This window comes from Prevotella sp. AGR2160 (assembly GCF_000424185.1).
Classification (GTDB): Bacteria; Bacteroidota; Bacteroidia; order Bacteroidales; family Bacteroidaceae; genus Prevotella.
Genome location: NZ_AUJK01000011.1, coordinates 1 through 57,671, shown reverse-complemented (window position 1 = coordinate 57,671; position 57,671 = coordinate 1). Strand labels below are relative to the sequence as shown.

At 50.5% G+C, this 57,671-nt stretch carries 52 protein-coding genes, 1 tRNA gene and 2 rRNA genes (1 of these 55 running past the window's edge); 28 read left to right on the top strand and 27 right to left on the bottom strand.

Going from position 1 to position 57,671, the window contains the following annotated elements; genetic code table 11:
- The 7 genes from G604_RS0108665 to G604_RS0108635 form a co-directional block, all read left to right on the top strand.
- Positions 1-884, top strand: the 3' portion of a protein-coding gene (locus G604_RS0108665) for an NADH:ubiquinone reductase (Na(+)-transporting) subunit B (RefSeq protein WP_028910219.1). 289 nt of this gene lie to the left of the window's left edge; 884 of the gene's 1,173 nt are visible here — the last part of the coding sequence; its start codon lies beyond the left edge, outside the window; it ends in the stop codon at positions 882-884.
- 17 nt (positions 885-901) lie between these two features.
- Positions 902-1,552, top strand: coding sequence for an FMN-binding protein (locus G604_RS0108660; protein ID WP_028910218.1), 651 nt, complete (start codon positions 902-904; stop codon positions 1,550-1,552).
- 2 nt (positions 1,553-1,554) lie between these two features.
- The gene (locus G604_RS0108655; protein ID WP_028910217.1) at positions 1,555-2,184 is read left to right on the top strand and encodes an NADH:ubiquinone reductase (Na(+)-transporting) subunit D; all 630 of its coding nucleotides are present in this window, start codon (positions 1,555-1,557) and stop codon (positions 2,182-2,184) included.
- Positions 2,185-2,200: 16 nt separating this feature from the next.
- Positions 2,201-2,809 carry an NADH:ubiquinone reductase (Na(+)-transporting) subunit E gene (nqrE, locus tag G604_RS0108650; protein ID WP_028910216.1) on the top strand — a complete coding sequence of 203 codons (609 nt, stop codon included), beginning with the start codon at positions 2,201-2,203 and terminating at the stop codon, positions 2,807-2,809.
- A gap of 6 nt (positions 2,810-2,815) precedes the next feature.
- Entirely contained in the window at positions 2,816-4,087 is a 1,272-nt protein-coding gene (gene nqrF / locus G604_RS0108645) for an NADH:ubiquinone reductase (Na(+)-transporting) subunit F (RefSeq protein WP_028910215.1), read from the top strand.
- Between the two features lie 193 nt (positions 4,088-4,280).
- The gene (locus G604_RS0108640; protein WP_028910214.1) at positions 4,281-6,875 is read left to right on the top strand and encodes a transglycosylase domain-containing protein; all 2,595 of its coding nucleotides are present in this window, start codon (positions 4,281-4,283) and stop codon (positions 6,873-6,875) included.
- Positions 6,876-6,966: 91 nt separating this feature from the next.
- Complete coding sequence (locus G604_RS0108635) at positions 6,967-7,968, top strand: iron ABC transporter permease (protein ID WP_028910213.1); 1,002 nt, start codon at positions 6,967-6,969, stop codon at positions 7,966-7,968.
- 349 nt (positions 7,969-8,317) lie between these two features.
- On the opposite strand, the gene G604_RS0108630 is transcribed toward G604_RS0108635, so the two are convergent.
- The 4 genes from G604_RS0108630 to G604_RS0108615 form a co-directional block, all read right to left on the bottom strand.
- Positions 8,318-9,730 carry a Na+/H+ antiporter NhaC family protein gene (locus G604_RS0108630; RefSeq protein ID WP_028910212.1) on the bottom strand — a complete coding sequence of 471 codons (1,413 nt, stop codon included), beginning with the start codon at positions 9,728-9,730 and terminating at the stop codon, positions 8,318-8,320.
- 116 nt (positions 9,731-9,846) lie between these two features.
- Positions 9,847-10,299, bottom strand: a complete 453-nt coding sequence (locus tag G604_RS0108625; RefSeq protein WP_028910211.1) for a DUF4293 domain-containing protein — start codon at positions 10,297-10,299, stop codon at positions 9,847-9,849.
- 3 nt (positions 10,300-10,302) lie between these two features.
- Entirely contained in the window at positions 10,303-10,671 is a 369-nt protein-coding gene (locus G604_RS0108620) for a DNA-directed RNA polymerase subunit omega (protein ID WP_028910210.1), read from the bottom strand.
- A 66-nt stretch (positions 10,672-10,737) separates the two neighbouring features.
- Positions 10,738-11,604, bottom strand: a complete 867-nt coding sequence (locus G604_RS0108615; protein WP_028910209.1) for an outer membrane protein assembly factor BamD — start codon at positions 11,602-11,604, stop codon at positions 10,738-10,740.
- Positions 11,605-11,777: 173 nt separating this feature from the next.
- On the opposite strand from G604_RS0108615, the gene G604_RS0108610 reads away from it, so the two are divergent.
- Genes G604_RS0108610 through hisB form a run of 3 tightly spaced genes read left to right on the top strand, consistent with a single transcriptional unit; the run spans position 11,778 to position 14,592 of the window.
- Positions 11,778-12,539 (top strand): RNA methyltransferase, encoded by a 762-nt coding sequence (locus G604_RS0108610; protein ID WP_028910208.1) that lies wholly within the window; start codon positions 11,778-11,780, stop codon positions 12,537-12,539.
- A gap of 33 nt (positions 12,540-12,572) precedes the next feature.
- The gene (locus G604_RS0108605; RefSeq protein ID WP_028910207.1) at positions 12,573-13,502 is read left to right on the top strand and encodes a hypothetical protein; all 930 of its coding nucleotides are present in this window, start codon (positions 12,573-12,575) and stop codon (positions 13,500-13,502) included.
- 13 nt (positions 13,503-13,515) lie between these two features.
- Positions 13,516-14,592: a bifunctional histidinol-phosphatase/imidazoleglycerol-phosphate dehydratase HisB gene (gene hisB, locus G604_RS0108600; RefSeq protein WP_028910206.1), complete on the top strand. Its 1,077-nt coding sequence runs from the start codon at positions 13,516-13,518 to the stop codon at positions 14,590-14,592.
- A gap of 82 nt (positions 14,593-14,674) precedes the next feature.
- Here the strand turns inward: hisB and spt are convergent, their stop codons facing one another.
- The gene (gene spt / locus G604_RS0108595) at positions 14,675-15,862 is read right to left on the bottom strand and encodes a serine palmitoyltransferase (RefSeq protein WP_028910205.1); all 1,188 of its coding nucleotides are present in this window, start codon (positions 15,860-15,862) and stop codon (positions 14,675-14,677) included.
- A gap of 180 nt (positions 15,863-16,042) precedes the next feature.
- Here spt and G604_RS0108590 point away from each other — a divergent pair, with 180 nt between their 5' ends.
- A complete protein-coding gene (locus G604_RS0108590) occupies positions 16,043-17,071 on the top strand; it encodes a diacylglycerol/lipid kinase family protein (RefSeq protein WP_051220321.1) in 1,029 nt (342 codons plus the stop codon).
- Between the two features lie 85 nt (positions 17,072-17,156).
- Here G604_RS0108590 and G604_RS0108585 read toward each other — a convergent pair whose 3' ends face one another.
- The 3 genes from G604_RS0108585 to G604_RS0108575 are packed head-to-tail and all read right to left on the bottom strand — an operon-like array spanning position 17,157 to position 20,295.
- Positions 17,157-18,101 carry a DMT family transporter gene (locus G604_RS0108585; RefSeq protein WP_028910203.1) on the bottom strand — a complete coding sequence of 315 codons (945 nt, stop codon included), beginning with the start codon at positions 18,099-18,101 and terminating at the stop codon, positions 17,157-17,159.
- Positions 18,102-18,127: 26 nt separating this feature from the next.
- On the bottom strand, positions 18,128-18,898 hold the full coding sequence (gene truA, locus G604_RS0108580) for a tRNA pseudouridine(38-40) synthase TruA (protein ID WP_028910202.1): 771 nt from the start codon (positions 18,896-18,898) through the stop codon (positions 18,128-18,130).
- Positions 18,880-20,295, bottom strand: a complete 1,416-nt coding sequence (locus G604_RS0108575) for a ComEC/Rec2 family competence protein (RefSeq protein ID WP_196801110.1) — start codon at positions 20,293-20,295, stop codon at positions 18,880-18,882. Before G604_RS0108575 ends, truA begins: the two co-directional genes overlap by 19 nt.
- Before the next feature lie 21 nt (positions 20,296-20,316).
- On the opposite strand from G604_RS0108575, the gene G604_RS15405 reads away from it, so the two are divergent.
- Positions 20,317-20,496 (top strand): hypothetical protein, encoded by a 180-nt coding sequence (locus G604_RS15405; RefSeq protein ID WP_196801109.1) that lies wholly within the window; start codon positions 20,317-20,319, stop codon positions 20,494-20,496.
- A gap of 95 nt (positions 20,497-20,591) precedes the next feature.
- Here the strand turns inward: G604_RS15405 and abc-f are convergent, their stop codons facing one another.
- On the bottom strand, positions 20,592-22,382 hold the full coding sequence (gene abc-f / locus G604_RS0108570) for a ribosomal protection-like ABC-F family protein (protein WP_028910200.1): 1,791 nt from the start codon (positions 22,380-22,382) through the stop codon (positions 20,592-20,594).
- Positions 22,383-22,528: 146 nt separating this feature from the next.
- On the opposite strand from abc-f, the gene rho reads away from it, so the two are divergent.
- Positions 22,529-24,442 carry a transcription termination factor Rho gene (gene rho, locus G604_RS0108565; RefSeq protein ID WP_028910199.1) on the top strand — a complete coding sequence of 638 codons (1,914 nt, stop codon included), beginning with the start codon at positions 22,529-22,531 and terminating at the stop codon, positions 24,440-24,442.
- A 116-nt stretch (positions 24,443-24,558) separates the two neighbouring features.
- On the opposite strand, the gene G604_RS0108560 is transcribed toward rho, so the two are convergent.
- Both G604_RS0108560 and G604_RS0108555 read right to left on the bottom strand, forming a co-directional pair.
- Positions 24,559-24,631: transfer RNA gene (locus G604_RS0108560), tRNA-Pro, on the bottom strand.
- 86 nt (positions 24,632-24,717) lie between these two features.
- Complete coding sequence (locus G604_RS0108555; protein ID WP_155941900.1) at positions 24,718-25,245, bottom strand: cob(I)yrinic acid a,c-diamide adenosyltransferase; 528 nt, start codon at positions 25,243-25,245, stop codon at positions 24,718-24,720.
- Positions 25,246-25,329: 84 nt separating this feature from the next.
- Between G604_RS0108555 and G604_RS0108550 the strand changes: the two genes are divergently transcribed.
- From G604_RS0108550 to G604_RS15255, 3 genes are read left to right on the top strand one after another with little or no spacing between them, the layout of a single operon-like run.
- The gene (locus tag G604_RS0108550; RefSeq protein ID WP_036905096.1) at positions 25,330-26,574 is read left to right on the top strand and encodes a DUF5103 domain-containing protein; all 1,245 of its coding nucleotides are present in this window, start codon (positions 25,330-25,332) and stop codon (positions 26,572-26,574) included.
- Positions 26,571-30,857, top strand: a complete 4,287-nt coding sequence (locus G604_RS0108545; RefSeq protein WP_081657721.1) for a translocation/assembly module TamB domain-containing protein — start codon at positions 26,571-26,573, stop codon at positions 30,855-30,857. Before G604_RS0108550 ends, G604_RS0108545 begins: the two co-directional genes overlap by 4 nt.
- Before the next feature lie 6 nt (positions 30,858-30,863).
- Entirely contained in the window at positions 30,864-31,025 is a 162-nt protein-coding gene (locus tag G604_RS15255; RefSeq protein ID WP_155941899.1) for a FeoB-associated Cys-rich membrane protein, read from the top strand.
- Positions 31,026-31,202: 177 nt separating this feature from the next.
- Here the strand turns inward: G604_RS15255 and G604_RS0108535 are convergent, their stop codons facing one another.
- The 4 genes from G604_RS0108535 to G604_RS0108520 form a co-directional block, all read right to left on the bottom strand.
- The gene (locus G604_RS0108535) at positions 31,203-31,760 is read right to left on the bottom strand and encodes an NADH peroxidase (RefSeq protein WP_028910195.1); all 558 of its coding nucleotides are present in this window, start codon (positions 31,758-31,760) and stop codon (positions 31,203-31,205) included.
- Between the two features lie 36 nt (positions 31,761-31,796).
- On the bottom strand, positions 31,797-32,225 hold the full coding sequence (locus G604_RS0108530) for a Fur family transcriptional regulator (RefSeq protein WP_028910194.1): 429 nt from the start codon (positions 32,223-32,225) through the stop codon (positions 31,797-31,799).
- 206 nt (positions 32,226-32,431) lie between these two features.
- A complete protein-coding gene (locus G604_RS0108525; RefSeq protein ID WP_028910193.1) occupies positions 32,432-34,000 on the bottom strand; it encodes an OmpP1/FadL family transporter in 1,569 nt (522 codons plus the stop codon).
- Between the two features lie 36 nt (positions 34,001-34,036).
- Positions 34,037-34,978, bottom strand: a complete 942-nt coding sequence (locus G604_RS0108520) for a hypothetical protein (protein WP_028910192.1) — start codon at positions 34,976-34,978, stop codon at positions 34,037-34,039.
- Positions 34,979-35,108: 130 nt separating this feature from the next.
- Here G604_RS0108520 and prmA point away from each other — a divergent pair, with 130 nt between their 5' ends.
- Positions 35,109-35,972 carry a 50S ribosomal protein L11 methyltransferase gene (gene prmA / locus G604_RS0108515; protein WP_028910191.1) on the top strand — a complete coding sequence of 288 codons (864 nt, stop codon included), beginning with the start codon at positions 35,109-35,111 and terminating at the stop codon, positions 35,970-35,972.
- A gap of 3 nt (positions 35,973-35,975) precedes the next feature.
- The gene (gene mutY / locus G604_RS0108510; RefSeq protein WP_028910190.1) at positions 35,976-36,977 is read left to right on the top strand and encodes an A/G-specific adenine glycosylase; all 1,002 of its coding nucleotides are present in this window, start codon (positions 35,976-35,978) and stop codon (positions 36,975-36,977) included.
- Positions 36,978-37,033: 56 nt separating this feature from the next.
- Here the strand turns inward: mutY and G604_RS0108505 are convergent, their stop codons facing one another.
- The gene (locus tag G604_RS0108505) at positions 37,034-37,225 is read right to left on the bottom strand and encodes a hypothetical protein (RefSeq protein WP_028910189.1); all 192 of its coding nucleotides are present in this window, start codon (positions 37,223-37,225) and stop codon (positions 37,034-37,036) included.
- A 349-nt stretch (positions 37,226-37,574) separates the two neighbouring features.
- Complete coding sequence (locus G604_RS0108495; protein WP_028910188.1) at positions 37,575-37,907, bottom strand: DUF488 domain-containing protein; 333 nt, start codon at positions 37,905-37,907, stop codon at positions 37,575-37,577.
- Positions 37,908-38,090: 183 nt separating this feature from the next.
- Here G604_RS0108495 and G604_RS0108490 point away from each other — a divergent pair, with 183 nt between their 5' ends.
- The 4 genes from G604_RS0108490 (at position 38,091) to G604_RS0108475 (ending at position 43,428) form a co-directional block, all read left to right on the top strand.
- A complete protein-coding gene (locus tag G604_RS0108490) occupies positions 38,091-38,759 on the top strand; it encodes a Crp/Fnr family transcriptional regulator (protein WP_028910187.1) in 669 nt (222 codons plus the stop codon).
- A 30-nt stretch (positions 38,760-38,789) separates the two neighbouring features.
- The gene (locus tag G604_RS0108485) at positions 38,790-40,244 is read left to right on the top strand and encodes an SLC13 family permease (protein ID WP_028910186.1); all 1,455 of its coding nucleotides are present in this window, start codon (positions 38,790-38,792) and stop codon (positions 40,242-40,244) included.
- A gap of 135 nt (positions 40,245-40,379) precedes the next feature.
- A complete protein-coding gene (locus G604_RS0108480) occupies positions 40,380-41,627 on the top strand; it encodes a phosphoglycerate kinase (RefSeq protein ID WP_028910185.1) in 1,248 nt (415 codons plus the stop codon).
- Between the two features lie 106 nt (positions 41,628-41,733).
- A complete protein-coding gene (locus G604_RS0108475; protein WP_028910184.1) occupies positions 41,734-43,428 on the top strand; it encodes a putative transporter in 1,695 nt (564 codons plus the stop codon).
- A gap of 414 nt (positions 43,429-43,842) precedes the next feature.
- Here G604_RS0108475 and G604_RS0108465 read toward each other — a convergent pair whose 3' ends face one another.
- The 7 genes from G604_RS0108465 to dnaB all read right to left on the bottom strand — a co-directional run bounded on the left by G604_RS0108465 (position 43,843) and on the right by dnaB (position 52,519).
- The gene (locus tag G604_RS0108465; RefSeq protein ID WP_410524369.1) at positions 43,843-44,493 is read right to left on the bottom strand and encodes a hypothetical protein; all 651 of its coding nucleotides are present in this window, start codon (positions 44,491-44,493) and stop codon (positions 43,843-43,845) included.
- Between the two features lie 57 nt (positions 44,494-44,550).
- Positions 44,551-45,612 (bottom strand): 3-isopropylmalate dehydrogenase, encoded by a 1,062-nt coding sequence (gene leuB / locus G604_RS0108460; protein ID WP_028910182.1) that lies wholly within the window; start codon positions 45,610-45,612, stop codon positions 44,551-44,553.
- Positions 45,613-45,674: 62 nt separating this feature from the next.
- A complete protein-coding gene (locus G604_RS0108455; protein WP_028910181.1) occupies positions 45,675-47,255 on the bottom strand; it encodes an alpha-isopropylmalate synthase regulatory domain-containing protein in 1,581 nt (526 codons plus the stop codon).
- A gap of 5 nt (positions 47,256-47,260) precedes the next feature.
- Positions 47,261-47,851, bottom strand: coding sequence for a 3-isopropylmalate dehydratase small subunit (leuD, locus tag G604_RS0108450; protein ID WP_028910180.1), 591 nt, complete (start codon positions 47,849-47,851; stop codon positions 47,261-47,263).
- 11 nt (positions 47,852-47,862) lie between these two features.
- Positions 47,863-49,254, bottom strand: coding sequence for a 3-isopropylmalate dehydratase large subunit (gene leuC, locus G604_RS0108445; protein ID WP_028910179.1), 1,392 nt, complete (start codon positions 49,252-49,254; stop codon positions 47,863-47,865).
- Positions 49,255-49,271: 17 nt separating this feature from the next.
- Positions 49,272-50,774 (bottom strand): 2-isopropylmalate synthase, encoded by a 1,503-nt coding sequence (locus G604_RS0108440; RefSeq protein ID WP_028910178.1) that lies wholly within the window; start codon positions 50,772-50,774, stop codon positions 49,272-49,274.
- A gap of 227 nt (positions 50,775-51,001) precedes the next feature.
- A complete protein-coding gene (dnaB, locus tag G604_RS0108430; protein WP_028910177.1) occupies positions 51,002-52,519 on the bottom strand; it encodes a replicative DNA helicase in 1,518 nt (505 codons plus the stop codon).
- 106 nt (positions 52,520-52,625) lie between these two features.
- On the opposite strand from dnaB, the gene ispE reads away from it, so the two are divergent.
- From ispE to G604_RS0108395, 6 genes are all read left to right on the top strand, one after another.
- Positions 52,626-53,471, top strand: a complete 846-nt coding sequence (gene ispE / locus G604_RS0108425; RefSeq protein ID WP_028910176.1) for a 4-(cytidine 5'-diphospho)-2-C-methyl-D-erythritol kinase — start codon at positions 52,626-52,628, stop codon at positions 53,469-53,471.
- 1 nt (position 53,472) lies between these two features.
- Complete coding sequence (locus G604_RS0108420) at positions 53,473-53,982, top strand: NUDIX hydrolase (RefSeq protein WP_155941898.1); 510 nt, start codon at positions 53,473-53,475, stop codon at positions 53,980-53,982.
- Positions 53,983-54,240: 258 nt separating this feature from the next.
- Positions 54,241-54,801: a porin family protein gene (locus G604_RS14800; RefSeq protein WP_081657719.1), complete on the top strand. Its 561-nt coding sequence runs from the start codon at positions 54,241-54,243 to the stop codon at positions 54,799-54,801.
- Between the two features lie 218 nt (positions 54,802-55,019).
- Positions 55,020-55,163, top strand: coding sequence for a hypothetical protein (locus G604_RS15250; RefSeq protein WP_155941897.1), 144 nt, complete (start codon positions 55,020-55,022; stop codon positions 55,161-55,163).
- Entirely contained in the window at positions 55,160-55,669 is a 510-nt protein-coding gene (locus G604_RS0108400; RefSeq protein ID WP_028910174.1) for a DUF6169 family protein, read from the top strand. Before G604_RS15250 ends, G604_RS0108400 begins: the two co-directional genes overlap by 4 nt.
- Positions 55,670-55,732: 63 nt before the next feature.
- Complete coding sequence (locus G604_RS0108395) at positions 55,733-56,581, top strand: patatin family protein (protein WP_028910173.1); 849 nt, start codon at positions 55,733-55,735, stop codon at positions 56,579-56,581.
- 143 nt (positions 56,582-56,724) lie between these two features.
- Here G604_RS0108395 and G604_RS0108390 read toward each other — a convergent pair whose 3' ends face one another.
- From G604_RS0108390 to G604_RS0108380, 3 genes are all read right to left on the bottom strand, one after another.
- Positions 56,725-57,312, bottom strand: coding sequence for a DUF3256 family protein (locus tag G604_RS0108390; RefSeq protein WP_028910172.1), 588 nt, complete (start codon positions 57,310-57,312; stop codon positions 56,725-56,727).
- Positions 57,313-57,416: 104 nt separating this feature from the next.
- A 5S ribosomal RNA gene (rrf, locus tag G604_RS0108385) occupies positions 57,417-57,529 on the bottom strand.
- A 54-nt stretch (positions 57,530-57,583) separates the two neighbouring features.
- Positions 57,584-57,671, bottom strand: a 23S ribosomal RNA gene (locus tag G604_RS0108380); the annotation flags it as partial.

Sequence of the window (57,671 nt, the reverse complement as noted above, 5' to 3'; positions counted from 1 at the left end):
ACGGCTTCCTCGCCGTCCTGCCGAAAGTAATCGTCAGCTATATCGTCGGTCTGGGCATCGAGTTCGCTTGGGCACAGTGGAAGCACGAGGAGATTCAGGAGGGATACCTCGTCTCGGGTATGATCATCCCCTTGATCATTCCGATCAACACGCCTTACTGGATCCTCATCATCGCCATCGCCTTCGCCGTCATCTTCGCCAAGGAGATCTTCGGCGGTACGGGTATGAACATCTTCAACGTGGCCCTCGTCACGCGCGCCTTCCTCTTCTTCTCCTATCCAAGCAAGATGACCGGTGACCTCAGCGTATGGGTCAGCCAGGGAAAGATCTGCGGACTCGGCAATGACCTGGCCGCACAGGCTGATGCCCTCACGGCAGCAACACCGCTGGGAAGTATCGCACAGAACCACCTCGATCAGTTGCCCTCAATCTGCGACAGCATCCTCGGCTTCATCCCCGGCAGTGTCGGTGAGACGTCTGTCATCGCCATCGCCATCGGTGCCGTCATCCTCTTGTGGACCGGCGTGGCCAGTTGGAAGACCATGCTCAGCGTCTTTCTCGGCGGCGGTATCGTCTCCTTCCTCTTCCAGCTCGGCGGTGCCAACCCCATCCCCTGGTATGAGCATCTCGTCCTCGGCGGCTTCGCCTTCGGTGCCGTATTCATGGCTACCGATCCGGTGACGTCAGCACGCACGGAGACGGGCAAATGGATCTATGGCTTCCTCATCGGTGCCATGGCCATCATTATCCGTCTGCGCAACCCCGGTTACCCCGAGGGAATGATGCTGGCTATCCTGCTGATGAACATGTTCGCGCCGCTCATCGACTATTGCGTGGTGGAACACAATATCTCCAAACGTGCCAAGCGCGCCAATAACAAATAAATAAGGAGGAACGAGAAATGAAAACAAACAGCAATTCCTACACGATTATCTATTCTGCGGTACTCGTCATCATCGTCGCCTTCCTCCTGGCCGCCGTCTACGCCGGTCTGAAGGACCGTCAGGATGCCAACGTGGTATTGGATCAGAAGAAACAGATCCTCTACTCCCTGAACATCCGTGACTTCAAGAATGACGCTGACGCAGAGGCTATTTATAATAAGGTGGTGAAACCGGCAACGAAAGAGGGTGAGACCAAGATCACATTCGACAAAGTTGACGGACAGGATATCCTCTACGCCACCATCAACAGACAGCAGAAATACGTCATCCCGATGAAGGGTATGGGCCTCTGGGGCGGCATCTCCGGATACATCGCCATCAACGGTGATAAGCGTACCGTCTTCGGCGCTTACTTCAATCACGAGAGTGAGACGGCCGGCCTCGGTGCCGAGATCAAGGACAACCGCAAATGGCAGGAGCAATTCCAGGGTAAGCATCTCTTCAAGGGTGAAGATACCAACACCATCGCCCTGTCCGTGGCAAAGAAGAAGACAGACGACCAGACACAGGTCGATGCCGTCACCGGCGCTACGCTGACGAGCAACGGCGTGACCAACATGCTCCACGACTGTCTGGGTAAATATACTAAGTTCTTTAACGCGAAATAATCATGGCTTTATTCAGTAAACAAAATAGAGAGGCTCTCATCGAACCACTGAACGCCAACAACCCTATCATGGTGCAGGTGCTCGGTATCTGTTCCTCTCTCGCCGTCACTTCACAGTTGAAGCCGGCTATTGTGATGGGCCTCGCCGTCACGGTGATCACGGCATTCTCCAATGTCATCATCTCCCTGATCCGCAAGACCATCCCGAATCGTATACGTATCATCGTTCAGCTCGTCGTCGTCGCCGCACTGGTGACCATCGTCAGCCAGATCCTCAAGGCCTTCGTCTATGATGTCAGCGTGCAGCTCTCCGTCTATGTCGGACTGATCATCACCAACTGTATCCTCATGGGCCGCCTCGAAGCCTTCGCCATGATGAACAAGCCGTGGCCGAGCTTCCTCGACGGTATCGGCAACGGACTGGGCTACGCCATGATCCTCGTCATCGTCGGCGCTGTCCGTGAGTTCCTCGGACGTGGCAGCCTCCTGGGCTTCACCATCCTTCCGCAAGGACTCTACGACTGTGGGTATATGAACAATGGCATGATGACGATGCCCGCCATGGCACTGATCCTCTTGGGATGTGTCATCTGGGTTCATCGCGCCTTCTTCCAGAAAGAAGAGAAGAAATAAATAAAAGAAAACAACAATGGAACATATTATCAGTCTTTTCTTCCGGTCCATCTTCGTGGACAACATGATCTTCGCATTCTTCCTCGGCATGTGTTCCTTCCTCGCCGTCTCCAAGAATGTCAAGACTTCCCTCGGACTGGGAGCTGCCGTGACGTTCGTGCTCGTCGTCACCGTCCCCGTGGACTATCTGTTGCAGACCAAGGTCCTCGACCCTATGGGACTGGGCTATCTGAGCTTTATCCTCTTCATCGCCGTCATCGCCGGTATCACGCAGATCGTGGAGATGGCCGTGGAGCGCTTCTCACCCTCCCTCTACAGTGCGCTGGGAATCTTCCTGCCGCTGATCGCCGTGAACTGCGCCATCATGGGTGCGTCGCTCTTCATGCAGCAGCGTATCCTCCTCGACCCGTCCAACACGCAGGCCATCACCAACGTGTGGGACTCCATCGCCTATGCCTTCGGTAGCGGTCTGGGCTGGATGCTCGCCATCGTCTCCATGGGTGCCATCCGTGAGAAGATGCAGTACAGCGATGTCCCCAAGCCGCTCCAGGGCCTCGGCATCACATTCATCACCGTCGGTCTCATGGCGATGGCCATGATGTGCTTCAGCGGACTTAAAATTTAAGCGAAAATGGACACAACATTTATTATCAATAGTGTGGGAGTGTTCCTTGCCGTGATCCTCCTGCTGGTGATCATCCTCTTGATCGCCAAGAAATATCTGAGCCCGAGCGGTAACGTGAAGATCGTCATCAACGACGATAAGACCCTCGAGGTGCCACAGGGCAACAGCCTCATGGCAACACTCAACGAGAACGGCATCTTCCTGCCTTCCGCCTGCGGCGGTAAGGCCAGCTGCGGTCAGTGTAAGGTTCAGGTCCTCGAAGGCGGCGGTGAGATCCTCGACTCCGAGCGTCCCCACTTCACGCGCAAGCAGATCAAGGACCACTGGCGCCTCGGCTGCCAGTGCAAGGTGAAGGGCGACTTCAAGATCAAGATCCCCGAGTCTATCCTTGGCGTAAAGGAATGGGAGTGCACCGTGATCAGCAACAAGAACGTCTCCTCCTTCATCAAGGAGTTCAAGGTCGCGCTGCCGCCGGGCGAGCACATGGATTTCATCCCTGGTTCCTATGCTCAGATCAAGATCCCGGCTTACGACTGCATCGACTACGATAAGGATTTCGACAAGAGTCTCATCGGCGATGAGTATATCGGCGCGTGGAAGAAGTTCAACATCTTCTCTTTGAAAGCCCACAACCCCGAGCCGACGGTCCGTGCCTACTCCATGGCCAACTATCCGGCAGAGGGTGACATCATCACGCTGACGGTACGTATCGCTTCTACCCCGTTCCTGCCGCGTCCGCAGGTAGGCTTCCAGAATGTGCCGACGGGTATCGGCTCGTCCTATATCTTCTCCTTGAAGCCCGGCGACAAAGTGCTCATGAGTGGCCCTTACGGAGACTTCCATCCGAACTTCACGTCCGGTAAGGAGATGATCTGGATCGGTGGTGGTGCCGGTATGGCTCCGCTGCGCTCACAGATCATGTATATGACACGCCAGATCCACTGCACGGACCGTGAGATGCACTTCTTCTACGGCGCACGCTCGCTCTCCGAGGCCTTCTTCCTCGAGGACTTCTGGGAACTGGAGAAGGAATTCCCCAACTTCCACATGCACCTCTCTCTCGACCGCCCCGACCCGAAGGCTGATGCCGCCGGCGTGAAATACTATGCCGGATTCGCCGTCAACTGTGTCCGTGATACCTACCTCAAGGATCATGAGGCTCCCGAGGATTGTGAGTATTACCTCTGCGGTCCTCCTATGCTGATCAAGACGGTCACCGACTATCTTGACAGCCTCGGCGTCGATCCCGAGTCTATCATGTACGATAACTTTGGATAAGTAAAAAGAATATCATACTCTAAGGAAGCCATCGAATACAAAGGTATTCGATGGCTTTATTTTTAGTAACCTCCTTCTGTGTCCAAAAACTATAAACAAATTATAAATTTTTCGCGTCTTTGATGGCCGTTTGGCGAGAAAAGCGTATCTTTGCAAAAATATAGTTTGATAAGCAAACACAGTTCTGAACGAAATGAAAAAAATCAAAAAGCTCATTGCCTGGGCATGGGACAAGGCAAAACGGTTCTGGCCCTGGTATAAATCTCTCTATCGCGACAAACCGTGGTGGAAGAAAACGGGCATCGCTATTGCTTCTGTCATCGTGGCCTTCTTCCTCTATCTGGGGGCTGTAGACATCAATTTCCTCTGGCTCTTCGGTAAGAGTCCCGGCTATTTCTCCGGTATCCTTGATCCCGGTGTCCATGAGGCATCAGAGATTTACAGTGCTGACGGAGTCCTCATCGGTAAATATTTCGACGAGAACCGTTCGCCCGTGAAATATGAAGAGATCAACCCCGACTTCTTCCATGCTCTTATCGATACGGAGGATGAGCGATACTTTAAGCGTCCACGTGGTATGGCCGTCGACTTCGTCGGCATCTTCAGTGCCATGAAAGATGCCATCCTGCGCCATGACGGCCGTGGTGCCTCCACCATCTCCCAACAGTTGGCCAAGAATATGTTCCGCGTCCGGTCACAGTATTCCACCGGACTGCTCGGACATGTCCCGGGGCTGAAGATCCTTATCGTGAAGAGTAAGGAGTGGATCATTGCCACAAAACTCGAGACGGTATACAACAAGAAAGAGATCCTGACGATGTATGCTAACACCGTTGACTTCGGTAACAACGCCTACGGTATCAAGACAGCCTCAAAGACCTATTTCAACACGACGCCGAAGGACCTCACGACCGAACAGGCAGCCGTCCTCGTGGGTATGCTCAAAGCGACGAGTTATTATAACCCGAAGACCAACCCGAAAAACAGTCTCCGCCGCAGAAATACCGTTCTCAATAATATGGTTACGCACGGTGACCTTACACGTGCTGCCTGTGACTCTATCTCTCAAATCCCCATCAAACTCGACTTCAAGATTGAGGAGAATTATGACGGACAGGCTAAATATTTCCGTGAAGCCGTCGCATCCTACCTCAAAGACTGGTGCGATGAGAATGGCATGGATCTTTATGCCAGTGGCTTGAAGATCTATACCACTATTGATACGCGTATGCAGAAATATGCGGAAGATGCCGCCCGAAAACAGATGAAGGAGGTGCAGCGGCTCTTCAATGACCACTGGTCCATCCACCGTGACCAGGCTGGCAAAGGCAACTGGCTTGGACAGGAGCCGTGGATTGATGAGAACGGTCATGTCATCCCCGACTTCATCCTGCAGATTGCACAGCGGCAACCATTCTACAAAGCGCTCCTCAACCGTTTCCCGAATCAACCGGATTCCATCAACTACTACTATCGGGAGTGGAAACACCCTGTGAAAGTCTTTGATTATGACAAGGGTGAGGTGACAAAGATCATGACATCGGAAGACTCCATCAAATATATGACAACCTTCATGCACTGTGCGATGGTTGCCATGGAGCCCCAGAGTGGACAGGTAAAAGCATGGGTAGGCGATATCGATTTCGACCACTGGAAATACGACAAGGCTACCGCTATGCGTCAGCCAGGTTCTACTTTTAAACTCTTCGTCTATACCGAGGCCATGAATCAGGGGATAACACCGTGTGATAAACGCCGCGATGAATATATCTCCATGCAGGTTTATGATAAGAAGAAACATGAGATGGTCACCTGGACACCGGGCAATGCCAATGGTACTTTCTCCGGTGACTCGATGCCCCTGAAGAGTGCTTTTGCCAAGAGTATCAACTCTGTCGCAGTAAGACTGGGCCAGGAAGTTGGCATCAAGCGAATCATCGCTACAGCGCAGGCTATGGGTATCACCAGTCCACTCGATGACGAGCCGTCACTGGCCCTCGGATCCTCCGATGTCAACCTCCTCGAACTCGTCAACGCGTATTGCACCGTCGCCGACTACGGTCGTCACCACGCTCCCGTCCTCGTGACAAAGATCGTTGACCATGACGGAAATGTGGTCTACGAGGGGCCGAAGGAAGATAACCAGGTGATCCCAACAAAGAGTGCCCTTCTGATGCAGCAAATGCTCAAAGGTGACCTGACGGAACCAGGTGGTACCGGTTCCGGCCTTCTCGGCTTCGTAGGCAATGTCCATGACACTGATTTCGGTGGAAAGACAGGTACTTCCAACAACCACTCCGATGCTTGGTTCATGGCTGTATCACCCAATCTCGTCGTCGGTGCATGGGTAGGTGGTGAATACCGAAGTATTCACTTCCGTACAGGAGCGCTCGGACAAGGATCGCGAACGGCACTGCCTATCTGCGGTCTCTTCCTCCAGAAACTATTAGCAGACCCCCATTTCCGCCAATATCATGGTAAATGGAGAATGCCCACGGAGGAAGATGATATCACAAAAGATATGTATGAATGTGCAAGTTACGCGCCGAAGCCTAAGGTACAGACAACAACAGCACAAGACTCCACGCAGAATATCGACCTCGATGAGATCGATATGGATGATGAGGATAATCCGGATATCCAAAGGCCCACGGATGCCAATTCTCCACAGGCCGGACAGGTAGGATCTTCTTCGAACACTTCCAACAGCAATGCTTCTTCTGCTGCGCCGGAGAAAAAGAAGAGACATCATCCGACAGAGCAGACTGTCAATTTCGATAATCTCTAAAGAAATTACCGGAGTAGGTGACCGCCATTTGACGGCCACCTACTCTTTATCTTTTTAATACCCTCTTCGATTAACTTCTGTCGCCAGTGTCATGAACTCCTCACGTGTCAGTATCATACCCCTGATGGCCCTAGCGGTCATCGTACTCCTAATGCTAAACCTGCTCTTCGGCTCTGTCGCTATACCGATAAGGGATATCCTCCAGGTCCTTTTCGGCGGGACGGCTCAAAATCCCTCTTGGCAATATATCATCCTGGAGAGCAGACTCCCACAAGCACTGACAGCCATCCTCGCAGGAAGTGCGTTAGCCGTGAGCGGCCTGATGCTACAGACGGCCTTCGCCAACGCCCTCGCAGGCCCTGATGTCTTCGGTATTAATAGTGGCGCCGGGGTCGGCGTAGCGCTGGTGATGCTGGGGATGGGCGGGGGTGCCGTCGCAACAGGAGACTATGCAGCCATCATTATCGCCGCCTTTTTAGGAGCCATGACCGTGACGGCTATCATATTTGCCGTGTCGACTATGGTCAAAGACCACGTCATGCTCCTGATTATTGGGCTTATGACGGGCTATCTGGCCGGGAGTATCATATCCCTACTTAACTACTTTGCCACAGAAAGCGGTGTGAAAAATTATATGTTATGGGGAATGGGAAATTTCGGAGGCGTTTCTCTTGATGATATGCCCCTCCTCGCCATACTAATCATCATAGGGCTACTACTCTCCTTCCTCCTTGTCAAACCACTAAACACACTCCTCCTCGGCGCAGGCTATGCACGTAGCCTTGGCATCAATATCAAAAGAATACGAGGGTATCTACTGTTACTTACGGGACTCCTTACGGCCGTTGTCACAGCTTTTTGCGGACCGATCACCTTCATTGGGCTCGCTGTTCCCCACATCGCCAGATTGATCATTCAGAGTGATGACCACCGTCTCCTCATTCCCATGACAGCGCTCAGCGGCAGTGCACTGGCCCTCCTCTGTCTCTTGATCTCTACTCTTCCCTCCAATGGCACCATCATCCCCATCAACGCTGTCACCCCACTTTTCGGAGCCCCGGTCATCATTTACGTTATTCTTAGAAAAAGTTAGAATCACGACTTATTTGTCTCTCGCAGATTCCATTCTGAAACATTACGCAACAGTAACGTTAAAGAAGTAAAAAATCAGCCCATGAGATTAAACGAAATACCATCATTTACATCAAAACTATGAAACAAGTACAAGAGTAGTCTCATATAGGACAAAGCGTAAAGTTAAGTAAAGTAATACAGTAACCAACAAGAGTCCCCAAACTCTTGACCCATTTTGCTCAGAGGAATGCCATGAATAGTAAATGTGGCTGTTGTCACAGACATTAAAGTCCGGGTCGGTCGTGAGATCAATATCCGGACTTTTTTATTTTTCCTCACTGACAAAAACTGAGGTTCCTGCATATTACTTATCTATTCCGATAAATCTTATAACCTATAGCCGCCACGGTGATACTTACCAATGGCGCCAAAAGATTGAAGAAACAGTAAGGCAAATAGGTCAATGTCGGAACACCAAGCACTGTAGATTGTGTCATACCACACGTACTCCAAGGAATAAGCACGGAAGTAACGGTACTTGAATCCTCTATACTTCGGCTCAACAACCTTGGTTCATAGCCCTCATCTTTATAAATCTCGGAAAACATACTTGCATTGAGCATGATAGAAAGAAACTGGTCGGCAGCAGTGGCATTGAAGAAGATACCCGATACCACCGTAGAAGCCACGAGGCCCACACGCGTTCCCGTCAATGGAAGAATCAATTCCACGACATGCTGCAACATGCCACTGGCCTTGAGGACACCGCCGAAACAAATGGCACAAAGAATGATCCAAATGGTATTCAGCATGCCCTGCATGCCCCGTGTCGCCAAAAGCTCATCGACGGCTTTCACCCCCGTATGCACCTCCGTCGTCCCGAATCCACTCTCCATAGCACCCTTGAAGAGACTCAAAGCGCTATAGGGAGCACCGCTGATCTCCGTGAGTACCTGCGGCTGGAAGATCACAGCGAAGATTGCCGCCAACAGGGAAGAGGCAAAGAGGATGACGATGGCCGGCATCTTCCGGTAAATCATCCATGCTGTCACGAGGGGCACGATGAAAAGCCACGGCGTCAGGTTGTATTTCGAGGCTAGGGCTGTAGTGAATGTTACCGTGGATACATCCGTGGGATTCTGCGCCATGAAACCGGCGAAAAGGAAGATCACCAGAGTGATCGTGAATGCCGGGACCGTCGTGATGACCATATAACGGATATGGGTAAACAACGGCGTGCCACAGAGTGATGAAGCCAACACGGTGGTATCTGAGAGCGGCGACATCTTATCTCCAAAATAGGCGCCCGAGAGGATAGAACCGGCGATCCAACCGTCACTAAAACCTTCTGCACGACCGATACCCATCAAGGCGATACCTATCGTTGCCACCGTCGTCCATGAGCTTCCTGTCATGACGGAGACGATGGCGGAGATAACACAACTCGACAGCAGGAAGACGCGCGGATTGATGAGTTGCATGCCATAATAGATAAAGGTAGGAACAATACCACTCGTCATCCACGTTCCTGAGAGCATGCCGATGAGCAACAGGATGACGATTGGTGCACCAATACTCCCGATAGACTTCCCGATCTCTTCCTCCAGCACCTTCCAAGGCCGCTTGAAATAGAAGATGCTGATCATGGCGGCTATACCTGTAGAGAGGATCAGCACGAGCTGACTAGGGCCCGAGAGGGCGTCAATGCCATAGATATGAATGACCAATGAGAGGAAGGCCACCAAAAAAATGACAGGAAAAAGGGACCAAAAATACTTCATTTTAATGTCGATACCTTACTAGCTGTTGATTAAAATAAATAATGGATAATCGTAGCTTTACACCCAATTATCCATTATCTATTATCCATTATCTATTCTCCATTGTCCATTCTCCATTATCTTATTCTGTCCATGGACTTGATCAACTCTTCATCTTGCTTGATGCCATGACGGGCCATGAGGTAAAGGATGATATTGACAACGGGCAAAATAGCACTCCAATGAAACGTGAAAGAGCCTACAGCGGGGAAGACGGCGAAAGCTCGATAGCCTGCCACCACGGCCCAAAGCACACACAGAATGATGCAGAATACCGTCTCGTCCATCTGTCGCTTCCGGTCCTTGAAATCGAAAATCGACAACAGACAGACGACGGCACTCAGTATAAGGGCTCCACGGCCAATCCATCCCATGATCCCCGCACTCTCCAAAGGCAGTGTCGTAAACTCCGTCACGGCAACGGCTCCTGTCAGTGCCTTCGGCTCAAGGGTTCCCAAGGGAAGACAGAGGGTGAGGATGGTCAGGATCAACGCACAGAGCAGAAAAAGAGACTGCTTACGCTGTATCATCGCTTACAGATTATCCTCCTCACTCTTCTCTGCCTGAGCTTCCTCATTCTGCTGATCCTGAGAAGGATCACGCCAGTAGACATTACCATCCAGGAACTCCTGCGTGGCAAGCAAGGTAGGCTTCGGCAGTTTCTCATAGTAACGGGAGATCTCTATCTGCTCACGATTCTCAAAGACCTCCTCCAGAGAGTCATTATAAGAAGCGAACTCTGCCAACTTCTTGCTCAGGTCTTGTTTGATCTCTGCTGCGATCTGATTGCTCCGTTTCGCAATAATGGCAACACTCTCATAGATATTTCCTGTCTCCTTCCAGAGATCCTGAAGGTTACGGGTAACGGTGTTGACCGGTGCTTTTGACTTCTTGTAATCCATAAATATTTATTAGTACTAATCTTTCTTCGTAATTTTTGATGGCATGACACCTTCAAACTTTTTTATTTACTTCCCGAGCTCGTTCGTCTGAGTGTGATTAGCCAGATAATCCTGACAGCTCTTGATATATTTCTCCGCATTGACACGCTCCTTACTGTCCGGATACTGGTTTAGGAATCCGTAGCATTCATCCTCGGCATCCTGATAACGGTCATACTGCTTTGACTCCACACTCATACGGGCCAACTCATACTTGGCCTTCATGACAAGAATGGCAAAATCCTCGCGACGGTCACTATAGGGATAGTCATTGATCGCATTCTGTGCCGTCACAATGCAAGCCTGATAATTATTGCCGCCATTCGTACAATTGCCGAAATACGTGCCGAGATCGTAATAGAGCTTGGCTGCGTAATACTCCTTCGTCACAAGCTTATCCTGCAACTTCAGCAGACGATCCTGAGCCTGACTCTTATAACGGGCCTGGGGATAGAGATCAAGATATTCCTGAAAAGCCTGAATAGCCAACAGCGTCTGGCTCTGGTCCAGACGGGGCTCTGGTGTGGAACGATAGAGGCTCTCACCAACATAATACTCAGCGGCCTCGGCATACTGTCCTTTCGGATAACTCTGGAAATATTTCTTGAAATAATCCGATGCGGTCTGCCAGTCACCCATATTATGCTCGGCCATGGCCAACATATACAAGCACTCCTCACCGTTGTCGGTTCCTTTCTCGATCGTCACAAGTTCCTGAAGCAACGGAATGGCACGACTATATTTGCCACGGGCAAAACAGTCCTTGGCATATTCATATTTATAAGCGTAGTCTTGCGACTTATATACTTTGGCGGATTCCGGCGAACAGCTGCTGAGAGACAGTCCGAGCACGAAGGCTCCAAGGACGGAAACGATGAATGATCTTTTCTTCATACTCCTATCGTTTGAAGTGCAAAATTAATCACTTTTCTCCGATTGACAAAGAAAAGGAGGCAAATTTTCATTTTTTTTACGTCAAAAAGTCCTACGTCGAAAAAAATCTTGTCTTTTGAACGGGATTCGGAAGATTTTCCGTAAATTTGCAAGACATTAAAATGAAGAAAACGATGCTCAGTAAGGCGAAGATAAAATTGATACATGCCCTGCAACAGAAGAAGCAACGGCAACAGGAAGGACGTTTCGTGGCCGAAGGTCCGAAGGTAGTTGGTGACCTCATGGCCGTCATGCCGGCAAGCATTCTGGTAGCCACCGACAGTTGGCTGCAGGATCACGAGGGACAGATTCAGGCGGAAGAGATCATCTCCGTCACCTCCGATGAGTTGCGGAAAGTCAGTTTCCTGCAACACCCCCAGGAGGTCCTCGCCCTCTTCCCTTTGGCTCATAAAGACATCCCACTCCCCGACCCTACTACCGACCTCGTCCTCGCCCTTGACGGTGTGCAGGATCCCGGCAACCTCGGTACGATCATCCGTATCGCCGACTGGTTCGGCATCACAGACATCATCTGTTCCGAAGAGACCGCTGATGTCTACAATCCGAAGGTCGTACAAGCCACCATGGGAAGTATCGCCCGCGTCCGGTTGCACTACATGTCCCTGGATAAATTCCTCGACAATATCCCCAAGGAAACACCCATCTACGGCACCCTCCTCGACGGACAGGACATTTACAGTCAGCCGCTCTCGCCTTATGGCGTGATCATCATGGGCAACGAGGGCAATGGCATCTCACCGGCCATCGCCCGCAGGGTGACGCACCGTCTGCTCATTCCCAACTTTCCCGCAGGCCGCCCCACTGCCGACAGTCTGAATGTCGCCATCGCTACCGCTATCACTTGTGCGGAATTCAGAAGAAGAATGGAAGGCTAAAAAATCTATCGCGAGCTATAAAAACAGAAACCAATGATAACCATCCAACAAAATGACCGCAGCCTCACGGCCTGCATGCATGAGGCCATAGACACCGCACAGAAAGAATGGCGGCAGATTCTCCGTGCCTCCTGGCCCGCCGTGCTCGTCATGACCATTTTCGCCACGACAACACTGCTCTTCCGCTTGCCGAACAAGAGCCTCCACGACTGGGGACTGACGGCACCCACGGCTTCTTTCATCATACAGACCATCGTCTATACCGGCACGATCCTCGCGGCATTCTTCTATGAAGCCTCGGTGTTCCACCTCTTCCGCTCCGGTTCCCGTCGTGCCACCCTGTGGCGTACAACAAAAATGATGGTGCTGACATTGACACTCACAGGTGTCATCTTCTTCCTCGCTTTCTGGGGATTCAAGGAGAGCAGCATCTTTCTAGTGAACCATATCCAGCAACCTGCGGCTATTATCATAATAAGTGGCGTGGCTATTGTCTTGCTGGCGGTCGTCCTTTTCCTCATCGTGCCATTCAGCTATGTCTACACAAGATATATCCTTGACAATCAAGTAAAACTAAAAAACTATTGGAGTCTTTGGCGAACAGGATTAAGACGATGGGGACTACTCTTCATCGCATGGATTCTCGTCACTCTTCTACTGACGGTAACTACAGCCCTGACCTTCCTGCCGGCCAATATTCTCATCACGGCACAGACGATCTCACAACTCGGGGCTCTCGACGGCGACTCCCTTGGCACACCGGCCTACTTCCCCATTTTCGTCATCGTGTTCTCTGCCATCGCTTTCTTCTGTTTCTTCTACCTTGCGATGATCGCCCATTTCTTCCTCTTCAACCTCACAGCGGCTATCGACGCCCACGAGAAAGGAAAGCGGGAGATGACAGAGGCTGAGAAAGAAGAAGTAGAAGAAGAGAAGATTGAATTGGAAAATATAAAAATTTGATTATTAGAGAGATATGAAACCACAAAAAATCCTTTTCATCGACCGTGACGGTACCCTTGTAGAGGAGCCGAAAGACGAGCAGGTCGACGCATTCAGCAAACTGAAGTTCACCAAGGGTGTGTTCCGCAACCTTGGATTTATCCGCAGCCATCTCGACTTCCGATTCGTGATGGTCTCCAACCAAGACGGACTAGGAACAGACAGTTTTCCGGAAGATACATTTTGGCCTGTACATAATTTTATCCTCCAGACTCTCGAGGGGGAAGGCATCACCTTCGATGACATCCTCATCGACCGCCATTTCCCTGAGGACAACTCCCCCATGCGCAAGCCCGGCACCGGCATGTTGAAGGAATATATCGACAATCCGAAATACGACCTGAATGGAAGTGTCGTCATCGGTGACCGTGACAGTGATGCCGAGTTGGCCATTAACCTCGGTTGCAAGGCCCTCATCCTCGGTAAGGACGGACTGACATGGGACAATATCGCGGAACTCCTCTTCGCTGGTGAGCGGATCGCTGAGGTGAAGCGGACGACGAAAGAAACAGATATCGATGTTCGTGTAAATCTCGATGGAACGGGTAAATGTGACATCTCCACAGGCATCGGTTTCTTCGACCACATGCTCGAACAGATCGGCAAACATGGCATGATGGACCTGATGATCCATACAAAAGGTGATCTTAATGTCGACGAGCATCATACCATCGAGGATACCGGCATTGCACTCGGCGAATGTCTGCTCAAAGCGCTCGGTGACAAACGTGGCATCGAGCGCTATGGCTACTGCCTGCCCATGGATGACTGCCTCTGTCAGGTAGCTCTGGACTTCGGCGGACGCCCCTGGCTTGTATGGGACGCCGAGTTCCACCGAGAAAAGATCGGTGAGATGCCCACGGAGATGTTCATGCATTTCTTCAAGAGTCTCAGCGATGCCGCGAAGATGAACCTGAACATCAAGGCTGAGGGGACCAATGAGCACCATAAGATCGAAGGAATCTTCAAAGCCCTCGCCCGGTCTCTGAAAATGGCTGTCCGCCGGGACATCTATCATTTCGAACTTCCGAGTAGCAAGGGCGTGCTATAACGACAATGGGGGCGGCCAAATCTGGCCGCCCCCATTGTTATTCTATAGTGAGCTATAGCAATCTATAGCGAGCTATAATCTCTTATTTCAGCACTCCAACCTCCTTGAACACCTTCTTCAGGATCTGAACACCACGCTCGACATGCTCAATGTTGTGTGTAGCCATCAAGGAGAAACGAACGAGGGTGTCGGTCGGCGCACATGCCGGCGGGATTACCGGATTAATGAAAGCACCGTTCTCAAAAGCAAGTTTCGTCACCTCAAAAGTCTTATTGATGTCACGGACATAAAGCGGAATGATCGGGCTCTCTGTATCACCAATCTCGAAACCTTCCTCACGGAAACGCTTCAGCGCGTAGTTGGTTACCTCCCAAAGATGATCTATGCGCTCCGGCTCTTCCTGGATAATATGAAGAGCTTCCAGAGCAGAAGCCGTAGCTGCAGGCGTATCACTGGCGCTAAAGATATACGTACGACAGGTATGACGAAGGTAATTGATCGTCTCCTTATCGGAAGCGATGAAACCACCGATGGAAGCAAGAGACTTAGAGAACGTACCCATGATCAGATCTACCTCATCGGTGAGACCGAAATGATCACAGACACCACGACCCTGCTTACCAAAGACGCCGATACCATGAGCCTCATCAACCATGATAGAGCAATTGTACTTATGCTTCAGCCGAACGATCTCCGGTAAATTGGCCAGATCACCCTCCATAGAGAAGACACCATCAACAACGATGAGCTTGATGGCATCATGCGGAAGCTTCTTCAGCACACGCTCGAGATCCTCCATGTCGTTGTGCTTATAATGCAGCTGAGTGGCAAAAGACAGACGACGGCCATCCACAATAGACGCATGATCGCGATCATCACAGATGATATAATCACCACGACCAACGACAACAGCCAGCACACCCGCATTCACAGAGAAACCTGTAGAGAAACACAGGGCACCATCCTTATGGACGAACTCTGCCAACTCTTTCTCTAATTGAACATGGATATCCAGCGTTCCATTCAGGAAACGGCTGCCAGCACATCCTGATCCATACTTGTCAAGTGCACGATGAGCGGCTTGTATCACTCGCTCATCACCTGTCAGTCCCGTATAGGCGTTGGATCCGAACATCAGCACCTTATGACCATCCATGGTCACCTCCGGTCCTTGCTTGCTCGTGATCACCCGGAAATAGGGATATACACCAGCCTCCATATATTTCTGAGGCTCACGATAATTCTTGTATCTTTCTTCTAACTGTCCCATCTTTATTAAAATAGGTGTCTTAATTTTTTTCGTGATTTTATTTTCAAGGTGCAAAGATACAAAAAAGATTTTTTATATCCTACATTTTTAGTGGAAAGTTTAATTTTTGCAATTTTTTTGATTGACATTATCCTTCTATCGGGTATTTTTTCGTATTTTTGTCGAGCATATTAATTTATTATGAAGAAGCGTGTACTTTTTATCATGAACCCCATCTCCGGAACAGTGAGCAAAGCCGGTATACCGGCACTCATTGACAACTTACTGGACAAGGAGAAGTTCGCGTATGAGATTAAAATGACGGAATATGCCGGTCATGCCACAGAACTGACCCGTACCGCCGTTAAAGAAGGCTATGACATTGTCATCGCCGTAGGTGGTGATGGTACGGTCAACGAGGTGGCACGCGCCCTGACCCACGAGAAGACAGCCCTTGGCATCATCCCTTGTGGAAGTGGCAATGGACTGGCACGCCATCTACTACTCCCTATGCAGGTCAACAAAGCTATAGAAATTATCAATGCCTGTGAGATCCACGCCCTCGACTATGGAGAGATAAACGGATATCCGTTCTTCTGTACCTGTGGCATGGGCTTCGATGCATGGATCAGTCTGAAATTTGCCCAAAGTGGAAAGCGCGGTCCTATCACCTATGTGGAGAATGTCCTTCGGGAAGGACTGAAATACAAACCCGAGACTTATATACTGGAGGATGAGACAGGACAGAAAAGATATAAGGCCTTCCTCATTTCTATCGCCAACGCGTCACAATATGGCAACAACGCATGGATAGCGCCACAGGCAAGCATGAGTGACGGTCTGATGGATGTCATCATCATGGAGCCGTTCACCGTCCTTGAAGCACCTCAGATCAGTATCGATATGTTCAATAAAACGCTTGACAAGAGTTCACGCATCAAAACGTTTCGCTGTAAATCCCTGAAGATCCATCGTCAGAGTCCCGGCGTGATCCATTATGATGGTGATCCTGTGATGACGGGGGCTGATGTCAATGTAAAGATCCACGAAAAAGGCATCAATATCATTGTCAATCCCTCCGGAGACCGCCGTGTTCGTCAACCCAACTCCGTACAGACGGCCTTCGCTGAGTTCTTCAATGATCTCAACTCTATCCATGATGACTTCACGCGACAGAGTAAGAAAGTCGCCGCACTGAGTAAGGTCATCCAGCGGAAACTCAATTTGTAAAAGTAAAAAAGTAAAGAAGTAAAAATGTAAAGCTACCGCAGCGACTGCCTACGTTTACTTCTTTACTTTTTTACCTTTTTTACTTTTATTTCGATCCAATATACAGCAGTACCATGCTCAGCAAAACGAAGGCGAGATCCATCGCCTTCGACTTCAAATTTCGCTCATGGAAGAAGGCGGCTCCAAAGAGGAAGCTCACGATCACGCTGCCACGACGGACCATGGACACAATAGAAATCATCGCTCCCGGCAGACTCAGCGCATAGAAATAGACGAAATCTGCAGCGCTGAGGAATACGGAGATACCGATGATCGTCCAGTCCCAATGGAATGTCGTCTGCGGAAACAACGGATGTCCGCCACGGAACCGTGCAAAAGGCTTCTTTACGGCGATGAGCAGCACAACGCCCATCATCACCATCTGATAGATATTATACCAAGACTGTACGATCATACGGTCCAGTCCCAGTCCACCATCCTCCGGTTTTGCCATGAGATATTTATCATACAAGCCACTTACAGCACCAAGGACGGCAGCCAGCACAAGACAGAATACCCACCGGTTATGCCGAAAATCAATGCCTTCTTTCTTGCCACTTCGCGAAAGCATGAAGAAAGAAAAGATGGCCACAAGGACACCAGCCCACTGCCAGCCGTTCAAAGTCTCGTCGAAAACGAGAAGTGCTCCTACGAGAACCATCACGGGACGGGTGGCATTGATCGGGCCGACAATTGTCAACGGCAGATGCTTCATGGCGAAATAGCCGAAGACCCAACTGGCCAAGACAATACAACTCTTCAATACGATATATTTATGAATCTCCCATCCCCCCGTCGCAACATGAAAGATAGAACCGTTGAGCATATCCGTAGATGCGGAGAGGATGATCAAGGGCAGGAAGATCAAAGAAGAAAAGAGGGTATTGAGAAAAAGTACCGTGATCACGGCATTCCCTGCCAGCGCTTTCTTCTTAAAAGCGTCATAGAAGCCCAACAGGGTGGCAGAGAGAAAAGCAAGTATTAACCACATATTTTTATTATTTTATTTTCTATTCTCTATTCCATAGGCAAAGCGCCTTCTGGATAGATCACACGTTCGAGGAAGAGAGCATATCCGGGTACGCTCTCTCCTGCATCACTTCGTGTACCTCCTGCTAAAATACGACGGAAGTCTTCCAGACTAATCCGATGCCGGCCGAGATCAACAAGGGTACCAACGACAGCACGGACCATATTTCGTAAGAAACGGTTCGCCGCTATGGTAAACACCCACTGTTCATCGCCACCATCGACAAGACGCCGGTCCCAATGAGCCTCTGTGAGATCACAGATTGTCGTCTTACTGTCAGCCCCGGCCTTGCAAAAACACGCGAAGTCCTTCTTCCCTATTAGTAAAGCAGCTCCTTTATTCATCAGTGCGAAGTCAAGAGGATAATGCACCTCCCACGAATAATGCCGTAAAAATGGCGCTTTCTGTTGGTGGAGATAATAACGGTATTCTCGCTTGATGGCAGAGAAACGGGCATGAAGACTATCGTCGACAGCGACGACACGCCGAACAGAGATATCCCTGGGAAGGATGCGGTTCAGCCGATAGGCCAGTTGGAGTTCATCCAAAGTGTTATCCTTCCAATCAAAATGACAATACATCTGACGGGCATGCACACCGGCGTCGGTACGTCCGGCACCGGTCACGAGGATCTCACGGCGCAGCAGCAGACGCAGGGCATGCTCCAGCTCCTCCTGGACACTGTTGCTCTGTGGCTGTCGGGCCCATCCATGATAGTGGGTACCATCATAAGCGAATTCTATAAAATATCTTTGCATAATCCAGGGTGCAAAAGTACAAAAAATAAATGACAGATAAGAATCATCACCACATAAATTGCCACCAACTGCACCTCATTAATGCTAATACCCTCTATCGAGGCTCCCGGCAAAGCAGCAACCCCGCTGACAAAAAGGTTCATCATATGGGCACAGCCCGTTGTCAACGTCAGAAGCACCCCTCTTAACGGGAAAAGCAATAAGGCCGCAACGATGAGATAGAGGAGGATTGTGGTCAATGGGATGACGAGAAGATTCGTCAAAAAGAAGTAACAGGAGAAGCGATGAAAATAATACATCACGAGAGGGGCCGTAGCCAACTGCGCCGAAAAAGATACATACAAGAAAGCTAACAGACTCCGGATACTCTTCTCCTTACGCGTAAGGGTAAAACGATAACGCCAAGGACGTTCATAAGTACAGAGAAGATAACCTAAGGTAAGGATACCCAAGACAGCCATAAAGGAAAGTTGGAAACCAACATCCCAGAGAGAAAGAGGATTGATCAGCAATAGCATCCACAGAGCGAAAGCCCATACATTCAACGATACACCCTGACGGTGAAAAGTCTTCATCACCTGATAGACCGTCAACATCGTCGCAGATCGCAGTACGCTGGCCCCGCAGCCAACGAGAAAAGTAAATCCCCAGATGGTCAATAAGAAAAGCGGTAGCGTCCACCAATGAGGATGACGTCCCAAGAGCAATGTCAGAAGACCGAAGAGAATGCCAAGATGAAGTCCGCTCAAAGCCAGTACATGAGAAACGCCGGAGATAGAATAGGCATCACGCAGGGAAGTCCGCAACATACTCTTCTCCCCCATAGCCATAGCAGCGACAACGGCAGCCTCATCAAGTTCTTCTTGGGAGAGATGAGAAGATCCCGACGTATGTTGTAACCTTTGTGCCTCTACAGGAAAGATCTGCCGTAACAAGGCTGCTCTTGCCGTAAGTGCCGCCACCCGTAATCTGGAGATAAGAGACAATTGTTCCAATGACTGTGGACAAACCCGCCAGCCATCACTACGCACACTTGCCGTACCGATATAGCCATGAACGATCAGCCAACGATGATAATCGAAAGCGAGATGGGAGGAATGGAAAACAGATTGTCCCCCTCTCACAACCGTCCACACAGCAATACCATCACCAACCTGCCAAGGTAGGATCTTCTCCCTTACTGTCACGCGCAACAGATGACCGACAAAGGGTCCGCAAGTAACAAGGAGGTCGCAGCGTGAACGGCCCTCTTTCTCACTGACGGCAGAGACAACGACACCCCTGACCTCCTCTGCGTGACCCGAAAGAGGCGGATTCATCACCATCTCCTCATGCTGCACACAAGCAGCACCAATAAAGAAAGAAGCCATAAAGAGTGCAACTGTAGTAAGTTCCATCCATCCCTGTCGTAAGTGAAAATGGAAACCGGATTTAGTTTTCTCTATATGTCGATCACTCCTACACTGCGATATACCGGCGATGAGAAGGGAAAGGACAGCCAGCGAAAGCCAGGTAACGGCATGAACGTGACAGACAAGCTTGTCTCCCACGAGAATCCCTGCCACGCAGGCTATAGCGACACGAAGCAGCGGCACTAACTGAATCTTTCCATTATAACTCATTTTCAACCCTATTTGGCAGAGGCATGATCAATCATGTCCAAACCATAAATGGAACATGATCAATCATGCCCCTACTCTATTTCCGAGAGTTCCAGCCATCGCATCTCCTTCTCGTCAAGAGCATCCTTGATCTGCGGCAATCGCTTACTCTTCTCAGTCAGATCCTCGACGGAGAGCGTACCACTGCAGAGATCCTCCTCCAACTGTTTCTGTTCGGCTTCAAGAGCCTTAATCTCCTGGGTAAGCTGCTCATATTCCCGCTTCTCCTTATAGGTCATGCGGCGACGGGTATCATGATGGTAATCCTTCTTCTCCTCTTTCTTCTCTTCTTTTGTCTCAGCAGTTGCCTTCGGCTGCAACGCACTCCACTCCCGAAACTGCGTATAGTTGCCCGGGAAGTCCTTCACCACGCCATTGCCCTTGAAGACAAGGAGATGGTCAACAACCTTATCCATGAAATAGCGGTCATGACTGACGACGATGACACAACCGGGAAAATCCTGCAGATATTCCTCCAAAACCTGTAAGGTCTGAATGTCGAGGTCGTTCGTCGGTTCATCAAGGACGAGGAAATTAGGATTCTTCATCAATACCGTACAGAGGTAGAGCTTCCGCCGCTCACCACCGGAAAGTTTACTGACATAGTTATACTGTTCCTCAGGGGTGAAAAGAAAATACTGCAGAAACTGCGAGGCGGTCATCTTACGGCCTCCACCGAGATCGATATAGTCAGCAATATCCGTGATGATATCAATGACTTTCTTTCCCTCCTCAAACTTCAGTCCCTCTTGGGAGAAATAACCGAAACGGACAGTCTCACCGATATCAAAACGACCACTGTCTGGAGGTACGATCCCCAGGAGCATCTTAATAAAGGTAGACTTACCCGTTCCGTTGTTACCAACGATACCCATCTTCTCAAAGCGGGAGAAATTATAATAGAAATCCTTCAATATCACCTTCTCTCCACCATCAGAAGTAGGGAACGCCTTCGAGACATACTGGCATTCAAAGATCTTCGATCCGATATAGACATTGCTGGCTTTCAATCGTACCTGCCGCTCCTCAATACGCTGTTTGGCCACCTTCTCCAAATCATAGAAAGCATCCTCACGGTATTTGGCCTTATGACCACGGGCCTGAGGCATACGGCGCATCCACTCCAGTTCCGTACGATAGAGGTTCTTGGCATGCTGAATCTCCGCACGGCGGTTGTCCATTCGTTCCTGCCGCTTCTCAAGATAATAAGCATAGTTGCCACGATAGGTATAAATCTGCCGGTCATCGAGCTCAAGGATAAGGTTACACACACGGTCAAGGAAGAAACGGTCGTGAGTAACCATCAATAACGTCTTGTTGCCGCGCATGAGAAAGCCTTCCAGCCATTCGATCATCTCCAGATCAAGGTGATTCGTCGGCTCGTCAAGGATAAGCATATCCGGTTCATTAATCAGGGTGTTCGCCAGTGCTACGCGCTTCTGTTGTCCTCCGCTGAGCTGTCCCATGGGCTGTTGAAGGTCCTTGATCTTCAGCTGTGTAAGGATCTGTTTCGCCCGCAGCACTTTCTCGGGGTTACCTTCGTGATTGAAACAGGCATCAATGACAGTCTCAGCGGGATCGAACTTTGGGCTCTGTTCGAGATAGCCAACTTTTAAATCCCGCCGATAGATAATATCACCACTCTCATAGCCCTCTTGGCCCGTGAGCACAGAGAGGAGCGTCGACTTACCTGTTCCGTTACAGGCAATCAGTCCAACCTTCTGGCCTTCTGCCACGGAAAAAGAGATATTTTCAAATAACACTTGTGCTCCAAACCGTTTTGTCAGGTTCTGCACATCCAAAAAAGGGATTTCCTTTGCCATAATTTTCTATTTGATTGCAAAATTAATAAAAAAATTTGGAGTTCTCAATAATTTTAATTACATTTGCACTCGGTTTTCAAAACCAATTCATGTTTCCGCTCGGAAACAAACATTCTCAACTAGAAAAATTCAGATACACATTTTAAATGTATAGCAAAGAAGATTTACTATCTAAAAGTATCTCCGATCTCGAAGATATTGCTAGTCAGTTGCATGCAGAGTATAATCCTGATGATGATCAGGAGCATATCATTTATGCTATTCTCGACAAACAAGCAGCTGAGGGTGCCAAAAGTGCCAAAAACACACCAAGAAAGAAAATGAAAACAAAGAAACAAGTAATTGAAGAGGTACTTGCTCAATTTCCCAAACACCGCGGAAGAAAGAACAAGGCCGAACTGGATGCTATTAATGCCGCCCTGGTAAAATGGGAAGCGGAACAAAACGGTCAAGCTGTTAATTCCTCTTCCTATCAAGAAGGAGAAGAACAGGACGAAGAGAAGAACAAGGGTGCTGAACAGATGGCGAAGGAGCAGAAAGATACTCTTGAGCCTCAACTCCCCTTCAATGACCATGATGTTCCGCCTGAAGCCCAGTTTGCTACCGGCAATAGCGATGCGACGGCACAGTCTCAAGAGATGATTCAAAAGCTCCAAGAGAAAGTTGCCGAACATCATGAAACGGTAGGCGGTACGTCAATGCCGGAACAAGGCACCGACAATGAAGGTTCACCTGAAGAACTCACACCCAATGGTGTCTGGGCCGGTGATCCCGGTGACGGCACAGACTTCATTCCCGTCGTCGATCTTCCCATTGAGGATCAGGCAGCACTGCCCAGTTATGATATGCTCGACCGGCCTATCCTTCCCCAACAGTCTGCGGAAACGTCCTATCGGGATATCGCCAATACAACGGCAGAACCGGAAGAGGAATACGATTTCTCTGATCTGATTAAGTCTACCGGTGTATTGGAAGTAATGCCTGACGGCTATGGATTCCTCCGTTCCAGCGATTACAACTACCTCTCTTCCCCTGACGATGTCTACGTCTCCAATAACCTCATCAAGCGCTATGGCCTGAAAACCGGTGATGTGGTCAGTTGTCACGTACGCCCACCTCATGACGGTGAGAAATATTTCCCGTTGACGAGCATTGACGAGATCAACGGCCGCCAACCTGCTGAAGTCCGTGACCGTGTGCCTTTTGAACATCTTACGCCACTCTTCCCGGATGAGAAATTCAATCTCTGCGGTGACCCGAAGACAACGAATCTCTCTACCCGTATCGTCGATCTCTTCTCTCCGATCGGTAAGGGTCAGCGTGCCCTCATCGTCGCACAGCCAAAGACCGGTAAAACGATCCTCATGAAGGATATTGCCAACGCCATTGCTGCCAACCATCCGGAAGCTTATCTGATGATGCTCCTTATCGACGAGCGCCCGGAGGAGGTGACAGATATGAGCCGTACCGTCAACGCCGAAGTGATCGCTTCTACCTTCGATGAACCGGCAGAGCGTCACGTCAAGATCGCAGGTATCGTCCTGGAGAAGGCTAAGCGTATGGTAGAATGCGGACATGATGTCGTCATCTTCCTTGATTCCATCACTCGTCTTGCACGTGCCTACAACACGGTGGCACCGGCCAGCGGTAAAGTTCTCACCGGTGGTGTCGATGCCAATGCCCTGCAGAAGCCGAAACGCTTCTTCGGTGCCGCACGTAATATAGAAGGTGGAGGTTCTCTGACTATCATCGCTACCGCCCTCATTGATACAGGCAGCAAGATGGATGAAGTCATCTTCGAGGAATTCAAGGGTACAGGTAATATGGAGCTTCAGCTCGACCGCAGCCTGAGCAACAAGCGTATCTTCCCGGCCGTCAACCTCGTGGCTTCCAGCACACGTCGTGATGACCTGCTGCAGGATAAGACAACGCTCGACCGAATGTGGATCCTTCGTAAATATATCTCCGACATGAATCCTATTGAGGCCATGAATGAGATCCATGGACGTATGGCCCGGACAAGAAGCAACGAGGAATTCCTCCTCTCAATGAACGACTAAACAAACAGACACTTGCAGGGGCCGCCACAAGGGACGGCCCCTGCATTTAGAAAACACTTGCGCGAACAACAAAAAAGCGGCTGAGATATTTATCTCAGCCGCTTTTTAAGAAAAAGTCGGGATTACTGGACTCGAACCAGCGACCTCGCGCCCCCCAGACGTGTGCGCTACCAACTGCGCCAAATCCCGCTCTTTCCGAATTGCGAGTGCAAAGGTACAAATAAATTCCGTACCATCAAAACTTTTCTGCCTTTTTTATTGTTAATTTATTTTAATCACCCCTTTACGGATACGGCAAGGATAAAGAGATAATCGCTCAACCGGTTGAAAAACTGCATCATAACGGGATTGATCTCCTGATGACTGCTGAGGCCCCATAATCGTCGCTCTGCCGTACGTGCCTGCGTTCTTGCGAGATGAAAGGCCGCATTGACAGAGTTTCGACCCGGCAAGTCGAAATGAAAGGCCGGCATTGTCGTGAGTTGATCCATGCGCCGCTCCATCTCCGCGGTAAAGTCCTCATACAGTTTCTCGTTCAAAGGCTCCTGTCCTGAGGCAGCAATATAAGCCATAACGGCCATCAGTGAACTCTGTATACTATTTATAAAAGCGATCTCTCCTCCGTAGGTTCCTTCCTCACCGATCTGCTCACGCAGCATCGCCTTTGCCATGCCAAGGCGGGCGTTGAGTTCATCGATCTGTCCGTTGACCTCTATACGCTCATCTTCTTTGGGCACACGCTCCCCCAGCCTGAGGGATGTGGTGCCTTGATCTCCCTTTCGGGTATATATTCTCACTGTCATGATGCAAAAATAAGAAAAATATTCAAGAATATGTTTGTCCAATTTGGAAATCGCTGAATTTTTATGTACTTTTGCACAATGAACATGCGATCACACCTTATTATATATAGTCTCTTAGTCCTTCTGACGGCAACTACCGTCCGCGCACAGGAAAAGGAGATACTCTCTTCCTCTATCCGCTCTGTTACGGTAATGGCCGGCGAACAGTGGACGAAACTGCCTATCATTACACTGGGCAGTGGAGACGTCGTAAATATCGCATTCGATGATATGACCCATGAGTATCATCGTTATACTTATCAACTCGAACATTGCGATGCTGACTGGAAAACATCAGAAGATCTCTTCACCAATGACTATATGACAGGCACCAATGAAGACAACACCATTGATGATGTCACCACATCCGAAGGGACGAATCATCTCTATACTCATTATGTCCTATCCATCCCCAACGACCGCTGTCAGCCAACGATCAGCGGCAACTATCGGCTGACGGTCTTTGATGATAACGACAATGACCGTCCCGTTCTCCGTGTCTGTTTCATGGTATCAGAAGAGTCAGCCAAGATAGGGCTGTCCATGAATACCTGTACGGATATCGGCTGCAACACCTCCTACCAGCAACTCTCCATGGGCATCAACTACGGATCGCTGGCCATCACCGACTGGCGCCGTCAACTCCGTGTCGTCGTCCTGCAGAACGGCCGTTGGGATGAGGCTGTTGTCAATCCTGAACCGCAATATGTGAAAGCCGACGGACTGAGTTATGACCATAACCGACAGTTGATCTTCAATGGCGGTAATGTTTTCCGCAAATTTGAACTTCTCGATGTCACTCACACCTCCATGGGTGTCGATCAGATGACATGGGACGGTAAGGAATATCACGCATGGGTCGTCGCCGACAGTCCCCGGCCGAACTATGTTTATGATGAGGCTGCTCACGGCAGTTTTCTGATCCGCAACTCAGACAACAACGAGAGTGATATCACCTCAGAATATGTCCTGACCCATCTCACCCTGCTCTCCCCGCATCTTCCCGGCCATATCTATGTTGCCGGCTCATGGACCTCCCCACGTTGTTCCGATGCGTACGAGATGAAATGGAATGAGACGAAGAAATGTTATGAAGGCTCATGGCTTCTGAAACTCGGCTATTATTCCTACGAGTATGTGTGGGTCAATGAACAAGGACGGAAAGGCCCCGTTCCTTCGGAGGGAAACTATTATCAAACGGCCAATGACTATCAGGTGCTCGTTTACTATCGCGGCAACAGCGACCGTACAGACCGCCTCATCGCCACTTATCAAACTACGAAGCCATGACAGCTATCAAACATACCATACGTGTGACGATCTGGGTTATCGTCGCGCTATTCCTTACCATACCCCTTCTCTTCCACGTTCCTGCCGTACAGCGGTGGGTAGGGAGCACGGTGGCCCATGCGCTCTCTGAGAAGTTCGGTACAACCGTGACTGTAGAGCGCGTAGATCCCGGACTCTTCAATAGACTGATCGTTGACCACCTCATGATGCTTGACCAACAGGGCGATACACTGTTGGCCGCTAACCGTGTGGCCGTGAAGGTAGATATCCTTCCCCTTTTTCAAAATCGCATCTCCATCTCTTCAGCTCAGCTCTTCGGCCTCGACGCACGACTGAGCAAGGCCAACGCGACGGCAAAGCCCAACTACCAGTTTGTCCTCGACTCACTGGCCTCGAAAGACACGACAAAACATACCCCACTAGACCTGCACATCAGTACGTTGATTCTCCGCCACGGCAGTATCCGTTATGACCGCCATGACAAAGCTCTCTCGGCTTCCTTCAATCCCAACCATCTGTGGCTGAGAGAGATCTCCTCACATATCGTCATACCGAGAATCACCGACAACAGCGTCACCGTGGAAGTAAAAAAACTGTCCATGCGCGAACAGTCGGGCCTTGACATCCGGAAATGCCATGTGCTGTTCACTACCACCAAAGGTCAAGACACACGCATTGAGCATTTCGCCCTTGAGCTACCTCACTCCCAACTGACGCTGGGGCCCGTTCGTATCGATAATAGTGGCCACTGGCAAGGGGACATACTCCCCTCCGTAGTGACGCTGAGCGACCTCAAGCCTTTCCTCCCCCAGCTGTCCCATTTTAAGACTCCTCTTCATCTCGCCGTCCGGCTCCATGGCAACAAAGACGGCATAACAGCGGAGCGGCTGCACCTTTATACGGCTAACGGCCTCTTTAACCTGTCCATGAACGGTAGTGTACGTCATTTCAAAGCACCATCCTGGCAGGCAGAGATCAGGCATCTCACGGCCAGTGGCAGTACCATAAAGTTCATCTTCAACGACCTGGGCAAGCAATTACGTATTCCTGAAGCCATAACACGTCTGGGAAATGTCTATTTCCAAGGACAGGTGGCCGGACGCAGTCCACGTACTCCCGCAGAGCGTGGCCGTTATACCGGGCTCGCCGCTCTCTCCGTGAATGGTGTCCTTCACAGTTCCGCCGGTAATGCCCACCTCAATGCCTGGCAGCGCGTGCAACAGTTCGGCGCCCGTCTGCAGACCGCCCACTTCGATATCGGAAGAGTCCTCGCCAACGACAAGCTCGGAACACTGGCCACAGCCATCACCATCTCGGGAACCTTCACGCCCCGGGATTATCCCGACATGACCGCCCGCGGCCTCATCAGCCGGTTCACCTACGACGGCTATACATACCGCGACATCAGCCTCAACGCAGTCTTGCATCGGCAGATTCTATCCGGAAAGGTGACCATCAACGATCCCCGTGCTTCTTTCCATGCCGAAGGACATTATGCCCTGCCGACAAGAACTTACACCCTGACGGCGATGATCAACCGGTTGATGCCGGGAGAGCTGTTGAAGGAAAAAATCCCTGAGCCCTCATTCGCCCTGAAGGACATCCTTCTCCGTACGGAGCATGACGGTTATCACACCTCCTTGCAGGTAAAAGCACCCTTCGCTGACGCAGAGATCAGCGGTCATTACAACTATACCGATCTCGTAGCAAGTGTGATGACCATCATCAAGCATCATCTGCCTACAGCTCCGGGGCTCACCATTCCGAAGCAAAAGCCATCGGCAGCCTACACCTTCCATACCACCATCACTGATGACCACTGGCTTCATGCGCTCTTCGGTATTCCCTTGCGCTTGAACGGAACAACCTTTCATGCCGAAGGTCTCGTCGATACGCACTTAAACCGTATAGAACTCATAGCCGAGGCTCCGTCCTTACAATGGAAAGATACGGAATTGAAGAACATCAACGTCACAGGGCATACAGTGGACAACAGTCTGCGTTGTACAGCATCTGTAGCTCTGGCTTCCGGTCCCTCCTTCACCCTCCATGCCGATGCAGCCAAGAACCGGCTAGGAGCGTTGCTCGACTATAACAACGGCTCTACGACAACTCCGATCCGTGGCAGTCTGTCTACCCATACCCAGTTCTACCGGAGTGAGAGAGGGCGTGATGCCGCCCATATCGTCATCCATCCCAGTGAACTGATGATCAAAGATACTACCTGGAACATCGAACCGGGGGATATCCTCTTTGAGAAAGACCGGTTACAGATCGATCATTTCGCGCTCGGAAGGGGTAACCAGCATATCATGGTCTCCGGACAAGCAACGAACAACGCCCAAGACTCTGTCTTTGTCGATCTGCAACAGGTCGATGTCGACTATATTCTCAATCTCGTCAACTTCCATTCCGTCGACTTCGGAGGCAAAGCGTCCGGACGAGTTTATATCACCTCTGCCTTCAGACATCCGGAGGCTGCCGCAGACCTCCGCGTGGAAGACTTCACATTTGAGGAGGGAGAGATGGGTACGCTACAAGCCCATGCCAGCTATAACCAGGAGAAAGGACGCATTGAACTACAGTCTACAGCGGTGGATGGTCCCGGGGCTACAACTCATATCAACGGCTACATCTCTCCGGCCCATGACGCCATCAATCTCGCTATTAAGGCTGATGGTACGCCGTTGGCGTTCATGAACTCTTTCGGCTCCGGCTTCCTGAGTGATGTCAAGGCAAAAGGCTATGGAGAAGTGGACCTCGTCGGTAAACTCAGTGCCATCAACCTCGTGGGTGATCTGAACGCCACAGGCTCCCTCCATATTAAATCGACGAATACCGACTATTGGCTGGACCATGCACCCATACACTGTATCCCCAACGAGATCATCTTCACCGGCGACACCATCAGAGATATCCAAGGCCACAAGGGCCTCGTCACGGGTGCTATTCATCATCATAACCTCGCCAGACTGACTTACGATCTTCAGATCAATGCCCAAAACCTGCTATGCTATAACCGTCCCACCTTCGAGGACGATAGTTATTGCGGTGTGGTATGGGCCACGGGAACGTGCAAGATTCATGGTGTCAGTGGGGAGACGGACATCGACATCCACGTCCGTCCCGAGAAAGGTTCTGTTTTCAGCTATAACACGGCCTCTACCGGAGAGGTCGGGTCAAGTGATTTCATTCACTGGAATGATGCCACGCCAAAAACGGACACAATTGTTACGGACAACGGGTTACAACGTGACAATGTGCCTGACATTCCCAGTGATCTGCATATCAACTTTCTCATTGATTGCACACCAGACTTAACCCTGAAAGTAATCACGGATCCTACGACCAACGACTATATATCACTCAACGGTGAAGGAAGTATCAAGGCGAACTGGTTTAACAAAGGCAGCTTCGATATGTTCGGCAACTACAATGTTGACAGAGGAATCTACCGACTCACCGTTCAGAATGTAATCCGCAAGGACTTCCATTTCCAACCCGGCGGTACCATTGCTTTCGGCGGTGATCCCTTCAAGGCGGCACTGAATTTGCAGGCTGTCTATACCGTCAACAGTGTCCCGCTCTCCGACCTCCAACTCGGAAATTCTTTCTCGAAGAATAACATCAAGGTGAACTGCCTGATGAATATCTCGGGGACAACGGGACAGCCACATGTCGACTTCGGCCTTGACACGCCGACCCTCGACAATGACGCCCGACAGATGGTCTTCTCGGTCATCAATGGTGAGGAAGAAATGAACCAACAGGTTCTCTACCTCCTGGCCGTCGGCCGTTTCATGACCCAGGGCAGTAACAACGCCCTCGCTGAACAGAACCAACAACAGAGTCAGACGTCGCTGGCTATGCAGAGTATCCTTTCCGGTACGCTCTCACAACAGTTGAATAATGTCCTCTCAACCGTGATGAACAACACCAACTTCAATGTCGGTGCCAATATCTCTACGGGTGACGAGGGATTCAACAATGCGGAGTATGAGGGCATCCTCAATGGTTCTCTCTTCAACAACCGCTTGCTCTTCAACGGACAGTTCGGCTACAGGGACAGCAAGAATAACGCATCGCCATCGTTCATCGGTGATTTCGACCTGCGTTATCTTCTCACGCCTAACGGCAACTTCGCCATCCGCGTATACAATCAGACGAACGACCGCTATTTCACGCGCAACAGTCTGACAACGCAGGGCCTCGGATTCATCATCAAGAAAGACTTCAATGGATTCCGGGACCTCTTTAGGAAAAGTAAAAAAGTAAAAAAGTAAAGAACTATGACAATACAGTACATGATCGTGGGCATAATCGTAGCTTTGGCTGTGATCTATGCCGGTTACAAGGCTTATCAGGAAATCAAGGAAAATATCCGATATAAAAACTATGGCTGCGCCGGCTGTCCCTTCTATGAGAAATGCAGTCGCAAGAAAAAGAAATAAAACAAAGCTTTTAACAATTGTACAGACTATCTGTACAAAGCGTACCAAGCGTTGGTACGAACTGTACGGATGCTTGGTACGCTTTTTTTTTGATGTGGCGGAACAGGATAAATCATGTTCCGACGATAAAGAGACAAATAACTCCCCTCCCTTTTGGGGAGGGTTGGAGGTGAGGCCTTATTTAAACAGTCTCTTATAGAGTCCGGCGAAGCCTGCAGCATGACGGGCCTCATCCTTAGCCATCTCATGGATGGTGTCATGGAGCGTGTCGTTACCCTCAGCCTTAGCCTTCTTGGCCATCTCGAACTTCTCCTTGCAAGCACCCTGCTCAGCAACAATACGAGCCTCGAGGTTCTCCTTCGTCGTGCCGAGAACATCACCGAGGAGCTCAGCGTAACGGCTGGCGTGGTTAGCCTCCTCGTAAGCATAGTGCTCGAAAGCACGGGCTACCTCAGGATATCCCTCACGGTCTGCCTGACGGGCCATAGCGAGATACATACCTACCTCACTGCACTCACCGGCGAAAGTATCCTTGCAGTGCTTGATGAGCTCCTCGCTGACACCCTCCTTATAGGCGGCGCCGAGGTAGTGAACCGTGGCGAGGTCGAGATCGGTATCGACATCCTCCATCTCCTTGAACTTGCTCTTAGGAGCCTTGCAGATAGGGCACTGCTCAGGTGCTTCGGTGCCTTCATAGATGTAACCGCATACGGTACAAATAAACTTCTTCTTCATAATGCTTTTGGTTTAAAATGTTATTGTATAGTGTAACTAGTTGTTCGCTTTTTTCGCCATGCAGTCCTTGCAGATACCCTTATAGTAAAGCTGCTCCTCATCGACCATATTACCGTCAATGAGTTTCGGACGCTTCAGACTCGGGGCATTCTCATCAAAGAGGTCATAGACCTTACCACACTCCTTACAGAAGAAATGGACATGGGGAGTAATATTCCCGTCGTAGCACACACGATGGTCATCGATGGTGATCATCTGTGCTACCTTCTTCTCCGAGAAGAGGCGCAGCGTATTGTAAACGGTAGCCCTGCTGAGCGTGGGAATCTCGGGGACGAGAGCTTGATAAACATCCTCTACAGTAGGATGAATGGGATGGGTCAGCAGATACTCCATGATGGAGAGGCGCTGAACGGAGGGACGCAACCCTATACGCTCAAGGCGCTCAATAGCTTCGTTACTTTTCATTCGTTTCCTGATCTAAACTAATAATTTGTTTTATTTTGCAAAGATACCATATTTTTGTAAACATTCCAAATCTTTCGTCGCTTTTTTTCAAAAAAAAAATCCCCGACGGCAATTCTCGTTGTCGTCGGGGACTTTTCACATCCGCTTGTAGGTGGCCACCATGTTGTGGCCACGCAACGGATTCATTCGCAAATGATGGGATCCGATCAGAACCGGTAACCCAGCGTCAGCAGCACTTGATTGCGCTTGAAACTGACCTTGGAGCCCGTTGCGATATTGTTGTTCGCAGCCTCCTTGTCACCATCATAACTCATGAAAGGATAGAAGTCACCATCCGTCTGAGCATACTGATAAGCGAGGTCAACGGAGAAATTCTGATGCGTATAGCCCAGACCACAGGTCAGGCGGTTCGTAGCCTTCCAGTTGGTATAGTCGGCACTCGTGGCATAACCGACACCGGGCGACTGGATACTCTGATCACGGAAGCCACTTTCCTTAAACTGCGGGGATACATAGTTGTAACCGATACGAACGGAGAAATCCTGTACAGGCTTAAACTCCATACCCAACTTCAACGTGTGAACTCCCTTAAGGACGGCATCGGCATTGTCGTTCATCACGTCATCACTCTCACTGGAGTCGTAGGTCTCACCATACCAGCCGACATAGGTACCGTTGTTGATGCGGTTGTCGACTGCGCTGTAGTCGGAATACTCATAGGTGAAACCGAGGGCCAGGACCTGATCGATGGTATGACCGAGACTGACACCGAACTTCCAAGGGGTATAGACCTTGAAGTCGTAATCGCAGTGATCACCATAATCACCCACGTTAGAGCCCAGCAATGTTACATCTGTGGTACCCTTCATCGTCAGATCATAGAATACCGGCGTATTAACATACAGTCCGATACGGAACGGAGACTCCTCGAAAGGACGGAAGATGGCACCGAACTTCACGTCATAGCCCGTTCCGTCAATCTTCAAGGTCTCCCGGTTCTCACTAAAGGTGCTGTTTTCCAAATCCTCTGTATAATACTTGTTGCTGCGGTAGTTGACATCATGAATACCGAAGGTCAAACCGAGGTAGACGCGGTCGTGGATATTGCCACTGATGTTGAAGTCGTACTCACCGATATAACCCTTCTGATACTGGCCGAACATATAGTTTGTACCATTCAAATAGTCCAGGCTTGTCGTTCCGGTCGTAGCATCTGTATTCTTGGCCAACAAGGAAGCATAGGAATTATCAAGGCCTGACCAAGCCATACTCCCCTGCTGAGCCAATCCACCGTCATATTTGATAGCAGTGAGCTTGTTCAATGACGCATAGCTCAGGCTGTTGGCAGCCGTAAGGATCTGGTCGAAGTTACGACTCTTATGGTAGTTGAAGCCGAGGTTGAGGAAGGAGTTACGTCCCGTGCGCTGCGACCATACGAAACCGACCTGGTCAAAACTGGCATTCGTCTTGTTACCATTGATAGAGGCCATCTCACCGAGATTATTGTAGATTCTCGTGTTCTCCCCCGACTGAGCCACGAGGCCGCCGGAGAGGGAGACCTGAGAGCGACGGAAGAGACCGATACCGGCCGGGTTCGTCGACATCGTGGAGATATCGGCACCAAGGGCTTCCATGGCACCACCCATACCGACATAACGTGCTGTACCGTTGAGTTCATTCTCGATGAGCTTCGTGTCCTGGTAAGTCTCCTGTGCGGCTACCGGTGCTGCACAGAGCAGAGCAGCCGACATGATCAAAGCATATTTCGTTTTCATTTTGCTGATAGTTTTTTTCGTACACCTTATTGTATATTATCTGTGGCCACCACCGAAATGACCGCCACCGAAACTGCCGCCACCGGTATGGCCGCCACCGAAGCCGCCACCGCCGGAGAAGCCGCCGCCGGCATTGCCGCCGCTGAAACCGCCACCATAGGAACGGGCACCAAAGCTGCTGTTACTCGTCGTGGTGTTATTGTTATACGTACGGTTGCCGAAGGAGCGGTTGCTGTTGCTGTAGCGCGTATAGGTATTGTCCTGACTACTATATCTGCTGCCATTGCGGTAACTGCCATAGGTCCGTCCGGAGTTCCACGTACGCTGGCCTGTATATCCGCCTGAGTTTGCTCCGCCATAGTTCACGACAAAGCCGCCGCCCCAATAGGGACGATACCACGGATCATACCAGCCACCGTAGCCCCAATAGTACGGGCCGTAGCCATACCCCCAATACCACGGATCGTACCAGCCGCCGTAGCTGTAATACCACGGATCATACCAGCCGTCATAGCCCCAGTACCAAGGATCGTTATACCATCCCCAGCGCCAGGCGTACGGTCCCCAATAATAGCGGGAAGCGAACCACGGATCGTAGTAACCGTCCCAGTAGCCCATACGGCGCGTATAGGTATAGTCGTTATCCTCGTTGTAACTGCGGAGGTATTTCTCGAGGATGTCATTGGCCGTATAACTCGTGTCAGCGGCGACACCCTTGCCGAGGTCGAACATCACGACATCATTGCCCAGAGAATCCTTCATGATCTTCTGGACACTGCTCATCGGACGGCCATAACGGTTATATTCGTCCACGTCGCGCATCTTACCGGTTGCGTACACCGGCTCGGGCTCGTAAGAACCTTTCGCCACGTCCTTTGCCTTCGAGGTCTTGAAGACATAAAGATCGTCGTCCTGGGCCATGACATTGGTCAATGGCAGGGCTGCCAAGAGGACTGACAGTAAAACTATCTTTTTCATATCTCAAGTATTTTTCTTTTTCTAGGTGCAAATATAGTACCTTTTTCAATGCAAATTTACAGAAAAACCCTAAACCATGATAGGTTTTTCCCTATTTTTTTTAATTTTGCAACATAAAAAAATTAAAAAGATGAAATACTACATTGTAAAGTTCCATTTCAACGGTAATCCCGACCAGTGCCAGATCGTCAAGGACCTCCTCGCTGACAGCGTGGCAGCCGACGGTTTCGAGTCGTTTGAGGATACCGCCGACGGCATGAACGGATATGTACAACAGGAGCTGTTCGACGAGACGGCCCTGCGGCAGTCCATCGACGAGAACGGTCTCGACGGCGTCACGGTGACCTATGAGGTCAGTGAGGCTCCCGACGAGGACTGGAACGCCACCTGGGAGGAGGCCGGTTTCGCCCCCATCGTCGTCGACGACACCGTGGTGATCTACGATGCCCGTCATCCCGAGAGCTATCCGGCTCCCGAGGGCGATCATATCGCCCTCGGCATCGAGGCCCGTCAAGCCTTTGGCACGGGAACCCATGAGACGACGCAGATGATCATCGCTACCCTCCTCCATGAGAATCTTGAAGACAAGCGCGTTCTCGACTGCGGCTGTGGCACGGGGATCCTCGGTATCGCTGCCGCGAAGTTCGGCGCCAAGGAAGTCGTAGGATATGACATCGACGAATGGAGCGTGGAGAACGCAAAGCATAATGCCGAACTCAACGGCGTGAAGAATATGGAGATCTACCATGGTACAGCCTCCGTGCTCAACCATGTCTGCGGCCTCTTCGATATCGTTCTGGCAAATATCAACCGCAATGTCCTTCTCCAGGACATGAAGGCTTTCAAGGATGTGCTGGCGCCCGACGGACAGATCATCCTCAGTGGTTTCTATGAGGAGGACATCCCGCTGCTGGAGGCGGAAGGACTGAAGCTCGGCCTTCATGTTGTCGATCAGAAAGCCCGCGGCGACTGGCGCTGCATCATATTATCATAATTCATGGATCAAAATTCTTTCACACCAATACTCTTGCGGTGGTTCGACGCCAACGGACGGGACCTGCCATGGCGCCACCGTCATGACGCCTATGCCATCTGGCTCAGCGAGATCATCCTCCAACAGACACGCGTCGTCCAAGGTACTGCCTACTGGCAACGCATGCTCGCCACATGGCCTACTGTTGACGACCTTGCCGCCGCCACGGAGGATGAGGTGCTGAAACAATGGCAGGGACTTGGCTACTACTCCCGTGCCCGTAACCTCCATACGGCAGCCAGGCAGATTGTCGCCCTCGGACATTTCCCCGATACCTATGACGAGATCAGAAAGTTGAAGGGTGTCGGCGACTATACCGCCGCCGCCATCGCCAGTTTTGCCTATGGCATCCCCGTAGCTGCCGTTGACGGCAATGCCTACCGCGTACTCAGTCGCATCGAAGGTATCGACACGCCCATCAACAGTACAGAGGGCAAAAAACTCTTTAAGGAAATCGCGCAAAATCTTGTACCCCAGGACCGTCCCGATGATTTCAACCAGGCGATGATGGACCTCGGAGCCACCATCTGCACGCCCCGTGATCCTCATTGCGACGAGTGTCCGTTCGTAGAACAGTGTGTGGCGAGACGGGAGGGACGTGTCGCCGACCTACCTGTGAAGAACAAGACGGTAACAGTGAAGGAACGGTGGATGACGTATATTATAATAAGGTGTAAAGGATATGTTGCCTTGCACCAGCGTGGCAAGGGCGATATCTGGCAAGGCCTATGGGAGCCGTTCCTTTTGGAAGGTAAAAAGATCAAACTACCCAACTGGAAAGGAGTATGGACAAAAACACACGAACAAGTGAAACACGTGTTGACCCATCGCATCCTTTGGGCCGACAGCTATGTCATTGACATGGAAGAGCGCCCTTCTCTTCCTAATGATTACATTTGGATTCGGGAAGATCAAATCAAGGACTATGCCATTCCACGTCTGGTGGAAATCCTCTGGCATCCGTAGGGACATGATTCATCATGATCCGCTGTAGGGACATGATTCATCATGATCCGCCCTGATCACAACGATTCCAATACCGTCCGGGCTACTTCCGCCGGTGTATTGAACGGCATGCCCATTTCCAAATCAGTGTCTGATAGTACAGAAAGCATGTCACGCGCTGTCTTCTCATCGCAAAGGGGCTCACCCGCTTCATCGCGGGCAGCAAGGATTTCTTGGAGGATAGCCTCCCGGTATTCGTCTACTGTCATCTTACAAATAGGATTGATAAAATTTTTATGCAAATTTATTAAAAAAATTCGGAACTTCCAATTTCTTTTGCTATATTTGCAACAAGAAAACTAAACAACAACCTTTTAAAACAATAGGAGGATAAACTATGAAACGGAAACCGAAAATGCATGACGAGGATCTCTTCGATCTCGACAATGTCTACAACGATGACGAGCGCTACACCCTCAGCGAGGAAGAATACTCCGCACAGATAGAACTGTAGGGACATGATTTATCATGGTCCGCATGTAGGGACATGATTTATCATGATCCGCCACCAATGTGGGTGCGTGGCCGCAACATGGCGGCCACCTACTCATTTCCGAGTCACACCAATCCTTTCAACACCACGGCATTGTTATGTTCTTCGTCTTTAGCCGCGAAAAGAAGCGTCACAACGGGATGTCCGGAGAGGGCAGCACGGAACTTCTGTAATCCACCCGAGTCCTTAAGCTCCCTGCGATAACGCTCGGCAAACTCGGGGAATTTCTCCGAGTCGTGGGCAAACCATTTCCGTAACTCATTGCTCGGCGCGACTTCTTTCAGCCACAGATCCACATGGGCATCAACCTTCTTGATGCCACGCGGCCACAACCGGTCGACGAGGATACGGAAGCCATCGTCGGCGGCTGCAGGTAAATAAACTCGCTTAATACGAATACTCATTGTTATACGTTCGTTAGAGAGGAGCATGATGAATCATGTCCCTACATGGTGCAAATATACAACGTATTCTATGACAATGTAATAACAAATGTGACCGTAAGGCGTTAAACTCCGTTAATTCTTTGTTTTTCCCGAAAAAAGACGTAATTTTGTAGTGTTTTTAATCAACACATCAATATGGAAGACAAAACAATCGAAATACTCAGCCAATGTCCCCTTTTCGCCGATATGTCTAAACCGGAGATAGAATTGACACTCATGGGCGCCAAGTCTCGAATCGTGGAATACAATCGTAATGACATCTATGCCTTGGCGGGGATGCCTTGTCGGTATGCCGACATCATCCTCGACGGTATCCTTGTATGCCGTATGTCGTCACTCTCGGGAAAGCAAGTAGAAGTGAGTCGGCTGCGTCCCGGCAACATGATTGCACCTGCTTTTATCTTTTCCAAAGACCACTCGCTGCCCGTAAGTGTAGAGACGGCGACGAAAGCCCGCATATTCCGTCTCTCTGTTGATACGATGAAAAGCCTCATCGACGACAACGAGCAACTACGTACGAACTTCCTCAGGATGCTCTCCAACATCGATGTCTTCCTGACACAGAAGTTGCGCTTCCTGAGCCTGCTCACCGTCCGTGAGAAAGTGGCCCACCTCCTCCTCGAACGTGCACGGGAACAGAAGAGCATGCACATCACCCTCTATCGCTCACGCCAGGAGATTGCCGACAGCTTCGGCATTCAGAAATACTCTCTCATGCGTGTCATCGCCGATTTCGAGAAATCCGGTGCCATCGCCGTTAACGGCAAGGATATCACCATCCTCGACAAAGGGAAAATGCTGTAGACTTAAGGCTATAAAAATCTAAACAATACTATTATGGGAACCGTAAAAAAAGTACTTCACGGCGACTTCAACAAGCGGAAAGCATTCCTCTTCCTGATTACCGCCATCGTCACTCTCATCGTGTGGAACCTCCCCGCTGATGTCTTCGGCATCGCCGGCCTTACCGTCATCCAGCAGCGCGTCATCGCCATCTTCGTCATGGCCGTCATGCTCTGGCTTACGGAAGCTATACCGGCATGGGCAACCTCCGTGGGCATCATCTTCGTACTCCTCTTCTTCGTCTCCTCCTCGGCCTTCAACTTCATGCAGGGTGAGGGCGCATCGGGGCAGCTGCTCGACTACCAAGGCGTTATGGCCTGCTTCGCAGACCCGACGATCATCCTCTTCCTCGGCGGTTTCATCATCGCCATCGCCGCCACGAAATCAGGCCTCGACGCCGTCATGGCCAAGGCCCTCATCACGCCCTTCGGCAACAAGAGTGAGTCCGTCCTCCTGGGCTTCATGCTCATCACGGGAATCTTCTCGATGTTCATCTCCAACACCGCTACGGCGGCCATGATGCTCACCTTCCTCACGCCCGTCTTCAAGGCCCTTCCTGCCAACGGCAAGGGACGCATCGCCCTGACCATGGCCATCCCTATCGGAGCGAACCTCGGTGGCATGGGCACGCCCATCGGCACGCCGCCGAACGCCTTCGCCTTCAAGACCCTCAACGACCTCGGCATGGGGGTCTCCTTCGGACAGTGGGCGCTGATCATGGCTCCGATGGTCATCATCATGCTCTTCATCGCCTGGTTCATCGTCAAGAAACTCTTCCCCTTCTCACAGAAAACGATAGAGATCAAGATCGAGACCCACACCGAGTGGAACTGGCGCACATGGGTCGTCGCCATCACCTTCCTCGTGACCATCATCCTCTGGATCTGTGGTAAATATATCGGTGTCAACGCCAACACCACCGCCATGCTCCCTATCGCCGTCTTCGCCGTCACGGGTGTCATCACGGCGGAAGACCTGAAGGACATCGACTGGGGCGTGATCTGGATGGTCGCCGGCGGCTTCGCCCTCGGACTGGCCATGAACGGTACGGGCCTCGCAGAGACAGCCGTGAAAAGCATTCCCTTCGCCTCCTGGAATCCACTTGTCATCCTCATCGTCAGCGGACTGATCTGCTACCTGTTGTCCAACTTCATCAGTAACACGGCAACGGCAGCTCTCCTCATCCCGATCCTCACCGTCGTCTGTCAGGGCATGGGTGACTCCCTGCTGCCCATCGGTGGCACACCGACCGTGCTCATCGGCATCGCCGTCGCCGCCAGCTGTGCTATGACGCTCCCCATCTCCACACCGCCAAACGCCATCGCCTACTCCACCGGACTCATCCAGCAGAAAGACATGTCAAAGGCCGGGCTACTCGTGGGACTGGTCAGCATGGTCATCGGATATGCCATCCTCATCACATTCTGCAAACTCGGTGTGCTATAACGCCCTTTTTCTTTCAAAAATAATACCCGTTGCGAAAAAAACTGACTGCAAGTGATGGTTATCTAAAAGAAAATTGTTAATTTTGCAGATGGATAAAAAAGAAAATCTTTAAACTCAACTATAACGTAAAAAGAAATGAAAATCGAAGATTTCAACTTTGCCGGTCATAAGGCAATTGTACGTGTGGACTTCAATGTCCCCTTGGATGAGAATGGTCATGTCACTGACGAGACACGTATCCGCGGTGCTCTGCCCACGCTGAAGAAGGTCCTCAGCGATGGTGGTGCCCTGATCATGATGAGCCACATGGGCAAGCCGAAAGGCAAGGTCAACATGAAGCTGTCTCTCTCTCAGATCGTTCCCAATGTCAGCAAGGCTCTGGGCGTCGACGTCAAGTTCGCCAAGGACTGCGCTAATGCTGACGCTGAGGCTGCCGCGCTGAAGCCCGGTGAGGCTCTGTTGCTGGAGAACCTCCGCTTCTATCCTGAGGAGGAAGGCAAGCCGGTAGGTGTCGAGAAAGGCACGCCCGAGTATGATGCTGCCAAGGCCGAGATGAAGGACCGTCAGAAGAAGTTTGCTCAGAAGCTCGCTTCCTACGCTGACGTTTATGTCATGGACGCTTTCGGTACCGCTCACCGCAAGCATGCTTCTACGGCTGTCATCGATGAGTTCTTCGACAAAGACCACAAGATGCTCGGCTACCTCATGGAGAAAGAGGTAAAGGCTGTTGACAACGTGCTCAACAACATCAAGCGCCCCTTCACCGCTATCATGGGTGGTAGCAAGGTTTCCACGAAGATCGGTATCATCGAGAACCTGCTCACAAAGGTTGACAACCTCATCCTCTGCGGTGGTATGACCTATACCTTCGCCAAGGCTCAGGGCGGTAAGATCGGTAAGTCCATCTGCGAGGATGACAAGCTCGATGTCGCTCTCGACGTGCTGAAGAAGGCTAAGGAGAACCACGTGAACCTCGTCCTCGGCACTGACTCTATCATCGCTGATGACTTCAGCAATGACGCAAACACAAAGGTGGCTCCTTCCAATGACATCCCCGACGGATGGGAGGGTATGGACGCTGGTCCTGACACACGTAAGGCCTTTGCTGACGCTATCAAGGGCAGCAAGACGATCCTGTGGAACGGTCCCGCCGGTGTCTTCGAGTTCGACAACTTCACCGGTGGCTCCAAGGCTATCGCAGAGGCTATCGCAGAGGCTACGAAGGAAGGTGCCTTCTCTCTCATCGGTGGTGGTGACTCCGTGGCTTGCATCAACAAGTTCGGCCTCGCTGACCAGGTAAGCTATATCTCTACGGGTGGTGGTGCTCTCCTCGAGGCTATCGAGGGTAAAGTCCTCCCGGGTGTAGCTGCTATCGAGAAGTAATTCTTCTAAACATATAAGAAAGGGGTGAGGCTTGCGTTTCACCCCTTTTTATTCTTTCCAACCCCTAGAGAGAACAAACAATAATTTACCGTATTATCAACTTTTCATGGATTGGTTAATTAATCTATTCACCTCCCAGGACTCCGTGGCGCATATCGCACTGCTCTATTCCGTGGTCATCGCCATGGGTGTCTACCTGGGAAAGATCAAGATCGGCGGTATCTCACTCGGCGTCACCTTCGTGCTCTTCGCGGGCATCCTCGCCGGTAACTTCGGATTCACCGCCCCGAACAATATCCTGTCATTTATCCAGGACTTCGGCTTGATTCTTTTCGTCTTCTGTATCGGTCTGCAGGTCGGACCGGGTTTCTTCGAGAGTTTCAAGAAGGGCGGCGTAACGCTGAACCTATTGTCGACACTGATGATCCTGCTCAACATCGGCGTGATGTTCGCGTGCTACTTCATCTTCTTCGACACGAAGAATCCCGTCAATCTCCCGATGATGGTCGGTACCCTCTATGGTGCCGTAACGAATACCCCGGGTCTCGGCGCCGCCAATGAGGCCCTGACTTCTGTTTGGCATCATGGCGCCATTCCGCAGATCGCCAATGGTTATGCCTGCGCCTATCCGCTCGGCGTCCTCGGTATCATCGGCGCCACTATCGCCATTCGTTACATCTGCCGCATCAACCTCGATGACGAGGAGCAGGAACTCAATGCCGCAGAGGCTGAGGATCCCCATGCCAAGCCACACGTGATGTATCTGAAAGTTTCCAACAGCTACATCGCCGGCCGTACCCTCCAGGAGATCTCCAACTTCCTCAATCGTGACATCGTCTGCACACGTATCATGCACGACGGTCATCTGCTCGTTCCGAAGCGTGACACCGTCCTGACCTTGGGCGACGAGATCATGGTCGTCAGCGCTGATGCTGATGCCGAGGCCGTGAAGGCCTTCATCGGTCCGGAGATCCAGGTAGAATGGAACGAGGACAAGGAGCCACAGCCGATGATTTCCCGTCGTATCCTCGTCACCAAGCCGTCAATGAACGGTAAGGTGCTCGGTAAGATGCACTTCTCCAGTGTCTACGGCGTGAACATCACGCGTATCACCCGTCAGGGCATCGAGCTCTTTGCTTCCCGTAATCACACCTTCCAGGTCGGTGACCGTGTGATGGTCGTCGGTCCTGAGGAGAATGTCAACCGCGTCGCCGAGATGATGGGTAACTCCACACGCCGTCTGAACGCGCCGAACATCGCCACCATCTTCATCGGTATCATGATCGGTATTCTCTTCGGTTCTTTCCCCATCGCCGTTCCTGGCATGCCGGTGCCGTTGAAGCTCGGTCTCGCCGGTGGTCCGTTGATCATCGCCATCCTCATCGGTCGCTATGGCTACAAGTTCCACCTCGTGACCTATACGACGACATCCGCTAACATGATGCTCCGTGAGGTGGGCCTCGTGCTCTTCCTCGCCAGCGTGGGTATCAAAGCAGGTTCTAGTTTCTGGGCTACCGTCGTTGCCGGTGACGGACCGATGTATATCTTCACCGGTTTCCTCATCACCATCATCCCTATCCTCATCGTAGGAACGATCGCCAGACTGAAATACCACTTCAACTACTTTACGATCATGGGTATGCTCGCCGGTACCTGTACCGACCCTCCAGCCCTCGCCTATGCCAATGAGGTCTGTTCGAAGGAAGCACCGGCTCTGGGCTACTCCACCGTTTATCCGTTGAGTATGTTCCTCCGCATCTTCACCGCGCAGCTCATCGTGCTCTTCTGTTGTGGGGCATAGGGACATGATTGATCATGATCCGCCAAAAACATAAAAACGCCGCCGGGAATCACTTCCCGGCGGCGTCATTTTTTAAAAGAACCTTATGGTTCCGACATTTTCTACTCTAGTGATGGACCTTAAGCGCAGGTATAGCCACGACCATTGAGGAGGGCCTCACCGTACTTGTCCATAGCGTCACGATAAGCCGCTACGACTTTCTTAAACGCTTCAATCATGTTCTTAATCATTTTCATCTTTTTACCCTTTCTTACTTTAATGGAGCCCCGATTTGGATTGTGTGTGTTTAAGGACTCCTGGTTACTACTAGTGTTTGTTATCCTTGATTGACGTTGCAAAGATACGGCCATTTTTTCATACTATCAAGGAAAGAGGGCTACAAAGTGATGAAAATGAGCGAATTCTTGACCGAGGTCAATTTTTCAGCAGTTTCAACCGCCGACGATAAGACACCAGGATGCCATCGGCGACGCCATGCTGACGGGCCAGCCGAAGGTCTTTCTCCACCGCATTCCTGTCTCCAAGTTTCAGCAGCAGATCCATGCGGTTGAGGAGATAATCGGTCTGTGTGGTGTCCTTACGGAAGGCCTCCCCATAATCGTAAGCAGCCAGTTCCGTCATACCCCTCTCCTGCTCCATACCGGCACGGGCAGCATAGGCACTGGCACTGTCGGGATATTGCTCTATGAGACTGTTGATGCCGTCATAAGCCTCCGTGAGGTGTTTGTCCTTCTCGTTGAGAAGGGCCAGTCCGAGCTGCGCCTGATAGTTGCCGGGCACGAGAACAAGGAGATTCTGATAGTCCAACCGGGCGAAATGCAGACGGTTGAGCTTCTCGTTGACATAAGCACGGTAGTACAGTCCGGCAATACTCGTGGGCTGCAACATAAGTACCTTATCGAGGTCATCCTTGGCATATTGCCATTGCTCCAAACGGATATTCCAGCCTACTTTCTTCAAACGAAGGTCAATGGAGTCGGGATGATACGCCAAAATGTCAGTAGCCTTCGCTAAACTATCACGCAGACTACTGACATTCTGACCTTCGGCCTGCAGCCCCAACAAGAGACAGCAGGCTATCAGGATAGTGATTTTCTTCAAAATTTATGATTTTTGAGGATTTTATGCCTTTTCAATATAGTCGACTATCCAAGCGCCGACTTCAGTTGTGCCATAGTGCTTGCCGCCCTCAACCTGGATCTCAGGAGTACGGACATCGGCATCGAGGCTGGCGTCAACGGCCTTACGGATGAGGGCGCCCTCTTCCTTCAGACCGAAATGCTCGAGGAGCATGGCGGCAGAGAGAATCTGCGCGATCGGGTTGGCGAGATTCTTCCCGGCGGCCTGAGGCCATGAACCATGAACAGGCTCGAAGAGCGGTGTGTGCTCGCCGAGAGAAGCTGAAGGCTGAAGTCCCATGGATCCCGTGATACAACTCGTCTCGTCGGTAAGGATATCACCGAATGTGTTCTCCGTAACGATGACATCGAAGAAGCGGGGCTCGGTGAGTACGCGCATGGAAGCGTTGTCAATAAACATATAATCGGTGGTCACCTCAGGATACTGCGGCTCCATCTCCTTGGCGATCTGACGCCACAGACGGCTGCTGGCCAGCACATTGGCCTTATCGACGACGGTGAGGTGCTTGTTACGCTTCATGGCGAACTCGAAAGCGACCTTCAAGATGCGCTCGATCTCCGGACGGCTGTAGATATCGGTATCGTAGGCCTTATCATTGTCCTGGTATTTCTCACCGAAATACATACCTCCCGTCAACTCACGGATGACGACGAAGTCGGCCCCCTTGATGAGCTCATCCTTCAACGGACTCTTATGGAGCAGACAGTCGAAGGTAGCGACAGGACGGACATTAGCGAAGAGGCCAAGCTTCTTACGCATGGCCAGCAGGCCTTGCTCCGGACGAACCTTGGCCGTAGGATCATTGTCGAAACGGGGATCACCGACAGCAGCGAAAAGAACGGCATCGGCATCCATACAGGTCTTGAAAGTCTCCTCGGGGAAAGGATCACCGACGGCATCAATGGCATGAGCACCGGCAAGGGCCTCCTTGTAAGAGAACTGATGGTTGAACTTCTTGGCAATGGCTTCGAGTACGGCCACACCCTGTTTCATAATCTCCGGTCCGATTCCATCTCCGGGAAGGACTGCAATATTCAAATTCATATCTGTTGTTTTTTTGATTACTTTTATTAATTTCCGTTGGGAGGTCCTTGTGGCCTTCCTCTTTAAAACACGACGTTGCGGGGGGATACACGCTCCGGTTCCCGCGGCTGCTCGATAATGTTCAGCATCTTCAGCGTCGCCTTGATAGCAGCCTCCGTCTGATCGGCATCGAGACCACGCGTACGGATCAAGCTGCCATCGTCACGGCGCCATGTGATGACCGTCTGTACGAGGGCATCGGTATGACCACCCGGCGGGATACTCACAGCATAGTTGTCAAGCAACGGGAACGTACGGTGGAGTTTCTCCTTATAGATCTTGCGTAAGGCCTTTACAAAGGCATCATACTGACCGTCACCCGTGGAGTCGGCCTCATATTCCTTACCTTTGATATTCACCTTCAGGCTGGCCAATGGCCGCAGACCATAAGAGGTGGATACCATGTAACTCACGAGTTTCACCTCATCTTCAGGGGCGTTATGCTTCAGTACATCACTGACAATATACGGCAGATCATCAGGGGTGACAAGCTCCTTACGGTCACCTAACTCTGTGATACGCTTCGTCACGGCTTTCGTCTGCTCCTTCGTCAGTTCCAGACCAAATTCCTTGAGGTTCTTGATGATATTCGCCTTACCGGAATTCTTGCCCAAGGCATACTCTCGATGACGACCGAAGCGCTCAGGCTTGAGGTCGTTGCTGTAGAGGTTACCCTTATTGTCACCATCGGCATGGACGCCTGCAACCTGCGTGAAGACATAGTCTCCGATAACCGGCGTATTCGGGGCTACAGCAATACCACTGTAGCCCTCCACGAGATGGGAGACATCAACAAGGGTCGTCTCATCGATATTCGTCTGGATATGGAGCATGTCATGCAGCATCACCTGAACACTCGACAACGGGGCATTACCACAACGCTCACCAAGACCGTTGACAGTGACGTGGAGCCCGGAGGCTCCGGCCTGTGCGGCAGCGAGGGAGTCGGCGACAGCCATGTCATAGTCATTATGTCCGTGGAAGTCGAAACGGCAGGAGGGATAACGCGTCACCATCTGACCGATATAATCGGCTACCTGCATAGGGTTGAGGACACCAAGGGTGTCGGGGAGCAGGAAACGCTCGATAGGCTCGTCCTTCAATCCGTCCATCATCTGCCAGACATACTCCGGGGAATCTTTCATTCCTCCGGACCAGTCCTCAAGATAAAGGTTCACACGCATGCCCACTTTCTGGGCGTAGGCGATAACCTCTCGGATATCGTGGATATGCTCGGCAGGAGTTTTCTTCAATTGCTGGGAGCAATGGCGCAGCGAGCCTTTGGCAAGGAGATTGATGCACTGACATCCACACTCCCGGATCCAATCGACAGACTTCATTCCATCTACGAATCCCAACACTTCCACACGGGAAAGCATGCCATCGGACTCTGCAGACTTACAGATCATACGGACAGCATCTTTCTCACCTTCAGAGACACGCGCCGATGCCACTTCAATGCGGTCGACACCAACATCATGAAGGAGCATACGTGCTATCATCAGTTTCTCATGCGGAAGAAAAGAGACACCGTTGGTCTGTTCACCGTCACGGAGGGTACAATCCATGATCTCTACCCTGCGGACATTATCATTGTTTGTCATAAAATTTATTTGTTTTTAGCTTCCCACGCCTCCACCTTATCACGGTTTTGTACGAGGAAGTCGACATCATCGAGGCCATTCTCGAGACAGTGCTTCTTATAGCCGTTGATCTCGAAATGCTCGCTGTGTCCCGTGGCCAGATTCGTCACGGTCTGGTTCGGCAGGTCTACCCGTACCTGCGTCTTATGATCTTTGTCGATAGAGTCGAAAAGTTCCTTCAGGAACCCCTCGGAAACGACAACGGGAAGGACGAAGTTGTTCAACTCGTTGTTCTTGTGGATATCAGCAAAGAAAGAACTGATAACCACACGGAAGCCATAACCGGCGATGGCCCAGGCAGCATGCTCACGGGAGGAGCCACTGCCGAAATTTTTACCGGCTACAAGAATGCAACCGCTGTAACTGGGATCATTGAGAACGAAGTCTTTCTTCAGACTGCCGTCCTTATTATATCTCCAGTCACGGAAGAGGTTTTCGCCGAAGCCTTCCTTATCTGTTGCTTTCAGGAAGCGGGCGGGTATGATCTGGTCTGTATCTACATTCTCCAACGGGAGAGGGATACAGGATGAAGTAATGACATCAAATTTCTGTTTCATTTTCGAAAGAATTAAAGTGTTCTCGGATCAGTGATTTTACCGGTGATGGCAGCAGCGGCAGCCACGAGCGGGCTGGCAAGGATCGTACGGCTGCCGGGACCCTGACGGCCCTCGAAGTTACGGTTACTTGTTGAGACACTGTACTTGCCTGCGGGAATCTTATCATCATTCATAGCCAAACAGGCGGAGCAACCCGGCTGACGAATCTGGAATCCTGCTGCTTCAAGGATCTTGTCGAGCCCCTCCTCACGGATCTGTTTGTCAACAGCCCAGGAACCGGGTACGAGCCAAGCCGTGACACCGTCAGCCTTATGATGTCCTTTCACCACAGAGGCAAAAGCACGGAAGTCCTCTATACGACCATTCGTACAGGCACCGAGGAATACATAGTCAATGGGATGTCCAAGAAGTTTCTCTCCAGGTTCAAAACCCATATAATTGAGAGCTTTCTTGAAAGAGGCCTGCTCTGTCTCGTCGATCTCGTCGAGCGTGGGGACCGTGCCGTCGATAGCGATACCCATACCTGGATTCGTACCATAAGTGATACGCGGCGCGATATCCTTGGCGTCAAAGACGAGCTCCTTGTCGAAGACAGCGTCATCACCGCTCTTCAGCATACGCCAATAAGCCACGGCCTTATCCCAGTCTGCGCCCTTAGGAGCATACTCACGACCCTTGAGATAAGCGAAGGTCGTCTCATCAGGAGCGACGAAACCTCCACGGGCACCCATCTCGATAGACAGGTTGCAGAGCGTAAGACGCCCCTCCATACTCATGTCGCGAATGACCTGACCACCATACTCCACGAAATAACCCGTGGCACCACTCGTCGTGAGCTGACTCATGAGATACAGGGCTACATCCTTTGCCGTCACGCCGGGTGCGAGCTTGCCCTCCACACGGATACGCATGGATTTCGGCTTCTGCTGCAGGATACACTGGGAAGCCATCACCATCTCCACCTCAGAAGTACCAATACCGAAGGCAACTGCGCCGACAGCACCGTGAGTGGACGTATGAGAATCGCCACAGACAATCGTCATGCCCGGAAGGCTCAGACCTTTCTCCGGTCCGACGACATGGATAATACCATTATCCTTCGTGTTCATCTTAAACTCCGTCAGGCCAAAATCCTCACAGTTCTTGTCAAGGGTCTCAAGCTGCTTACGGCTCACAGGATCCTCTACAGGCTTGTCCTGGTCGTGCGTCGGCGTGTTATGGTCGGGCATACAAAAGATCTGTTTCGGACGGAAACATTTCAGGCCACGCTGACGCATGCCGGCGAAAGCCTGCGGGGAGGTCACCTCATGGCAATAAAGACGGTCGATATAGAGTTGCGTAGGACCGTCATCAACGATCTGTACGACATGCTTATCCCAAATCTTGTCGAATAATGTGTTCATAATGTTTAATATGGTTGTTACTTGATTCTGAATTTATTGATACAGTCGATATAGGCTTCCACGGAAGCGGTGACAATATCGGTATTGGCACCGAAGCCATAGTAGATATGTCCGTCATACTCTACCTGCATGTGAACCTTACCGACATCATCGGAGCCTTTGTCAATGGCCTGGATAGTGAACTCCTTCAACGTCATCTGCTTACGGATAATACGCTTCAGTGCTTTAATGGCGGCATCCACAGGACCATTACCGGAAGAGCTCTCCTCGAACTTCTGACCACTGATATCGAGGCCGATAGAGGCCACACTCTTTACACCCTTGCCCGTGGTGACTTGGAGATAGTCGAGCTTCACGGCATGCGCCTCGGCCTGGTCGGCACCGGCAAGAACGAGGATATCGGCATCCGTGACCTCTTTCTTCTTATCGGCGAGTTGCAGGAATTTCTGATAGAGCTTATCGAGCTTGTCCTCATCATCGATATCGACACCATTGACATGGAGACGGTATTTCAAGGCGGCACGACCGCTGCGGGCCGTCAGCACGATATGATTATCATCATAACCAACATCCTTCGGATCAATAATCTCGTAGGTCTGCACATTCTTCAAGACGCCATCCTGATGGATACCACTGGAATGGGCAAAGGCATTACGGCCGACAATGGCCTTGTTCGGCTGAACAGGCATGTTCATCAAAGAACTGACCATTCTACTGATAGGCGCTATCTTGCGGGTATTGATATTTGTATCAATGCCGATACCCTTATGGCATTTCAGGATCATGGCGATCTCCTCCAAGGCCGTGTTGCCGGCACGCTCACCGATACCATTGACGGTGACTTCTACCTGACGGGCTCCGTTAAGGACACCCTCCAGCGTGTTTGCCGTAGCCATTCCAAGGTCGTTATGGCAGTGGGTAGAAATCGTCGCCTTCTCGATGCCATCGACATGCTCCATAAGATACTTGATCTTCGCGCCATACTCACTCGGCAAACAATAACCGGTAGTATCCGGAATATTGACCACTGTTGCACCAGCCTTGATGACAGCTTCGACGACACGGGCAAGATATTCGTTGTCCGTACGACCGGCATCCTCGGCATAGAATTCCACATCCTCAACGTACTTCTTGGCATACTTCACAGCAGCCACGGCACGCTCGAGAATCTCCTCTCGGTTGGAGTGGAACTTATACTTGATATGGGAATCAGAGGTACCGATACCGGTATGGATACGCTTGTGCTTGGCATATTTCAAAGCATCGGCTGCACAGTCAATATCTTTTTCCACGGCACGCGTTAGAGCGCAGATCGTAGGCCATGTGACCGCCTTGGAGATTTCTATCACTGAATTGAAGTCACCGGGTGAAGAGATGGGGAATCCGGCCTCAATGACATCGACACCCAGCAGTTCCAGCTCTTTTGCTACCTGAATCTTCTCTACTGTGTTTAACTGACAGCCTGGAACCTGTTCTCCGTCCCGGAGCGTCGTGTCAAAAATAAATAATCTGTCACTCATATTGTTACTCTTAAAAGTTACTCAAGTGCAAAATTACATAATTATGCCGACACTCACAAATAATTTATAACTTTTTTGTTCAAAGTGATATTAATTCCGCATTTTTCACGTTTCAGCATGAATAACAATTTACTTTTCTGAAAGGGTATATATATAATAAGGTGTAAAATATGCATCCGCATGTAGGTGGCCGCCATATTGCGGCCACGCAACGTTTATTCGGAATATCAGAACGGCACCGAATCACTGGGCGGCGGCAGCGGCGCTCCGTCCTGGCCGTTGATCTTGCTGCCCAAAATCTCACCACCATCGGACATCGGGGCAATCTGCACGTCCTCGGGGTTCTGGAAACGTGTGAACTCGCCCTTGAAGTTCAACAACACATCTCCCGTGGCACCCTTACGGTGCTTGGCGATGATAATCTGTGCCATACCATGGAGGTCATGGCCCTTTCCATCATCATAGATATGATAATATTCCGGACGGTGAACGAAGAGTACCATATCGGCATCCTGCTCAATAGCTCCGGACTCACGGAGATCGGAGAGCTGCGGCCGTTTTCCCTCGAGGCCTTCACGGTTCTCCACCGTACGGTTCAACTGTGAAAGGGCGAGGATGGGGATGTTCAACTCCTTCGCAAGACCTTTCAGCGAACGGGAGATCGTCGACACCTCCTCCTGACGGGAGCCGAAGCGCATGCCGTTGGCATTCATCAACTGTAGGTAGTCAATCATAATAATTTTTACACCCTGCTCACGGACGAGGCGTCGTGCCTTCGTGCGCAACTCAAAGACGGAGAGGCCCGGCGTGTCGTCGATATACATCGGGGCCTGTTCAAGATTGCGGAGGTTGGCATCGAGACGTTTCCATGCGTCACCGTCGAGTTGTCCACTAAGGATGTCATGACCGCTGATACTACATACATTGGAGATGACACGGTTGACGAGCTGAACGTTGTTCATCTCAAGAGAGAAGAAGGCGATGGGGATATGGTGATCGACGGCGATATTCTTCGCGATACTCAAGGCAAAAGAGGTCTTACCCATGGCCGGACGTCCGGCAATGATGACAAGGTCGGAAGCCTGCCAGCCACTCGTGATATCATCAAGAGCCGTGAAACCACTCGGGATACCCGTGAGTTCACCGGCATGAGAGGAAGCACGCTGCATGATCTCCGTAGCTTCTTTGAGGACCGGAGCTATCTGCGTGTAGTCCTGCTTCATGTTCTTCTGAGAGATTTCAAAGAGGGCGCCCTCAGCTTTCTGCATGAGTTCCTCCACATCCACGCGGGGATCGAAGGCACCCGTCTCCACCTTACTGGCGAAACTGATGAGTTGTCGCAGAAGATATTTCTGTTGCAGGATACGGGCATGGTACTCGATGTTGGCACTACTGGCGACACGCTGAGAGAGATCGATAAGATAGGCGGCACCACCGACTTTATCAAGTGTACCCTCTTTCGTGAGCTCCTCGGAGACCGTGACAATATCCGTAGGCCGCTGCTCCAGGTTCATCGTCTGAATGGCCTGGTAGAGCATTTGGTTCTTCGGATCATAGAAAGTCTCGGGAGTGAGGATCTCAGAGACGACAGAGAACGCCTCGGAGTCGACGAGGAGACCACCGAGGACGACTTGCTCGACATCAAGGGCCTGAGGAGGTACATGTCCGTAGGTGTTATCGACGGGTGTCGCCGGACGTTCCCGCCGACGATTGTCATTGTTGTTGGAGAAATTATTGTCTGCCATAGATAGATGAAAAATTGTATGCAAAATTAGCAAATATTTTCGGGAAAACGAAGTTACGTGGAAATATTTTTTTACCTTTGCAGAAAGAGAACTAAATATTACGACTATGATCACATTTCCTTGTGCCAAGATCAACCTTGGTTTGAATATCGTGGGCGAGCGCGCTGATGGCTATCATCATATTGAGACCGTCTTCTACCCTATCCCGCTCTATGACGCCCTGGAGATCAAATATATGGACGAGAAATTCCCGTCGGACAGTCCCTGTGACCTGAAGGTAACGGGGAACGCCATCGACTGCGACGAGAAAGATAACCTCGTCATACGGGCCTATAACCTCCTCGCTGCCGACTACGAGTTGCCGCGTGTACACGCACATCTCGTCAAACGGATTCCCTCACAAGCTGGTCTCGGCGGTGGCAGCAGTGACGGCGCCTTTATGATCCGCCTCCTCGATGAGCGCTTCCGTCTCGATCTCGGCAACGCTGAGATGGAGCGCTATGCCGCCAAGCTTGGAGCCGACTGTGCCTTTTTTATCTCTGCCGAGCCAAGCTATGCCACAGGAATCGGAGAAATCCTTGAACCGGCCGACGGTCCGCGCGGAAACCTCCACGGCTATTACCTCTCTCTCGTTAAACCTCCCGTGGCTGTGAATACTGCCGAGGCATATAAACAGATCCAATGCCGCCAACCGGAGAAATGTTGTCGGGATATTGTCCGTCAGCCGATCAGTACATGGAAAGACGAACTGGTCAACGATTTCGAAGAGCCCGTCTTCAACCAGCATCCGGAACTGCGTGATATCAAGGCCCATCTCTATGAGCTCGGCGCCGATTACGCGGCCATGAGCGGCAGTGGCAGCACGCTCTTCGCCTTGAGCCGCAAAGAGCCCAACGAACGTGTTTTGAAAAACATGTATCCTAATTATTTCGTGAAAGTTCTGAAACTGTAATATCATGCGTGATAATCCTCAAGAGCTGTTCCCGGAAGTTGACGAGAACGGCAATATCCTTGGTGCCGTCAGCCGTGGTCATGCCCATGACGGCAGCAAGATCCTCCACCCCGTAGTACACCTCCATGTCTTCAACAGCCAGGGAGAGCTCTATCTCCAGCATCGTCCGGCATGGAAGGATATTCAACCCGACAAATGGGACACCGCTGTCGGCGGTCATGTCGATCTCGGTGAGAGTGTCGACCAGGCTCTCAAACGCGAAGTCCGGGAGGAGCTCGGCATCACAGACTTCTCGCCCGTTGCCATGGGCCATTATGTCTTCGAGAGCCAACGGGAGCGTGAGCTGGTCTATGTACATCGTTGTGTTTACGACGGTCCCGTTCGTCCGAGCCATGACGAGCTTGCCGGTGGCAGCTTCTGGTCGCCTGCCGAGATCACCGAAAATCTAGGCAAAGGCGTCCTCACGCCTAATTTCGAGAATGAATACCGCAAATTTTTCATGAACAAATAACACACATTTAAAACAATACTTTTAAAAGATGAGAACTAACACATTAATCTTATGGATGGCCTTGTCAATGACAGGTCTCCATGCCTCTGCGCAACAAAAAACACACACTTTCTCCATCACGCCGAAAGCAGGTATCACCGTCAACAGTTTCTCGGGAGATATGCCGGTAACCATCTTTTTTGCGAAGATGGGGAACACCTCCGGTAGTGACACAGAGATCCATTCCTATGATCCTAACGACGCCATTTTGTCAGAGAAATCTTCACCGATGATAAGGCGAGCGTTGGATTCACGATCGGCGCAGAGGGACAGTATCAGTTCAACCACATCCTAGGCCTCTCTGTAGGCGCCCTGTACGAGCAAATCGGGTGTCACTACAATACGAAAGGCTTCCAGGCTCCCATCGCGAAGAACAGTGGCTACACCCTCCATGTCGATGAAGACCTGAGCATGAAACTCGGATATATCGCCGTCCCCGTCCTCGCCAATGTCTATCTCTGGCGTGGTCTCGCCGTCAAGGCGGGTCTACAACCCGAATTCCTAGTCCATAAGAAAGTTAATGGTTCTTACAACATCGTCAACGAGGCATCCTCCGGGGCGGTAGAAATGTCCGGACAGCCTGTATCTCCCGACTATATCGAATCTTTCAACCTCTCCCTGCCTGTAGGGGTCAGTTATGAATACCACAACTTCATCGCTGACGTACGCTATAACATCGGACTGATGGATATGCTAAAAGACAGTGGCACCCGTTATACCAGCGGGTCCGTCTACAACCGTACCCTCACCGTTACCCTGGGATATAAGATCAATCTGTAACCTGTATAATTCATAGGGTATAGCCTTTATGGTGGACGTAGGTTAGGTATCTTTCTGACAATGAGTAGGTGGCCGCCATGTTGCGGCCATCTACAAAAGGATCTGTGAATTATACAGGTTAGGGATAATGATTTCTTCCACCTTTCAAAGAAAAACGGTGAAAAATTTGTTTTTCTAAAAAGAAAAGACTATTTTTGTAAAAAATAAAACTGAATCATATGACTGACAAACAGAAAGCGTATGCTTGGTTGAAACTAGCCAAGCAGAACAAACAGAGAGCCATCGACAGAATGACAAAACTGATGGTTGAAGAATACGAAAAAGAGCATGGCGAAAAGCCAAAATATATTGAAGCTCTATGAGACTGGACACTGAAAAAATAAACGAACATGCTCCCTATCCGGTTCAATCTTTACCCGACGAAAGTTGGGTGAAGTTTAAGACGGATTATAATGTTATCTATTATGCCGGTTTCGATAGAGATGATCTTTCTTTACCTGATACATTTGTTTACCAATTTTCTATTATCAATGGTAACAATAAAAAATCTCCAAACGATAAGAAAGTAAGAGGAACGATTATCGCTATTCTTGAGAACTTCTTTAGACAGAATAATGAGGTAATGCTCTATATCTGTGAAACTGGGGACGGTAAACAAGCAATGCGTAATCGGTTGTTTGGTTATTGGTTTAATCATTATAAAAGAGGATGGAAACTTGTTATGATGTCCGCAACTCTCTATGATGAAGATGGTATAGAAAATGATACTGCCATTATTCTCCGGCAAGATCATCCGAAATTATCTGAAATTATAAAGAAATTTACTGATACAGTGCAAACGCTTAGAGATAAGCCAACAAACGAATAATGGCAGAGATTGGACACAATTATATTCCAATAAAATGTCATTAACAAAAGGATCAAACCATTTATGAAGAAAGGACTTGTATTGGAAGGTGGTGCACTGCGCAGCCTCTTCTCTGCCGGTGTCATCGACGTGATGATGGAGAATGGCATCGACTACGACGGACTTGTCGGCGTCTCCGCCGGTGCCGCTTTCGGCTGTAACTATAAAAGTCGGCAACCGGGACGTGTCATCCGTTACAACAAACGGTTTGCGAAAGACTGGCGCTACTGCAGCTTCCGGTCTCTCCTCCTGACCGGTGATCTCTTTGGTGGCGACTATGACTATCATCGGCTGCCGGAAGAGTTTGATCCTTTTGATCAAGAAACGTTCGAACAAAATCCTATGAACTTCTATGCGGTGTGCACGGATCTCGTGACAGGTAAGGCCATTTATAAAAAGCTCACGACCTGTGACTATAATTGTTATGAATGGATTCGAGCCTCCGCCTCCATGCCTGTGGCCGCCAAGATTGTAAAGGTAGAAGGTCACAAAGTCCTCGATGGCGGTATCACGGACTCTATACCCTTGAAATTCATGGAAAAGGAAGGCTATGACAAGAATGTCGTTGTCCTCACCCAACCTCTGGGTTACGTCAAGAAGCCTAATCCCTTGATGCCACTGTTCCGTCTTCAGCTCCACCGCTATCCGAAATTCATCGAGGCCTCTGCCCATCGTCATGAGATGTACAACGGTCAGACGGCCTATGTCCGTCAACAGGAGCTTGCCGGAAGAGCCTTTGTCATCCGTCCACAACATATTCTTCCCATCCATCATCTCACCCATGATCCACAACTCATGCAACAAGTCTATGAGGAAGGCCGAAAAGTAATGGAAGAACAGATGGATGATCTGAAGAAATACTTAAAAGCATAAAAAAAAGGAGATTGGCTGTCTCACGACTACCAATCTCCAAAAAATTAACCTTAATAATCTAATACCATGAAAAACACATTGCAAATGTAGGAATTTATTTCCATACCAGCAAATGTTTTCTTGAATTTCTTCTAATTTTAATATTATTTAAAGCTTTTACCATCCCAAATGAGCTTCTGCGGTCTTAAAATAACGTTCAGAGCCTCTCTGTCTGCCTGATTCATCATCGGAAGAGAAACATGGAAGATCAGCTCCGGACTAGAGACAGAAAACTCCGCCCATACCATCCGTGGCTCGATCATCTTGCGCAACTCAGCATATCGTTCCTCCGACATGGTATCCGGACGCTGAAGGAAATAACAATCCCAGGAAGGAGCAACGACCGCCGGCGTGATCACACTCTCTTTTGCCGGACCGGCAATGGTGAGGATCGAATAGATCACAGAATCCTTTCCCGACGGAAGACTCTTCATGGCAAACTCTGAAGACGGACTCAGCGTGACATGGAGATAGTCATTCGTCAATGAGTCTAGTACGGAATGTTCACCCAAAAGATTCTTCACGTCCGCCTTCACCTTCATGTCATAAAGATCAAGACACTCCAAGCGAAGGTTCTTATCCAAATAAGGAAAGATGGAATCAGGCAAAGACACCCATGCCTGACGAACAGAACGGGCAGACACCGACAATGCCGCCAGAAGCAGCAATAAAGATAAAGTATATTTTCTCATGTGAATCACATTTCTATAGCAGGCCACCATTGACCTACTGTCAAGATAACGAAAAAGCCTCGGAGATATTGCTATCTTCGAGGCTTTTCTTGAGTTTAAAGAAAAGAGGGCAGCTACCTACTCTCCCGCATTGCATTGCAGTACCATCGGCGCAAGCGGGCTTAACTTCTCTGTTCGGAATGGGAAGAGGTGGGACACCGCCGCAATAACCACCCAAAGGGGGTTGACGTATCTTGACAAGCAAAACTCAACAGTTGAAAGTATAACCCTTCAGCGGAAAGTGTTCGGGCAATTAGTAATGCTCGGCTTTGGCATCGCTGCCTTTACACCTGCATCCTATCTACGTCATCGTCTTTGAC

Bases quoted from the DNA above. Each gene is read 5' to 3' on its own strand.
- G604_RS0108440 (WP_028910178.1), bottom strand. From the start codon at position 50,774: ATGAGTGACAGATTATTTATTTTTGACACGACGCTCCGGGACGGAGAA.
- G604_RS0108480 (WP_028910185.1), top strand. From the start codon at position 40,380: ATGAAAATCGAAGATTTCAACTTTGCCGGTCATAAGGCAATTGTACGT.
- leuB (WP_028910182.1), bottom strand. From the start codon at position 45,612: ATGAATTTGAATATTGCAGTCCTTCCCGGAGATGGAATCGGACCGGAG.
- spt (WP_028910205.1), bottom strand. From the start codon at position 15,862: ATGGGACAGTTAGAAGAAAGATACAAGAATTATCGTGAGCCTCAGAAA.
- G604_RS15250 (WP_155941897.1), top strand. From the start codon at position 55,020: ATGACTGACAAACAGAAAGCGTATGCTTGGTTGAAACTAGCCAAGCAG.
- G604_RS0108545 (WP_081657721.1), top strand. From the start codon at position 26,571: ATGACAGCTATCAAACATACCATACGTGTGACGATCTGGGTTATCGTC.
- rho (WP_028910199.1), top strand. From the start codon at position 22,529: ATGTATAGCAAAGAAGATTTACTATCTAAAAGTATCTCCGATCTCGAA.
- G604_RS0108635 (WP_028910213.1), top strand. From the start codon at position 6,967: ATGAACTCCTCACGTGTCAGTATCATACCCCTGATGGCCCTAGCGGTC.
- G604_RS0108615 (WP_028910209.1), bottom strand. From the start codon at position 11,604: ATGAAGAAAAGATCATTCATCGTTTCCGTCCTTGGAGCCTTCGTGCTC.
- G604_RS0108400 (WP_028910174.1), top strand. From the start codon at position 55,160: ATGAGACTGGACACTGAAAAAATAAACGAACATGCTCCCTATCCGGTT.
- G604_RS0108535 (WP_028910195.1), bottom strand. From the start codon at position 31,760: ATGAAGAAGAAGTTTATTTGTACCGTATGCGGTTACATCTATGAAGGC.
- G604_RS0108620 (WP_028910210.1), bottom strand. From the start codon at position 10,671: ATGGATTACAAGAAGTCAAAAGCACCGGTCAACACCGTTACCCGTAAC.
- G604_RS0108575 (WP_196801110.1), bottom strand. From the start codon at position 20,295: ATGGAACTTACTACAGTTGCACTCTTTATGGCTTCTTTCTTTATTGGT.
- G604_RS0108520 (WP_028910192.1), bottom strand. From the start codon at position 34,978: ATGAAAAAGATAGTTTTACTGTCAGTCCTCTTGGCAGCCCTGCCATTG.
- G604_RS0108550 (WP_036905096.1), top strand. From the start codon at position 25,330: ATGCGATCACACCTTATTATATATAGTCTCTTAGTCCTTCTGACGGCA.
- G604_RS0108505 (WP_028910189.1), bottom strand. From the start codon at position 37,225: ATGACAGTAGACGAATACCGGGAGGCTATCCTCCAAGAAATCCTTGCT.
- G604_RS0108625 (WP_028910211.1), bottom strand. From the start codon at position 10,299: ATGATACAGCGTAAGCAGTCTCTTTTTCTGCTCTGTGCGTTGATCCTG.
- abc-f (WP_028910200.1), bottom strand. From the start codon at position 22,382: ATGGCAAAGGAAATCCCTTTTTTGGATGTGCAGAACCTGACAAAACGG.
- G604_RS0108655 (WP_028910217.1), top strand. From the start codon at position 1,555: ATGGCTTTATTCAGTAAACAAAATAGAGAGGCTCTCATCGAACCACTG.
- G604_RS0108555 (WP_155941900.1), bottom strand. From the start codon at position 25,245: ATGACAGTGAGAATATATACCCGAAAGGGAGATCAAGGCACCACATCC.
- G604_RS0108630 (WP_028910212.1), bottom strand. From the start codon at position 9,730: ATGAAGTATTTTTGGTCCCTTTTTCCTGTCATTTTTTTGGTGGCCTTC.
- nqrF (WP_028910215.1), top strand. From the start codon at position 2,816: ATGGACACAACATTTATTATCAATAGTGTGGGAGTGTTCCTTGCCGTG.
- G604_RS0108390 (WP_028910172.1), bottom strand. From the start codon at position 57,312: ATGAGAAAATATACTTTATCTTTATTGCTGCTTCTGGCGGCATTGTCG.
- hisB (WP_028910206.1), top strand. From the start codon at position 13,516: ATGAAACCACAAAAAATCCTTTTCATCGACCGTGACGGTACCCTTGTA.
- nqrE (WP_028910216.1), top strand. From the start codon at position 2,201: ATGGAACATATTATCAGTCTTTTCTTCCGGTCCATCTTCGTGGACAAC.
- leuC (WP_028910179.1), bottom strand. From the start codon at position 49,254: ATGAACACATTATTCGACAAGATTTGGGATAAGCATGTCGTACAGATC.
- G604_RS0108490 (WP_028910187.1), top strand. From the start codon at position 38,091: ATGGAAGACAAAACAATCGAAATACTCAGCCAATGTCCCCTTTTCGCC.
- G604_RS0108455 (WP_028910181.1), bottom strand. From the start codon at position 47,255: ATGACAAACAATGATAATGTCCGCAGGGTAGAGATCATGGATTGTACC.
- G604_RS0108585 (WP_028910203.1), bottom strand. From the start codon at position 18,101: ATGTGGTTAATACTTGCTTTTCTCTCTGCCACCCTGTTGGGCTTCTAT.
- G604_RS15405 (WP_196801109.1), top strand. From the start codon at position 20,317: ATGGAAACCGGATTTAGTTTTCTCTATATGTCGATCACTCCTACACTG.
- G604_RS0108610 (WP_028910208.1), top strand. From the start codon at position 11,778: ATGCTCAGTAAGGCGAAGATAAAATTGATACATGCCCTGCAACAGAAG.
- G604_RS0108475 (WP_028910184.1), top strand. From the start codon at position 41,734: ATGGATTGGTTAATTAATCTATTCACCTCCCAGGACTCCGTGGCGCAT.
- prmA (WP_028910191.1), top strand. From the start codon at position 35,109: ATGAAATACTACATTGTAAAGTTCCATTTCAACGGTAATCCCGACCAG.
- G604_RS0108530 (WP_028910194.1), bottom strand. From the start codon at position 32,225: ATGAAAAGTAACGAAGCTATTGAGCGCCTTGAGCGTATAGGGTTGCGT.
- G604_RS0108395 (WP_028910173.1), top strand. From the start codon at position 55,733: ATGAAGAAAGGACTTGTATTGGAAGGTGGTGCACTGCGCAGCCTCTTC.
- G604_RS15255 (WP_155941899.1), top strand. From the start codon at position 30,864: ATGACAATACAGTACATGATCGTGGGCATAATCGTAGCTTTGGCTGTG.
- leuD (WP_028910180.1), bottom strand. From the start codon at position 47,851: ATGAAACAGAAATTTGATGTCATTACTTCATCCTGTATCCCTCTCCCG.
- truA (WP_028910202.1), bottom strand. From the start codon at position 18,898: ATGCAAAGATATTTTATAGAATTCGCTTATGATGGTACCCACTATCAT.
- dnaB (WP_028910177.1), bottom strand. From the start codon at position 52,519: ATGGCAGACAATAATTTCTCCAACAACAATGACAATCGTCGGCGGGAA.
- G604_RS0108525 (WP_028910193.1), bottom strand. From the start codon at position 34,000: ATGAAAACGAAATATGCTTTGATCATGTCGGCTGCTCTGCTCTGTGCA.
- ispE (WP_028910176.1), top strand. From the start codon at position 52,626: ATGATCACATTTCCTTGTGCCAAGATCAACCTTGGTTTGAATATCGTG.
- G604_RS0108590 (WP_051220321.1), top strand. From the start codon at position 16,043: ATGAAGAAGCGTGTACTTTTTATCATGAACCCCATCTCCGGAACAGTG.
- G604_RS0108640 (WP_028910214.1), top strand. From the start codon at position 4,281: ATGAAAAAAATCAAAAAGCTCATTGCCTGGGCATGGGACAAGGCAAAA.
- mutY (WP_028910190.1), top strand. From the start codon at position 35,976: ATGGATCAAAATTCTTTCACACCAATACTCTTGCGGTGGTTCGACGCC.
- G604_RS0108660 (WP_028910218.1), top strand. From the start codon at position 902: ATGAAAACAAACAGCAATTCCTACACGATTATCTATTCTGCGGTACTC.
- G604_RS0108605 (WP_028910207.1), top strand. From the start codon at position 12,573: ATGATAACCATCCAACAAAATGACCGCAGCCTCACGGCCTGCATGCAT.